Raw genomic sequence first — 45,705 nt, forward strand, 5'->3', positions numbered from 1 at the left:
GCCCGGCCCAACCTGCAGCCGCATCACCAGCCGTTCAACTATTATTCCCGCTTCGCCCCCGGCACGAAAGACCGCGAGGAGCACCTGCGCGACGCGGGCGAAGGCAGCACCGCACGCACCAACCGCTTCCTCGCCGATGCGGAGGCGGGGCGCCTTCCTCCCGTCAGCTTCTACAAGCCGCAGGGCAACCTCAACATGCACGCGGGCTATTCCGACATCGATGCGGGCGACCGTCATATCGCCGCAGTCATCGACGCCCTGCGCGCCAGCCCGCAGTGGGAGCGTATGATGATCGTCGTCACTTTCGACGAGAACGGCGGCTGGTGGGACCACGTCGCCCCGCCCAAGGGCGACCGCTGGGGACCGGGCACCCGTATCCCGGCCATCGTCATCTCGCCGCGTGCCCGCAAGGACTTTGTGGATCACACGATCTACGACACCGGATCGATCGCCCGCTTCCTCACCCGTCGCTTCGGGCTCGCCAAGCTGCCGGGTCTGGCGATGCGCGAAGAGGCGATGCGCGCGGCAGGCGGCGTCGCTCCGGGAGACCTGACCGGAGCGCTCGATCTCTGATCGGAGCGCCGGTCAGGCCCCGGTTCAGGCCCTGCTTCAGGCCACTCCGGAAGCGACGAACCACGAACGGAACACGCCTTCGCTCTCCGGCCCGTACCGGAACGGACCGCTGCGCGCCGCCGGGCTGGTCGCCTGATAGCCGGTCTCTACCGAGGAGAACCCGGCCGCCTCGAACAGCGAGCGATAGTCCGCGCTGAGCGCACCGCGCCAGTTCGGCTCGTTGTTGTACTGCGCTTCCAGTTCGCCTGACAGTTCGACCCAGGCATCGGAATTGTCGTGCAGCAGCGGCACCTCGAGGTGGACCGCGACGCCGCCCGGACGCAGCAGGCGGCGACTTTCGGCGATGATCGCCATCGTCGCGGCCTGCGAGGTCTCGTGGAACATCACACAGCTGAACACGAGGTCGAAGCTGCCGTCGGCAAAGTCGGTCTTCTCCGCGCTTTGCTGCGAGAAGTGCACGCCTGCGCCCAGGTGCTCGGCGCGGGCATGGGCGTAGCGCAGCATCGATGCGCCGACATCGATGCCGTGGACTTCCGCATCCGGGAAGCAGGTCGCGGCAGGCACGGTGCTGGTGCCGATGCCGCAGCCCATGTCGAGGATGCGCGCCGGATTCAGGTCCGGGAAGCGGGTGAGGACGTGCGCCATCGCGGTCTGCCCGCGCAGGTCGTTGAGCATGCCGCCGTTGCGGCCGAGCATGTAGACCGCACCACCGCGATCCATCATCGCGCCCTGCAGGATCGAGCCGTCGTCATGGGCATTGCCGCCCGGCATCAGGTGGATGTCGCCCCGCCGGATATAGTCGGGCACGGCGAAATCCGGATCGGTGCGCACCGAACCCAGCGGTGCCTCGATCGCGGCGAGGTCTTCGAGGTCGCCCGCCTGCCGCTCGACGCTGGCGGCAACGCTGGACCACAGCTGGCGCTGCGATTCCCGCTTGAGCGAGAGCCAGGTCGAGAAGCTCTCGTGCTGCCCCATGCGTTCGCGCAAGGCGGCGGCGGTGTTGTTGGCACCGGCGCTGGCCTTCTGCTCGGCGGCGGCGATGCGGGCCTGCACCGGCTCGATCCGGGTCATGACGTAGAGCTTGAGATCGCGCACGAACAGCTGCTCGGCCAGTTCGTCATGGCTCGGCACCGCGATCAGCGGGTGGTCGAGCTGGGCACGGCGTTCGGACATCTGTTCGCTCACGGCAGGGTCTCCTCGGCAGGGGCGTTCATTGCGGTCAGTTCCGCCTCGGCGGCTTCGCGCAAGGGGCGGAAGACCTTGTCGAGCGTGGCCTTGCGCAGACCTTCACGCTGCGCGGCGGCCTCCGCATCGGGCTCGAAGGCATCGACAGCGCCCGCGGGCAACGTGCCCGAGACGGCCAGAAGCCGCTCGGCGGCGTCGAGGCGGGCGCGCAGCACGGTCACTTCCGAAGTCAGGCCGACGATCATCGCCAGCAGTTGCTCGTCCATCGGTCGGCTGCCGTCGATGGCGTCGAGCCGGTTGGGCGTGCGGGGCAGGGATTTACGCGTCATGACTCGGGGAAGCTCTTGTTGCGTCAGTTGGACTGTACTCCGACTGGCTGCAACGTCGAGGCGGGCGGCTCAACCGCATCCTCGGCTGTCTCCGGCAGGCGATAACGCAGCATGATGATGCTGGCGATCACGGCGGCGAGCGCGGGCACCAGCGAGACGGTGACCATGATGCCGGTTTTGACGCTCGCGGGCTGCTCCTCCGCCCCGGCGCTGGTGGAGGAGACGAAGCCGGTCCAGCTCATGATCGTGCTGAACAGGAAGATGCCGAAGGCCGACGTGCCCTTCTCCACCATGACGAAAACGCCCGCGAGCATGCCTGCGCGGTTCTCGCCCTGGATGCGGCGGGAATAGTCCATGGTGTCGGTCAGCACGGTGTAGAGGCCGAGGAACACCCCGCCGCTCGCCGTGCCGGACAAGGCGCAGGCGATGTAGATGAGTGGAAAGGGCGAACCCGCCGGGATCAGTGCCCAGACGGTGTAGGCCACCGCGCACAGGCTGCCTGCGCTCACCAGCGCGTTGCGGCGCCCGAAACGGCTGGCCATGCGGACCCACAGCATCTGCGAGATCACCATCATCGCCGTCTGCACCGCGAAGATCGTGCCAAGCGCGGTGTCGGTGACGTGCAGGACGTGGCGGGTGTAGTAGGGGATCGCGGTGATGTGGACGGCAAGGCCGGAGAACAGCACCAGCTTGAAGCCCATCAGGCACAGGAACGGCTTGTTGGACCACAGCGCCGCCCATGTCGCCGCGAACGATCCGGTGGGCTTCTTCTCCGCCTCTACCGGGTGGCGCTCCTTGAGCAGCAGGAACGCGGCGATCCCGCCGAGCGCGATGGCAATGCCCAGCACCAGCGCGACATGGCCGTGCCCCGCGCGGTCGCTCCCCAGCCGCGCCAGCAGGAACGGCGCCGCCGAGGTCGCCGCGAAGCTACCGAGCGACGAGCCATAGACGCTGAAGGTCATTAGCCGCGAACGGGCGTGGAAATCGTCCGTGATCGCGCGCCCGATCGCAAGGTAGGGGATGCGGAACATGGTGTAGGCGGTCGAGTAGAGCAGCAGCGTGAAGCCCACGTAGAGCCACATGTTGTCACCCTGCAGCCCGCCCGGCACATTGAAGAGCAGGATCATCGACAGGCCTGCCAGCAACCCACCGCCTAGCAGGTAGGGCCGGAACTGGCCGAAGCGCGTGCGGGTACGGTCGCCGATGTAGCCCATCAGCGGATCGGTCATCGCATCGTAGATCTTCGCCGCGACGGTCAGCATCCCGGCCAGCGCGATGGCGAGGCCGAGCGAGTCCGTCATGAACCGCAGGTGCAGCAGCCCTACGGCGCTCACCAGCGCGGCGGAAGTGAACGAGCCGATCGCCCATCCGATGTACGCGCTTTTCTTCATTCCGGCACCTCCGTGGATGGTCTTGACCTGCATGATGCCGTCACTGGTCGGTCCACACGCTGGTCATGTCCGAGCTGCCGACCTTGGGGCAGCCTTCCCTGGGCAGCTGGACCGCGACCATGAACGAGCCTTCCGGGCCGGACTTCGAGATGTGCCCCTCCCCCGTGCAATCCTCTGCATAAGCGAGGTCGCCGTGCTTCAGTTCGTACTCGGTTCCGTCGTGCAGACCGATGATCATGGAGCCGAACAGCGGGATCAGCAGGGTCGGGTTGTTGGCGACATGGAAGCCGAAGCCCGCATTGGGCTGCGAACCGCCAAGGGTCACGCGAAAGGCCGTGCGGCGCAGCAGCGTGGCGATTTCCTGCCCGCGCGGCTCCACCACGTCGAGCTGTTCGGCGCGGGTGAGGCCGTCCGGGCCGGAGTAGAGGTGGAACACCCGCTTGATCCACGGCATCGGATCGCCGGTGCCCTTGAATTCCATCGGGAAGCCCTGTCCCGGCAGCGGCTTGACCGCTGCGGGAGCCTCGGCCGCATCGGCGTAATGGGACAAGCCCATCATCGCCATCAACATGCCGCCACCGGCGAGGAAATCGCGCTTGCTGTGCGTCGTCATCGCGGGCGATCTCCTCAGGCGGCTTCGCGGCGAGCGGGGGCGAAAGCGCGCGGCTCGCTGTCGGGACGCTGCCAGATCAGCGGCAGGTTCTCGCTGGGGGCGGGGTGGACGCCCTCGGGCTGGGCGAGGACGTCGACGCCCGGCACCGGGGTCAGACCCTCGCGCGGGCACCAGTAGCTGTCGTCGCCGATCATGCGCATGGCAAGGCCGGTGCGCGCGAGGGTGTCGGAATCGTTGCCCTTGGAATAGTGCGGGATGTCGACGTGGAACAGCACCGCGTCGCCCGGCTCCAGATCCCAGGTGACGAAGCGGAACGGGAAGTCCGGATTGTCCCGCTCGGCCTGGAAGTCGGGGAAGCGGAAGGTGCCGTCACCCGCCGGGCCGAAGCGCGATCCGGTTTCGATGCAGAACTTGTGATAGCCCGCGACGAACTCGATCTGGCCGTTCTCCCTGTTCACCGGCGAAAGCGCGACCCACAGGTTCGGGATCATCGTGCCGGTGAAGGGCCAGAGGTGGTCGGCGTGCCACTGCATGATCGAGGGCGAGAGCGGCGGCTTGCGGAACAGGTGATCGTGGAACATCTGCACGTTGTCCGCGCCGATCACCCGGCCGACGATCTCGCCTGCGGGCGAGTTGAAGACGAAGTCGCGGAACGGGCCGGGCTTGCGCCACAAGTGCGCGACCGAGATCATCGCCCCGTGCGAGGGGCCGGTCTGGCCGTAAGCCTCGGGATCGCTCTCAACCGCGCGCGCCGCGTCCTGCATCTTCGCGATCCATTCGGCGTCGAACATCTGGCGCAGGCAGACCACGCCGTCACGGGCGTAATCGTCGATGTCCTGCTGCGTGACGGGATTGAGAGGTTCCTTGTTCATCGTCTTTCTCTTCTCAATTTGCGGAGGGCCGGGGTGTTGACGGCCGGGGATGGGCCGCAAGCCATGCGCGGGCGCGCAGGATCGCGTTCTGACGCACGTCCTCGTAGAAAAGGCCGAGGTCGTGATAATGCATGCTGTCTCCCGGCAGCGGCTTGAGGCCAAGCGCGGGATCGGGATCGACCACTAGCAGCCCGCGCTCGCACTTCGCGGAGACGGCGTGGGGAACGATGGCCTTGATGGCGCTCTCGTCAGGCGCGCCGGGAACGGCACCCTTCGCGGCATCGCGCAGGGCGGCGGGCTGCGAGCGATCGAAGGTCAGCGGATTGATGCACAGGATCGTCGGATCGGCGCCCTGCGGCAGCACCGTGCGGTTGTAGGCTTCCGCGAAGGACGCCGTTTTCGCAAGGTCGGCGCTCGGCAGGATCGAGCTCCAGTGCACCACGCAGCCGATGCTGTCGGGCTTGTCGCACATCTTCAGCTTCGAGCTCGGTCGATCATACTTCGACGCCGGGAAGGTGATGCCAACGTCATAGGCCGCCACCATGCGCGCGGCGAGCGGCTTGCCGTCGATCTCCTCGTCCAGCAGCCGCTCGAGATGCGCGGCGCCCTGGCTGTGGCCCACGAGGATGAAGGGGTGGCCCTTGTTGTAGTGGTCGAGGTAGTAGCGGAACGCGCGCTTCACGTCGCCATAAGCGAGCGCGAAGGCATCCTCGCGGATCTTGCCGCCTTCCTTCTGCGCGCCGCTGGTCGCCTGGCGATAGCGCGGGGCGAAGACACGGCAGCAGCCGTTGAACACCCCGCCCTGCCGCGCGATCACGCTGCCGTCGGTCCAAGCGTTGGTCGCCTTGTCCGGCACCGGCTGGTTGTAGCGATCCATCGAGCGATCGGTGGTCGGGTGGATGTAGAACACGTCGACCGGCAGGTTCTGCCGCGCCGTCGATCCGGGCGCGACCGCCGCGGCGGCGCCCTCGTTCCTGCCGTCAGCCGCCCAGCTGGATGCGCGGGCGTAGTCGGGGGCGGATGGTACTTGCGCCATGAGAGGCGCGGCTGAGGCAAGGCCGGTAATGGCCGTCAGGATTCGGAATAGAGGCTTCACGTCCGCTCGTTCTCTTGTCTGAAGAGGAGATGGAGCCGGGATTCGGAAGGCCTCGCCGATCCGTCACGACCCCTTCAACCTGATCGGACGAAAGCGGGTTGAAAAGCTTACAAATCTCGGCAGGCGATAGAGTTTCCTTATACTGTCGCGGTCAGGGCGCGATCGCTCCGGTACGACTGGCGCAGTTGCGACGCGAACCGCCGCACCGATGCGCTCTTGTAGCTGCCATGCACGCTGAGCAGGCCCAGGGCGGGCGCCTCTACCCGCGTGTCGGGTACGCGGCAAAGCGTCCCGGCCTCCAGCTCGGCCGCGACGAGGTCGTCCGGCAGCATGCCCAGCAACCCGCCGTCGAGCACGAGCGAGCGGATCAGGCTGATCGAACTGGAGCGAACCGCCGCCTTGGCAGGCGTCATGCCCAGATGCTGGAGCATGGCGAGCAGGCCCTTGGCCTCGTCCTGATCGGGCGCAAGATTGGGCACCGCGACTTGCGCCCAGTCATGCGGGGCGAGCGGCTGACCGGAAGCGATCTCGTCGAAAATGCGGTGATCGGGTCGCGCGAAGACCGAGTAGAACTGGCGGACCAAAAGATCGAAGTCGAACTCCTCGTCCTCCGGATCGACGTTTGCGTTGGCGCAAAAGGCGAGGTCGATCTCGCCCTGCCGCAGCCGCTCATGCAGTTCGGAACTGTAGCCCTCGACGATGCGCAGGGCGACGTCGGGGTCGGTCTCGCGGAACTTCGCGACGATGCGGGAGAACTGCGCATTCACCATCACCGGGTGCACACCCAGCTCGATGATCTGGGCGCGGCTGCTGCGCTCGACTTCGGCCAGCAGGCGGTTCTGCTCGCTGACGATCAGGCGGGCGCGCACGATCAGGCGTTCGCACGCCTCGGTCGGCTTGATGCCGCGCGGGCCGCGAATGAACAGCGAAAGGTTGAGGCTTTCCTCGAGCTGGCGGATGCTCCAGGTCAAGGCGGGCTGCGACATTCCGAACAATTTCGCGGCCTTGCGAAAGCTGCCGGACTCGTAGACCGCGATCATACGCTCGAGTTTGGCGATGTTCATTGCTGCCTCCTTCGTGGCGTGGAGGCGGACGATCGATCAAGCCTATAAAGAAGAGTAATAGATAATTTGGATTATCCGCCCTGCGAGGGGATGGCACGGCATGGGTTCACCCACCTTGCGGCCGCGCCCAGTGTGACCGGTGCCGAAACAGGGCGCCGCTGCCGCGCACCGCCCTTACGGAGCCGTCCCATGTCGCTAGAAATCCTTGGAGTCCTGCTCCACCGCAACGCATCGGAGATCAGCCGCGGCGGCGGTCCCGCGTTCGACGTCGACATGATCGAGAAGATGGCCCGCGCCTTCGACGAGAACGACTTCGACCGCGTCCTGATCCTGCAGAACTCCTTCGCGCCCGATCCTTTCGCGATCGCCAACTATGCGGCGGCAGTGACGGAAAAGCTGGCCTTCATGGTCGCCCACCGCCCCGGATTCATCGCGCCGACCATGGCCGCGCGGATGTTCGCGACGCTCGACAACCTCAGCGGCGGCCGCGCCGGGGTCCACGTCATCACCGGCGCCAACGACACCGAACTGGAGTGCGACGGAGACTTCCACACCAAGGAAGAACGCTACCACCGCAGCGCCGAATACGTCGAAATCATGCGCAAGGTGTGGTCCAGCGGCACCCCGGTGGACCATAACGGCACCTACTACCGGTTCAACAAAGCCTTGTCGGAACTCAAGCCAGTGGGCGGCGGCGCGATCCCGGTGTACTGGGGCGGGTCCTCCCCGCTCGCGCTGGAGAAGGGCGCCGAGGTCGCCGACGTCTATGCCATCGGTGGCCTCAAGCCGCTCGACCAGATGGCGAGCACCGTCGCGCAGATCCGCGATGCCTGGGCGCGTACCGGCCGCCCTGTCCGCATCCAGACTTCGGTGCGCGTGATCGTCGGCGAGACTGAGGACGCCGCGTGGAGGGCCGCCGCCGACGTCGTCGAGGCGCTGCGCGAAACCGCGCTCGAACAGCAGCGCAAGATCGCCGGCAGCGACGAGGCGCTGAGCACCGGCATGCGGCTCGATCCCAAGCTGGCCACCACTAAGGGCGGTTCGGGCCGCGAGGAGCTTGAGGCGATCGCGGGCGGCAAGGACCTGCTCGACAAGCGGCTGTGGACCGGGATCACCAAGGCGTCAGTCAGCTTCTCGACGCCGATGCTGCCGCCCGCGCTGGTGGGCACCGCCGAGCAGGTCGCCGATGCGATGATGGACTATTACGCGATGGGCATCACCGGCTTCCTGATGCGCGGCTTCGATCTCTACGGCGACATCGCCCTGCATGGCCGGGACCTGATCCCCACGCTGCGCCGCCTAGCCGCCGAGCACGACGCCCGCGTCGGCCTCTCCGAAACCCAGCCCGTCTGAGGACCGTCATGAAGCGCTTCATCCCCATCCTTGCAGCAGCGTTCCTCTCGGGCGCCTGTTCCGCCGCCGACCGCCCCGCCCCCACACCGTCGCCGGTCTCGCCGCTATCGCCGGGGGCCGAGGCGTTCCGCGTGCTTCACATGTACGGCGGCGACGACGGCGAATCTCACCTCGAGATCAAGGACCTGCCGCGCACCGGCGGCGTCCCCGGCAAGAGCGTCCAGACCCGCCTCTACGCCACCGACGTGGAGATCGGCGACGCGCTGCCCGGAGACTTCATCGATTATCACGGCGTATCGACGCCGCGCTTCCTGATCGTCCTGTCGGGCCAGCTGGAAGTCGGCTTCGGCGACGGATCGAAGCACGTACTGTCCAAAGGCGACATCGTGCTCGCCGACGACGTGACCGGGCGCGGCCACACCTCGCGCACAATCGGCACCGAGCCGGTGCGCATCCTCACGGTGCGGTTGCCCAAAGAAAACAGCTTCCAGCCCAAGCTCAATCCGTGCCCTGAAGGCGTACCTGCCGAGCAGTGCGTCAGCGCCCGCCTCACCGGCCGGCAAACGGGCGCGCCGCCCTCCGACAAGAAGTAACCCACACCAAAGCTAAGGAATCGACGTGGCAGCATATATCGTAGCAACCGTGGTCATCACCGACGCCGAGAAGTTCGGCGCCTACGTCAAGGCCATCGCCGGTCTCAGCGAAAAGCACGGCGGCGAATACCTCGTGCGCGGCAAGGTGAGCGAAGTGCTCGAAGGCGACGTCAATCCCGACGAGCGCGTGGTCGTCTCGCGCTTCGAGACCGAGGAAGCCGCCCTCGCCTATGCCAAGAGCCCGGAATACAAGGCCGGTGCGGCGTTGCGCGAAGGCGCAGGCACAGTGCAGACGCGTCTGATCATCGCTCCCTGAGAGTTTGAGTAGAAAATGCCCGATTGGGCATTTTCTGTGCGGCACCGGCCCACTCCCCCACCCGACCACCCGCAGGATACTACCGTTGGGTGGTCGGGTGGGGGAGTGGGCCGGTGCCGAGAAATTCGCCTGCAGCGAATTTTCAAACGGAAACCGCGAAGGCCGTCCGCATCGCGGGCGGCCTTCGCATTTGGTTCATCGGCAGGCGGATAGAATATCGGCGAACCATCCGACCCACACAGTGATCAGCTATATGGATCATGCGCGGGTAGTGATTTTATGAGGTACACGAGAGATGAAAGCGCTTCGCGGCCTGGCCGCAACTCTTCCGCTTACAGGTCTGGCCATGACCATGAGCCTGTTCGTGGCCGTAGCCCCCGCCTCGGCCCAGACGGCGAATGCACAGGCGGGCAAGCGCCTGTTCATGCGCTGCCAGGCCTGCCACTCGACGGCAGCGGGCCAGCCCAACAAGGTCGGCCCCAACCTTAACGGTTTCATCGGCAAGAAGGCTGCGAGCCGCCCCGGCTTCCGCTATTCGCCTGCTCTGACCAAGAGCAGCGTCAAGTGGGACGACAAGTCGCTCAACGCCTGGCTTGAACGGCCGAGCAAGCTGGTTCCCGGCACCACCATGGCTTTCCCCGGCATCGCCAAGCCGGAAGATCGCGCCGCCCTGATCGCCTGGCTCAAGACCGCGACGAAGTGAGCGAGGCGGTGAGGCCGGCGGCCGACGCCCGCGACGGCGAATTCGCCCGGGGATGGAAGATCGTGCTGGCCGCCACCCTTGGTGTCGGCCTCGGCCTTTCCCCCATGCCGGTCTACACCCTGGGGATGCTGGCCCCCCAGCTTTCAGCCGCCTTCGGGTGGTCGATCGCGGAGGTCATGGGCGTCATGTCCGTCACGACCCTCACCGTCGTGCTTTCCGCGCCGCTGACCGGGGCGCTCACCAACCGGTTCGGCGCGCGAGGCGTCGCGCTGTGCTCTGTGGTATTGTTCGGCCTCGGCGTGCTGTCGCTGGCGTTGTCCTCCGGGTCGATCCTCGGCTTCTACCTCACCTGGGGCTTCATCGCGCTGGGCGGCGCGGGAACGCTGCCGATCACCTGGACCCGCCTCGTCAACGAGCACTTCCAGCGCAACAAGGGCCTTGCCCTCGGCCTTGCCATGATGGGCTCGGGGCTGTTCGGCATCTTCGCCAAGCCCTATGTGCGCTGGCTGATCGAACAGTGGGGCTGGCGCGGCGCCTTCGTCGGGCTCGGCCTGCTGCCGCTGGTGCTGGCCCTGCCCGCCGCCTTCATCTGGTTCCGCGCGCCCAAATCCCGCGTGGATGAACCCGCCGCCGCCCCCGTCCCGATGGGCGGCATGACGACCGCGCAGGCGGTGCGCGACTGGCGCTTCTGGCTGCTGGCCGTGGCGCTGGTGCCGATCTCCTTCGCGCTCGGCGGTGCGGTCCCCAACATGGAAGGCATCCTGCGCGCCGGGAAGCTGGATAGCGGCACGATCGCCTCGCTCACGCCGCTCATCGGCCTGTCCGCGATCATCGGACGGCTTGTCGGCGGCTGGCTGCTCGACCGCTTCTGGGCGCCGATGATCGGCACCATCCTGCTCGCGCTGCCCGGCCTGTCCTACTGGAGCCTCATGGGCGGGACCATCGACCCGCAGGCGGCAGGCATCTCGATCTTCCTGATCGGCTTCGCGCTGGGCATCGAGTACGATTTCATCGCCTTCATCGTCGCCCGCTATTTCGGGATGAAGCACTACGGCACGATCTATGGCTGGCTCTACATCCCCTTCGCGATCGGCGCCGGGTTCGCCGCGCCGGTGTTCGGGCACGATTTCGACGTCAACGGCAGCTATGTCCTGTCACTGAGCTGTTCGGCGATAGCCTTGCTGACCTGCGCCGGTGCGCTACTCCTGCTCGGCCCCTACCGCACGTTCGAGGCGTCAGAACGCCCCTGAAGGAACGAGCCCTGATGGTGCAGCCTGCAGGAAGCCTGCCTGCTGCACCGTCTGGCGAAACGACCGGCTGACCGGCACTTCCAGCCCGTCCCGCAGCACCAGCCGGGGTGCGCCTGCACTGCCTGCCACCCGGACCACCGCGCCCGAGGCTACCCAGAAGCTGCGGTGGACCTGCAGGCCCCTCCCGCCCAGTTCGCTGACCGCCTGCGACAGGCGATAGAGGATCAGCGCATTGCCCGCGCTGGTGTGGACGCGCAGGTAATGCTGCTCGGCCGAGAGCGCGAGCACTTCGCCGCGCAGGGTCACCGGCACTTTCGTCATGAACGGCAGCACGCTCTCGACGCTGCTGGGTGCGTGGCCTGTCTCGATGCTCGGCCGGTAGCCGTAGCAGGGCATCTTCCAGAAGTGGAAGAGCATCAGGTTGATCAGCGGCCACTCGATATAGCCGTAGATGTGCGTCTTGAAGAACAGCACCGCATCCAGCCGGATCTGCGGCATCGGACGCGTCATCGGCAAGTCCGGGAACATGCCGAGATAGGCGTGAACCCATAGCTTGAGCGCCATGTCGGACGGCAGCGAAGCCACCACCACCCCGACCATCAGCGTCGCCCAGAGCGGCATCCCCGCGCCGCGCAGCGGCCTCGCCAGCGCGCGGGTAACGATGTCGTTCGCCCACCAGCCGCACATCGACAGGCCGATCCAGAACGCGATCGCATGTTCCTTGGGCCAGGCGACCGTGCGCCCCGCTTGAGGCCATCCGGCGACGAAGCCGAGGAACACCGGCACCCCGATGAAGTGGACGCAGAGCTGGCGCGGATTGAGGCCGAGCAGCAGCGGCTCGTCCGAAAGCCAGAAACCCCTCGTGAACATGCGGTGACCTGCCATGCCGAATCCCCGTATCGCTGCCTCACTGCAGAAACGGCCGATCCCGTGGATTTGCGGGCCTCGACTCCGTTCGTGCAACACGAATGACGTTCGTGAAGGCCCGTCCGCGCATCAATGGCGTTCAGGAATTTTGATCGCCTGCCGGGAACGCTTGATTGCACGGCGCCCGCCCGGCCGATCACCCTGCCTGCCAGAACACCGTCCCATGACACTGGCCAGGGAGGCCCCCTTTGACACGCGAACTTTCCCGTCGGACCCTGCTCGCCACCGGCATGGTGGCTGCGGCCGCCGCCTACTTGCCCCGCATGGCCTTCGCCGCCGAGAAGACCGACGTGGTGGTCATCGGCGCCGGTCTCGCCGGGCTCAATGCGGCGCTGCTACTCGCCGAAAATGGCTGCCGTGTGACGGTGCTCGAAGCCGGGAGGCGCATCGGCGGCCGCGTCTTCACCTCGACCGAGATCGAAGGCCATCCCGAGCACGGCGCATCACAGATCGGCCGTTCCTACGCCCGCGTCCTCGACCGCTGCGAGGCGCTGGGGGTGAAGCTGGCACAAGGCTCCAACATCTACGACAACTATGCGATCTCCCTCGACGGGCAGTTGATCCGACCGGGACAGTGGGAGAACCACCCGCTGAACAGGACGATCGGCGCGGAGCGCGGCGTCGTGCCTTTCGCGCTCGGCAGCTACTACCTCGCCAAGACCTACCCGTGGAACACGATGGACGGCTGGGCCTCACCCGAGGCTCTGGCGAACTACGACGTTTCCGAGGCCGACTACCTGCGCCGCGTGGGCGCATCGCCCGCCGCGCTCGACCTCGTCGCGCGCGGCTATGGCGACGGCGATCTCGATGCGATTTCCGCGCTGACGCTCATGCAGGAAATGGGCCGCGCCAAGTTCGAGGGGAACGGCGTGCCGACCTCGGCCAAGCAGGACCGGTTCCAGCAGGCCTCGTTCCTGTCCTACCGCATCCTCGGCGGGTCCTCGCGCCTGGCCGACGCCATGGCCGATGCCCTCAAGGGCGCGGTGCTGACCGGCAAGCAGGTCACCGCCATCGACATGACGGACACCGGCGCGACGGTCACGTGCGGCGACGGCTCCAGCTACAAGGCGGACTACGTGGTCTCTGCCCTGCCCTTCACCGCACTGCGCAAGGTCGCGGTCACGCCTGCGCTCACCGGCGGGCAGGCGGACGCAGTCAAGCTCATGCCCTACAGCGGCCAGAACCAGGTCTGGCTGCGCGTCAAGGCGCCTTACTGGGAGCAGGACGGCATCGAGGGCTCGATGTGGACCGACGGCCCGGTCAGCCTGCTGCGCCAGTCGATCGCGCCCGACGGCTCGCGCGACAGCGCCGTCGCCATCACCAGCGGCGTCAAGGGCGACGCGCTCGACCGCATCCCGGCCAAGGAGCGCGGCGAATATGTCCTCTCCGAACTGGCGCGGATGCGGCCCTCGACCAAGGGCAAGCTGGAAGTGCTCGGCGTCTTCTCGTGGAAGCTCGACCCGCTGATCCACGGCTGCCGCCACGGCTATCATCCGGGCCAGATGAAGGCCTTCCGCCCGACAATGGCCCAGCAGCACGCCCGGATGCACTTCGCGGGCGAGCATACGCGCCTGATGGAAGTGGGCATGGAATCGGCGATGGAAACCGGAGAGCGCGCCGCGCTCGAAATCCTCGACCGCATCTGAAGCCGACCGACAGACCGAATTTCCGACCGTCCGCAAGGGCGGCGGAAAGACACACGCGCCGGGCGCCAGAACCCGGCCAGAAAACGACGCAGACGGAACAAGGTTCAGCACCAAGGGGGAAGTACCATGATGAATGCCAGGATCCTGCTAGCCGCAGGAGTATCGCTCGCCGCGCTCGTCCCAGGCGCGGCCCATGCGCAAGTCGAGGACATCGTCGTCACCGCGCGCAAGGAAAAGGAAACGCTGCAGGAGGTGCCGATCTCGGTCGCCGCCTTCGACCAGGACATGATCGCACGCTACGATATCTCCGACCTCGAGGACATCGCCAAGCGCACGCCGAACTTTACCTTCTCCAACAACCTCGGCATGTTCGGCGGTGTCCCGGTGATCCGCGGCATCGGCGCGCCGCGCACCGGCAGCAACGCCTCGGTCGGCCTGTTCATCGACGGCGTCGACACCGGCAACGCGGGCGGCATCAGCCTGCAGTCCTTCGACGTCGAGCGCATCGAAGTCGTTCGCGGCCCGCAGAGCACCCAGTTCGGGCGCGGCGTGCTGGCGGGCGCGATCAACTACGTCTCGCGCCGCCCCAACCTCGACAAGATCGAGGCCGAGTTCGGCGGCGAGATCGCGGAATACGGCCTATACCGCGTGGAAAGCCGCGTCAGCGGCCCGGTCGCGGATGGCCTGGCGTTCTCGCTCGCCGCGCAGCGCCGCAGCTTCGACGGCTTCTATGACGATGCCAATACCGGCGACGACATGGGCAATTCGGACAGCACCGCCGTGATCGGCGGCATCCGCGCCCAGTTCGGTGCCGAGAAGCAGGCCGAACTCTACGTCCGCCTCGCCTACAGCGACGAACACATCGGCCAGCCCGCCTGGCATCAGGTGGCGACCAACACCCAGACCGGCACGCTCGCCAGCCAGCGCTGGTATGTCGGCACGCTGAAGGGCGATCCCGACAAGCTGGGCAGCAACGCCGCCGATTACGGCAACATCGACCTCAAGTATTACCGCGCCGCCGCGCACTTCAACTACGACTTCGGCGGCGCCGCATTCTCGTCGATCTCCGCCTACAACCGCAGCCATCAGCTTCAGGACGTGGACTCCGACTTCACCGCCAATCCCGACCTGATTTCGGGCTCGACTCTGCTCGGCAACTTCCGCAGCGCGCTGGACGTCCATGTCGAGGATTTCAGCCAGGAACTGCGCCTGCAGTCATCGGGCACCGGTCCGTTCAAGTGGCTGATCGGCGGCTACTTCCGCAAAGAAAACTACTCCAGCGACGACTACTCCCCGACCGCCGCGCAAGGCTCGTCCAGTGTGCTGGCCCCGACGCCCAACGTGCTCACGCGCGATACGAAGACCTACGGCGTGTTCGGCTCGCTCAGCTACGAGATCACGCCCGGGCTGACGGTGTCGCAGGAGCTGCGCTATTCGCAGGACAAGATCTTCGAAACCTCTCAGCCGCGCGCGGCGACGACCGCAGGTTCCTTCGGCGCGACGTTCAGGAACTGGCTGCCGCGCACCATCGTCGAATGGCAGGCGACGCCCGACCACATGCTCTACGCCAGCGTCGCCAAGGGCAACAAGCCGGGTGGCTTCAACAACGCGGCGGGCACCGGCTTCAGCGCCGTGCCGGACGAATACATCGCCTATGATGAAGAGCAGATGTGGAGCTACGAAGCGGGCTTCAAGACCGCCTGGTTCGATCGCAAGCTGACCTTCAACGCCTCGGTCTTCCACCTCGAATGGTCGGACATCCAGGTCAACTCGCAAGTCACCGTCAACGGCTATCCGGTGGGCATCACGCTCAACGGCGGCAAGGCGCGCGGCACCGGCGCCGAGATGGACTTCCACTTCCAGCCGAACCCCGGCTGGGAAGTCTACGGCGGCCTCGGCTACGCGCCGATCCGCATCCTCGACTACGTGGATACCCGCGTGCGCAATGCCGGGATCACGACCGACGGCAAGGACCAGCTCGCGGGCAGTCCCGACTGGACCGGCAATGCGGGCGTGATCCACAACATCGAACTGGAGGACGTGGGCACCCTGTTCCTGCAGGGCGACGTCAGCTACCGCAGCACCACGTACGCCACCGAGGCGAACCTGGCGGAGACCGGCTCGAAGACCACGGTGGACGTACAGGTCGGCCTGCGCCGCCCCGGCATCCGCGCCTCGCTCTATGTGAACAACCTGCTGGACGACAAGGCGGTGCAATCCGCCCGCGCATACGTGAACCCGACCAATTACGCGCGCAGCTTCATCGTGCAGCTGCCCAACCGCCGACAGGTCGGCCTGCGGCTATCGCTGAAGTACTGAGAAGGATCACCCGGATCGGCCGAGCGCCGGTCCGGGAAAGCCGGGTCGATCGGCCCTCTAGGAGAGATACCCGCGTCTCGCGAGGAAAGGTCGGCCCGGCCCCTGCTCGTCATTGCGAGCGTAGCGAAGCAATCCAGAGCGATTTGATACTGCCCTGGATTGCTTCGCTACGCTCGCAATGACGAAGTGCTATCGCAAGTCCACGATGACCTTGCCCATCGAGCGGCCCGAAAGCAGGCGCTCCACGGCATCGAACACGCCGGGGAGGCCGAGGAAGCGCTCCTCGTCGAAGCACACCTTCAGCTTGCCCTCGTTGTAAAGCGCGAACACGTCTTCGCGCGCGGGCGGCCAGAACTCGGCCAGCAGTCCGTTCATGAAGCCGCGCACCGAAGCCCCCTTGTAGTAGAGCTTGTGCGCGATGCGCGGGGCGGTGACGATCTCCGGCCTCCCTTCGAGGTCAGAGGCCGCGCCGCCGACGACCACGCGCCCATGCGGCGCCACGTTGTCGAGGAAGGCGTCGAAGATTTCGCCCGAAACCGTGTCGATCGCCACGTCCAGCCGATTGGGATATTCGCGCGCCAGCACTTCCGGCACCGACTCCGAACGATAGTCGATCACCCGCGCCGCGCCGAGGCTGCGCGCGAAGTCCGACTTCACCGGCCCGCCGCAGACCGCGACCACCTCGCAGCCCTTGAGCGCCGCAAGCTGGACGATCAGGTGGCCGAGACCGCCCGCAGCGGCGGAAATCGCGACGACTTCGCCCGGCTTCGCCTGCCCCACATGGAACAGCGCCATCCACGCCGACACGCCGGTGGAGGCGAGCGCCAGCCATTCGGGGCTGTCATCCGCCACTTTCACGAAGTGGCCCTGCGGCGCGATGTTGTACTGGCGATAACCGCCGGGAAAGCGCGTGGTCACTACAGCGTCGCCGGGGGCGAAGTCGGTCACGCCCTCGCCCACTGCCTCGACCACGCCCAGCGCCTCCACGCCGGTCAGAGTCGGCAGGCCGATCTTCACGTAGTCCACCGCGTTGCGGGCAATTTGCGTATCGAAGATACCGTTCACGCCCGCGTACCGATTGCGCACACGCAATTCGCCCGGCGCCGGATCGCGCAAGTCGAGGTCGACGATGCGCGCCGCCTCGCGGAAACTCTCGCCGAACTGCGCGAGCTGGACCGCCTGATAGGTCGCCATCAGGCCCGGCCTTCCGGGAAGCCCAGCACGCCGGGGTTGAACAGGCCCTTGGGGTCAAGGTGCGCCTTGAGATTGTCGAGCAGCGCGGTGAACGCCGGATCGCGGCTCTCGCGGTAGGGGTAGGTGCGGCCGATCTGGAAGTGCCCGGTGCCGTAGCGCGCGCAGATTTCGACCACCCCCTTGCGCAGGAACTTCACCGCCTCGGTCGCCGCAGGATTCTCCGGCCGCTGTGTCAGGCGCGCGACGTGCGAGGCTTCCATCGACTGTTCGTGAATCGGGCGCCAGCCGGTCGGCCAGAAGAACACCGGCTCGATGATCAGCGCGTTGCTGGCCATCGCCGTGAACAGGAAGCCGGTGTGGATCTCGTGCTCGGTGAAGAGCGCGGCGTTCTCGGCGTAGAACTTCTGGATTTCGGTGAAGATCTGCGGCGCGGTGGACAGTGGGCAGACGCCGTGCACCGGAATCCACGCCTCTCCCGTCGGGCCGACCATCGAGTTCAGCGGCGGGAACGGGTTGGCGCGGATGATCTTCGCGATCGAGTTCTCGATCTCCGTGCCCTCGAACTGGCGGGCGATGCGGCGCGCCTCGGCCATGTCGAACGCCACCGCGTCCTTCGAGCGCCCCTCGGCGATGACGTGGAGCGGATAGTCGCCCTTGGGAATGAAATTGCGCCCGCCGAGCGCCACCTTGGCGGCCGAGAGCAGGCCCTTGCCCAGCGACTTCTCCTTGCCGATCACCGCGCCCAGCGTCTTCACGTCCGACAGCAGCGACATGCGCTTCATGCGCACTTCGGTAAGGCCGGGGTCGAAGGCGCACATCTCGCAAGCGATGCCCGCCCGCGTCATCTCGCCCATAGCTTCCAGCAGCTTCTCGCCGCTGGGGAAGGAGAACGAGGCGTAATCCTCATGCGCGGGCGCGGTGATAAGGCGGAAGGTGACTTCGGCCTTGATGCCCAGCGTGCCGCAATCGCCGCAGAAGATACCCGCCAGATCGGGGCCGAAGTGGCGGTAGAACGGGTGCTCGCCGCCTTGGCCGCGCGCACCGGTGCGGATCACCTCGCCGGTGCCGGTGACGACGGTGAGCGCGACGACGCTCTCGCTGCTGGTGCCGTACTGGCTGGCGCCGAACATCGCGTTGAGCTGCGAAAGCCCGCCGCCGATGGTCGAGATCAGGCCCGACATCGGCCCCCAGAACGGCGTGCGCAGCCCTTCCTTCGCCAGCGCCTCGTTCAGCTGAATCCAGCTGACGCCCGCCTGCACCGTCACCGTCATGTCGCCGCGATTGACCTCGATCACGCGGTTCATCCGCAGCGTGTCGATCGATACGGTGCGGTCGTTGGCGGGGATATAGGACGAAGTGTAGCTCATCCCTGCACCGCGCGGCGCGGCCGAGCAGCCCGCATCGCCGATGACCTTGACGACCTCGGCCAGTTCCTCGGTGGTGGCCGGAGCGACGATCAGCGCGACGACGTCGTCCGCGCGCGACCAGACGTCCTCGCTGTGCAGCTTGCGCTTCGCCTCGTCGATAGTGACGTTGTCGGCCCCGACGATGGCGGCGAGGCGTTCGGCCAGTGCCGAGGTTGCGGTCGGTTCGGAAAGCGTTGCGCTCAGCGGGTCCATCATCGTGCTCCGGTGACTAATCGTGATTTACTGCTGTCAGGTTGGATTGATCACGCAAAGTGCCGCAGGACGACCCTCCGCTCTGCGATCATCGGCCCGCTGCGATCGCTGCTGCGCCCTCCCCGGACAGCCTGCCGAGGGTCACCGCGGTGCACAGGCCCATCGCCGGGAGGTAGCCCCAGGACGACGGCCCCGAGACGCTTCGCGCCGCGCCGCCGCCCGCGAAAAGGTTGGGCAAAGCCGAGCCGTCCTCGCGCAGAACCCGCGCATTACGGTCGATCTGCAAGCCCCCCTGCGTATGATAGATCGCGCCGACGACCTTGAACGCACCCAGCGCGCCCGAGGGCGGAAGCTCGTCCCCCCACACGCGGCCCTGTGCGTCCGGACGCCCTTCGACCTGCGCCTGACGGGCCTCTTCGAGCGAGGCGGCCAGCGCCTGCGGATCGACGCCGATGCGCTGCGCCAGAGCCTCTACACTCTCCCCGCGCCGGGCGGCGTTGAGTTCGGTCAGCGCCTTGGTGTCAGGCTGGTAGGCGTTGCGGCGCTCGATCTCTTCGTCGAAAATCACCCAGACGTGGCCGCCGGGCTGCGCCATGACGGGGTGGACCATCCCGGCGATGTCCTCCTTCTCGTCCACGAAGCGCAAGCCGTTGATATTGACCAGGATCGCGCCGTCGATGACAAATCCGGGAGGCACGCTGATACCTTGCGGCTCGGTCAGCATGGCGTAACCTTGGAAGGCACCCAAGTCGCCCATAGCGGCACCTAGCGATTCCCCAAAGCGGATACCGTCCCCCCGGCTGCCCTCGTGACCGTTGTTCCGCGCATCAGCCATCTCGGGTATGTACTGGCGCAGCATTGCGTGGTTTCCGGCGAAGCCGCCGCTGGCGATGACGAGCGCCTTGCACCCCACCCGCTCGCGCTCACCGCCGGGCCGTTCGATCTCGACGCCGAGGACGCGGCCCTCGTCGTCGGCGATCACGTCGACCACTTTGGCCGGGTTGAGCACCATCACCCCGGCGTCGGCGACCTTCTGGTGCAGCAGTTCCAGCAGGTCCTGCCCGGCATGGCCCGGCCAGCCGTGGACGCGCATCCGGGTGTTGCCGTAGGCCGGACGGAAGCCGGTATCGAGTTCGAGCGGAACGCCGTGGCTCCCGACCAGCCAGTCCAGCGTCGGGCCGGAGCCATAGGCCAATGCATGCGCGATCTCGGGGTCGGTCTGGCCTTTCGTCTTGGCGAGAATGTCGGCGAAGAAAGTGTCGCCGTCATCCTGCTCGCCCGCTGCGGCCTGCTGCTTCGTGCCGGCCGCGCAGAACACGCCCATCGACATGCCGGTGGTGCCCATCGGCCGCGCATCGGCTTCGACGAGGAGCACTTCAGCGCCCGCATCGCTGGCCGCCAGCGCAGCGGTGACCCCGCAGGCGCCGCCGCCCATCACGAGGACGTCGACGGTGAATTCGAACTCCCTGTCGCTCACGATAGCCGTCACGATGCTGCGCCAACCTCTACCGCCACGTCTTCCGAGGCGATGTCGTCCGGGCGGCCGACCGCCTCGTTCTCCTGCTGCACGATGCGCAGGATGCGGGCGATGTATTCCTGGTTCCACAGCGCACGCTCGGTGGCGGCGGCGCGGTCGGGCACGAAGGCGTCGATCTCGCCTTGCGAGAGCACGCCCTTCTCCAGCAGCAGCCGTTCGAGCGTGTCGGTGCGCTGGCGGCTTACCGCCAGTTCCTGAGCGATGGACATAGTGATGGCGAGGACACGCTCGACTTTGGCGTCGAGGAAATAGGGGCGCTTGCCGGCAGGCTTGGCGCCCGCGCCGCGCAGGGCATCGGCGATGGACATCAGACGGTTGCTCCGATCACGTGCCAGGCCGCCTTGCGGCCGTAATCTTCCTTGTCGTCGTCGGCGGCGTCGGGGAACAGGTCGCGGTCGACCACTGCCGTCACCCCGCCGTGGATCAACTGGTCACGCGCGAACCCGGCCGCGATCATCTCGGCGTCGAGGTCCATTTCGTGCATCCGGCTCCAGAACGGCTCGTTGTTGTAGTAGGCGTCCCAGTCGCGCATGGCCTGCTCGAACAGGGGCATCTCGGGCGCGTACTGCGGCTGCTCGACGTGCAGGACGATGCCGCCCGGCTTCAGCAGGCGGCGCGTCTCGGCCATGATCCGGCGCAGCGATCCGGTGGACAGTTCGTGCAGGAACATCGTCGTCTGGATCCAGTCGAAGCTGGCGTCGGGGAAGATCGAAAGGTCCTCGCCACTCGCCTGCACGAAGCGCACGTTGTCGACGCCGAGCGACTTGGCGCGGCCCAGACCATAACGCAGCACCGGCGCGCCGAGGTCCACGATGGTCATCTCCGCCTCGGGGAAAGCCTGCGCCAGCGGCAGGCTGGAATGGCCCACGGTGCCGCCGATCTCCAGAATCTGCCTGGGCTGGAAGTCCGGCAGGTTGCGCTTCACCCAGCGCGCGACGGCATGGCCGCCGCCGTCCGAATACTTGCCGAGCAACCCGCTGGTGGTGACGAACCCGGCGTGATCGTAGTTCGCGCCATTGGTCACGTCGCCGGGGAAGTATTCGGTGTGATAACTGCCCGGCATGCAGTGATGATCCACCGCCGAGACATAACGCGGCTGCTGCAAGGCCGGATCGAGCTTGAGCCGATCGTCGCCCTCGGTCAGTTCGCGGGCCTTCTCGGCCAGTTGCTCGGACTGGCGCAGCGCGGTCCAGCGACCGGCCTGCTGGCGCTGCTCCATCGTCATGCGGCGCATCGCCGACCAGGTCTGGAACGCGGGGTCCGCCAGCAGTGCCTTGCGCGCTTCGTGGCGGTTGGCGATCGGGCGGCCTTCGGCGGCTTCGAACGCAGGCACGACCCGCTTCTCGTAAGCCTGCTTGACGCCGGGCACGACATTGGCCGCCAGGTGGCGATTCATCTGCGCGAGGAAGTTGATCCGCTCGATCTCGTCATGACTGGTCTGCGGAAACAGCGCGTGACGGCCGATGACACGGTAGTCGGGCGGGCCATCGTAATCGGCAGCCGGGTCATTTCTGGACATGGTCAACCCTCGCGTTATATGTCATGCTTCTATATCAAATAACAGGTAGCTTGGCTCACCTCAAGGAGGAGATTACCCGTGACTCGCATCATCGTGCTGCTGAACCTCAAGGCCGGAAAGAGCGTCGCCGATTATGAACGCTGGGCGGAGACTACCGATCTGCCGACCGTGAACGGCCTGAAGTCCGTCTCCAATTTCGAGGTGCTGCGCACGGCGGGCCTGCTGGGCGGCGGCACCGCGCCCTACCAGTACGTCGAGATCATCGACGTGGCCGACATGGACCTGTTCGGCGAGGAAACCTCGACCGAGGCCATGGGCAAGGTCGCCGCCGAGTTCCAGGACTGGGCCGACCCGATCTTCATCATGACCGAGAAGCTGGGCTCATGAGCGGTCGCTTCGACGGCAAGGTCGCGGTCGTAACCGGCTCCGGCCGTGCGGGCGGGCTGGGCGAAGGCATCGCCCGCCGCCTCGCAGCCGAGGGCGCGACCGTGGTGATCTCCGACATCGGCGCCCCGGCCGACGCGGCTACGCCCGGTTCGATGACCGGCTCCAGCGCCGAGATGGACGCCATCGCCGCATCGCTGCCGAAGGCTTCGACCTTCCCCTGCGACGTGCGCAATCCCGAACAGGTCCGCGCGCTGGCCCGCCATGCGGTGGACACCCACGGCTCGCTCGACATCTGGGTGAACAACGCAGGGATCGGCTATATCATGAAGCCGATGATGGAGGTCTCTGCCGACGAATGGCGCGCGGTGATCGACGTCAACCTGACCGGTGCATGGTACGGCCTGCAGGCAGCGGCGGAGATCATGATCGCGCAAGGAAAAGGCGGCCGCGTCGTCAACATCGCCAGCCAGGCGGCGAAGTCCGGGTTCATGCATGCGCAGGCTTACACCGCCTCGAAGCACGGCCTCGTCGGGCTGGTGCGCTCGGCCTCGATCGAGCTAGGCGCGCACGGCATCACCGTCAACAACGTGTGCCCGAACCACGTCACCACCGGGCTCGGCAAGTGGCAGAACGAGCATTTCGCTGAGGTGCAGGGCATCTCGGTGGAGAAATACCTCGCCAACATGGCCGCGCGCATCCCGATGGGCCGTCCCGGCATGCCTGAGGACACCGCCGCCGCCGTGGCGTTCCTGTGCTCAGACGAGGCGATCTACATCACCGGCGAGAGCATGAACGTCTCGGGCGGTGAGGAGCCGCATTGATGATATGAGGCCCTCTTCGCCCGGCGGAGAGGGCTTCCCCCTTGCTCATCTTCCGTTCGTCATTGCGAGCGTAGCGAAGCAATCCAGGGCAGTTCAGCGCCGCCTTGGATTGCTTCGCTACGCTCGCAAAGACGACAGTAGTGGTCAGTCGAGAACTTCGGATAGTGTGGCAATCACATCCCCAGCCGCATCCAGCCGCCCGACCAGCGCGTGCAGCTGTGGCACCAGCGCCGCATCCAGCCCGCCGAACGCGAAGCACTTGCCCGCCTTCTCCAGCTGCTGCTCCAGCGTCAAAGGCCACTCCGGCGCGCCGAGCTGCCGGGCGACATCGACGCGGAAAGACCGCCCGTCCACCAGCCGCACATGCGCAAAAGCCGGTACGAAAGCCGCAAGATCGGGGTTGTCGTCCGCAACGACGGTGATTTTCTCCGCAATCGCCGTCAAAACCGGATCGCCCAGCCGCGCGGGCGTAAAGGCATCGAGGCCCACGCCACCCTCGGTCAGAACCACCGCGCCGAGCCACGCGAAGCACAGCCGCGCATAGGCCACCGTCATGTCCGCCTGCGGACGGCGGCCGACCAATCGATGAATCAAAGGCGGCGCATGGTATTCCAGCGCTTCCAGATTGTCCGCCGTCACACCATGCCCGACCATCAGCGTTTTGAGGGCGACGATCGCCCCTTGCGCTGCGCGGCCGGTGGGGAACGGTTTCCAGCTGACTTCCTCGACGCGCCAGACTTTGCCCAGCTTGTCGAGTTCGGGCTCCAGCACCGGGTCGTGCTCGAACAGCGCCATGTAGCCGAACGGCCCCCCGATCGCGCCTGCGGGCGAGGGTATTCCGGCGCGCGCAAGGTCGAACGCCTCGACCGCCGAGCGCGCCGCGCCCGCCACCTGCAGCGCCAGCGTGGGCTTGCCCTCGATGTGCGACTGCATCGTCCCGCTCGCCAGTGCGAGGGCGTGGCCGAAGGCACGATAGGCGACTTCCGGCTCTACCCGGCGCAGGCGCGAAAGCGCGGCGACGCAGCCGAAGACGCCTGCCGTCGCCGGGCGGAAGAACTTAAGCGGCCCCTTCACCGCCACGCCCAGCGTCGCCACCACGTCGATCCCGGCGACCACGGCGGCGAGAAAATCCTCGCCCGAGGCCGGAGCACGCCCGGCCTCGGCCAGCAGCGCCGCGCAGACGGTCGCCATCGGGTGGGCGACCGCCGGCTCATGCACGCAGTCGTATTCCTGCGAGTGGATCTGGTAGGCGTTGACGTAAGCCGCGTAAGGCGCGGGCAGGCGCAGATCCGGTGCGCCCAGCACCATGCCCTCGCCCGCAGCCCCGCCGGTCCAGATCTGCGCGGCCTTGCGGATTTCTTCGGCGTAGATGGCGGAATACCCCGCCACGCCGACCGCAAGGCTGTCGAACAGGAAAGCACGGGCCGCCGCCTGCGCCGAGGGAGGCAGCGCCGCCCACTCGACGGACAGCGCGTGATCGGCGAGGCGGGCGGCGGGGTCAGCCATGGTCGCTGGAGTCATCAGGCGACATGGATCATCACCTTGCCGAAGTGATCGCCCGAGTGGAGGTAGGCGTAGGCATCGGCGGCCTCGTCGAAGCCGAACACCTTGTTGACCACCGGCTCCATGCCGTTGATCGCGATCGCGTTGACCAGTCGCTGCAGCATCGCGCGGCCGCCCGCAGCGATGCCGTGAATGGCGAGGTTCTTGCCGATGATCGTGCCGAAGTTGGGCAGCGGATCGCTGACGGTGCCGCCCAGCGCGCCGATGATGGCGATGCGGCCGTTCGGCGCCGCCGCCGCGATCGACTGCCGCAGGGTGGCGAGGCCGCCGGTCTCGACGACAATGTCGGCGCCGTTGCCGAGCGCGGCGAAGATCGTCTCCTCCCACTCCGCATCGCTGCGGTAGTTCACCGTCACGTCGGCGCCGAGCGCGCGGGCCTGTTCCAGCTTCTCGTCGCTGGACGAAGTGATGGCGACGCGCGCGCCGCACATGCGGGCGATCTGCAGCGCCATGATCGAAACGCCGCCGGTGCCGAGCGCGAGCACGCTGTCGCCCGCCTTGACCTTGCCGACCTCGACGATCGCGTTCCACGCGGTCAGCGCCGCGCCGGACAGCGCCGCGACCTGGCGGTCGGTCAGCGAATCCGGCACCTTCACCAGCGCGTGCGCCGGGACCAGCACGTACTCGGCCAGCCAGCCGTCATGGGTCACACCAAGGTCGTGGCCGAAGTAAGCGGGCGAGAACGGACCGTCGGTCCAGCTGACGAAATGCGGCGCGGTGACGCGCTGGCCGACGTCGATACCCGACACACCCTCGCCAAGAACCGCCACTTCGCCGACACCGTCCGACACCGGCACGCGGTCTTCGGGACGCGGGGCGCCGTACTTGCTGGAGACGATGAGCAGGTCGCGATGGTTGAGCGACACCGCGCGCACCTTGACGAGAACCTGACCGGGGCCAGGCTGCGGCACGTCCCTGGTTACTGCGGTCAGCGAGGCGATGCCCTGCTGCGAACCGATCGTATAGGCCTTCACGATACCCCCAAGCGTTGAATGATGCTTTTTGTATCGTAACTATAACAATATCGGTGCGCAAGCGCGCTATGACCGAATTGGGTCGCTCAATTGACCGCGTAGCGGGTTCCGTGAAGATCGAGCCGGATCGTGAACTTGTCCGAGCGGTAATGCGCGAAAGTCAGCAGGAAGGGCCGCTCGTTCGCATCGTAGCTGGTGCGGCTGATCCGCAGCAGCGCGGCGAGCGGGGCGATCTCCAGCGCCTGTGCCAGCTTGGGATCGGCCTGAAGCGCGCCGATGGTCTGGTCCGCATGGACCGCCTTGTAGCCGGCATCAGCCAGCAGCTGCAGGATCGGCCCCTTGCCAAGATTGCCCGGCGTGATCAGCCCGGCCAGATCGCCCGGCACATAACTGACGACATAGCCGATCGGCGTCCCGTCCAGATAGCGGATACGCACGGCGCGGATCACGTCCTCCCCCGCATCGACCTGCAGCGCGGCGGCGACGGTGGGGTTGGGTTTCTCGCGGTTGACCTCGATCACATTGACGGTGGTGCCGCTACCCAGCGCCATCAGCGAGTCCATCGCCTGGTCGATGTCCGCCTCGATCGGCTTGGCGGGGGACTTGAAGATGACCGTGGTGCCCAGCCGCCGCTTGCGCTCGACATAGCGCTGCTCGGCCAGTTCGTTCAGCACCCTGCGCGCGGTGATGCGCGACACGCCGAAGAGTTCGGCCAGTTCGTGCTCGGTGGGCATAGCGCTGCCGAAAGGGCGCTGACCGCTCAGGATCTCGTCACGCAGTTGCAGGTAGATCTGATAATAGAGCGGCACTGCAGCGTCGCGATCGACCACCCCGATACTCCCGAACATTCAAGACTGCACCCGCGCGGGACTGCGCGAGCCTGATCGTCAAACCTCGCGTAGTTAAGTCAATTGCCCGCGCAACGGCAAATTCGGCAGGCGAAAAAGTCGGGCACGAAAAAGGGGCGCCAAAGCGCCCCTTGCTGATCACCTAGTTTGGAAATCCGCAAAGGGCGGATTTCGCGGCACCGGCCCACACCCCCACCCGACCTCCCACTAGTGTATCCTTGATGGGAGGTAGGGTGGGGGTGTGGGCCGGTGCCGCGAGGAAAATGCCCCGCAGGGCATTTTCCCAAAGGACTCTCCTCAGAACTTGAACCAGACGCTGCCGGTGAACCGACGCGGATCGCCGGGGAACAGCGAGAGGAAGTTCGCCGTGATCGTCTCCTGCTTGGTCAGGTTGGTCACGCCGAACGACGCGCCGAAGCTGCCGTCGGTCTTCTCGTACGAGACCTTGAGGTCCACGAAGTCCTCGCGCGGGGCCGCCGCCGTGTTCAGCACGGCGATATAGTACGAGGAATTGTGCCGGTACGAGCCGATCAGCTTGATGTCGCCGTCCAGCGCGTCGACCGGGATCGTGTACGTCGCGCCGCCGGTGAACTGGAAGGTCGGCGTGCGCACCGGTCGGGTGTCGGTGGAGATCTGCAGTGCCTGCGACACGCCCGGCAGGATCACGACCGACGAATACTCGCCATGCGACAGCGAGCCGTTGGCGAAGAACTCGAAGTTGCGCACCGGCGCGAAGACCGTCTCGAACTCCAGACCGTAATCGACCAGCGTACCGGCATTGCGCGCGAGGCTGACGATCACCGTCTCACCCGGCGGGACGATGCCGGAGGTGATCTGCAGATTCCTGGTCCGCGCGTAATAGCCGTTGAGGTTTATGCGCACCTTGCGATCGAACAGTTCCGACTTCACGCCGCCTTCGTAGGACCACGTCACTTCCGGCTCGAACGCCAGCACGCGGGTCGCGACGGCGGCGTTGCCGTTCCAGCCGCCCGACTTGAAGCCGTTCGTCGCCGAAGCATAGAGCATGACCGAGGGCGAGAGCTTGTAGTTGATCGCGAAGCGCGGGGTCACGCGGTTCTGCGTCAACTTGAGCGGAATGCCCGCCGCGCGCACGTCGGCGCTGTTGAAGCCGAAGCCGGGGAAACGTTCGGAATCGAAGTACTCGATGCTCTTCTTCTCGTAGGTGTAGCGCGCACCCACGGTCACGGTCAGGTCGGGCACGACCTCGTAGTCGCCCTGGAGGTAACCGGCGACAGTCTCCACCTGCTGGCGGAAATGGCGATCCTGCAGGAGATTGAACGCGGTAGCCGTCGCCGAACCCTGGAAGTCGGCCGAAGCGAGATGGTTCACTTCGCGCAGGTAGAACACGCCGGCAACGTACTTCAGCTTGTCGTCGAATGCTTCGCCGGTCCACTTCAGTTCGGTCGAAACCTGATGGTTCCTGATCTTGTCGGCCAGGATGTAGGCGGCGTAGACGTTGGTGGTCGTGCCGTTGTAATTGTTGATGTAGCCCTGCTCCTGCTCGCGATAGCCCGCGATCAGTTCGAGGTTGCCGGCATCGGTGTTCCAGTTGACGTCAGCGGTCGTCGCGTAGCTGTCGGTCAGCGAGCAGTTGCCGGTCACCGTGGTCAGCAGGATGTTGACCGGGTCGCCCTTGCAGTTGCCTTCGGGCAAGGCATTGCGGGTGTTGTAGAAATCCGGCGTGGTCGTCGTCTTGTAGCGATCCGACGCGCCCGGCGCGGCGTAGACGCCAAGGTAGGTGCCGGTGTTGCGGGTATATTCGCCCGACAGGTCGATGGTCAGGTCGTCGGTCGGCAGGAAGCGCACGTCGCCGCGGAAGCCGTAGTTGCGCTCGCCGTTGAGGCGGTCGCCGGTGGTAACGTTCTTGAGGTAGCCCTTGTCGTAGACGTAGTAGGCGGACCACTTCGTCAGCACGCGCTCGCTCACCGGCAGGTCCACGGTGGTCTTGGCGGTGACGCGGTCATAGGAGCCGTAGGTCGCCTCGAACTTGGCGCCCATCCGGTCCGACGGCTTCTTCATGATCACCGAGACGGCGCCGCCGGTGGTGTTGCGGCCGAACAGTGTTCCCTGCGGTCCGCGCAGCACTTCCACGCGATCGACGTCGAAGAACTGGTAGTTGTTGGCGTTCTGGCGCGCGACGTAGACGTTGTCGACATACGTGCCGACCGGCGGATCGAAAGTCGCGACCGACTGGCTGTTGCCGAGGCCGCGCAGGTAGTAGGCGTTGGCGGTGCCCAGCCCTGCGTTGTGCGTGGCGATCATGCCCGGCACCATCTGCGCGGTCTTGATCGCGTCGTTCAGGTTGAGGTTGCGGATCATCTCTTCGCTGAAGGCGGTGACGGCGACCGGGACGTCCTGCAGACGCTCGGGACGGCGCTGCGCGGTGACAATGATGTCGCTGCCGAGATTGCCGCTGGCTTGTGCGTCAGTGCCCTGCGCTTCCTGTGCATGGGCTGTGGTGGCGGTGATGGCCAGCAGTGCGGCGGCGCCCAGAGCGCGCGCACGAATACACCTCGTCGAATCAAGCATGACGACTCCTCATTTTCTGTCCTGAAACCTTGGAACGCGGGCGCATCCTGCCGCCGCCGCTGCGATCTTTATTTGTTATGTATTGATGACATAATAGATTGCGCTTTGTGTCAACCCGCCAAATCGATCTCGTGTCGATTTACCTCGGCGCTGGGGCACGGAAGTCACAGGCGCCGATAATATCGTTATTTTTCTGACAGTTTTGGATAAGCGCCCATGGCGAGGAGCAGTACGGCGCCGACAACCAGACAGGCCGAGCCCGACCTCAGGGCAATCGTGTAATCGCCAATCCTGTCGAAGACATATCCAAAGACGACCGGCCCCAGACCGCCCGCGAAAGCGATGACGGCATAGAAGCATCCATAGATCGCCCCGTAGTGACGCTGCCCGAAGAAGCGGCTGATCAGGTAGGCGAGCAGGTCGAATTCGAACCCCGCACCGAACCCGAGCGAGATCACGGCCAGCGTCGCGATAAGCGGCGACAGCGTCGAACTCGTCAGCAGCCAGCAGCCCAGCGCCGGGAACGCGAGGATCACGAGGGCGATCAGCGGCGCCCAGAAACGGTCGAGCAGCCAGCCGCCGATCAGTCTCCCGGCGATGACCGAAAGCCCGAAGGCGGCGGTGATCTCGCCGATCTGCGGGAGCGTGAAAGCGCGGGTCTTGAGGATGTTCTCAAGGTTGGGCGTCGGCGCGGTGAGGGCGAAGGCGATGAACAGGAAGGCCCCCGCCATGATCCACAGCCGCCGGTCGCGCGCCGCCTCAGCCAGCGTCAGGCCGGGCTGGACGACCTCCTCCGCGGCTTCGAGCGGCTTGTCCGGAGCCGCCGCGCCCCGCGCCATCTCGCGGAACAGCAACGCCACCACGGGCACGCCGACGACGATGGGCAGGCAGCCGACCACCACCACGGCCGTGCGCCAGCCATGCGTCTCGATCAGGTGGGCGCAGAGCGGCTTGATGATGAATCCGGTGATGCCGGTGCCGCAACTCGCAAGGCCCAGCGCCATGCCGCGCCACTTGTCGAACCATTGCGTCACCACCCGCGTCCACGTCGCGGACAGGGTGCCGACGCCCAGCACCGCCATGATTACCCATTGCGCATAGTACAAAGTCAGCGACCCGTTGCTGAGTGCGAGGCTCATGAAAGAGAGCCCGAACAGCGGCAGCGAGACGAGCGCCACAGGCCGCGCGCCGAACCGGTCGATGGCGATCCCGGCGAGCGGGCTGGCGATCATGACGACGCCCGACTGCACCGTGATGCTGGCCATCAGCGCCGCGAAACTCCAGCCGAATTCGGCGGAAAGCTGCGGAGCAAGCATGCCGATCGTGTAGAACGGGATCGGGCTCAGCCCCAGCGCCACCCCGACCATCGCGGCGACCACCACCGCCCACCCTCGCGGGTCGTCGGGGCGGGGGGCAGGCCGCGAAAAGTCACTCTGGCGCATCTTCACTCGGTTCGATCTCCGGGCTGGACAACCCGATTTTTATCGATCACGAATAGATATATGTCTATATCAAAATGAGGGTCGCAGCGTCATGTCCTCCCGGCAACCTATCGCCGCCGCCCCATCCTTGAGGATCGCCCGGCGCTACGTCGACGTCCAGGGACGGCGCGTTCATCTGCGCGAGGCAGGGCAAGGCAAGCCTGTCGTCCTGCTGCACGATTCGCCGCGATCCTCACGCCTGCATCTGGGTATGATGCGGCTGCTGGCGCCACATTTCCGGGTCTTCGCGCTCGACACGCCGGGCTATGGCAATTCCGAACCGCTCGGCGTCGAGATCCCCACGATCGACGATTTCGCGGCGGCGCTGGGTGATGCGCTGGAGGTCCTTGGCCTTGCCGATGCGCCGATCTACGCGACCCATACCAGCGCCAAGATCGCGCTGGAATATGCGGCCTCTTCGGGGCGTCCGCCCGCATTGATCCTCGACGGACTGTCGTTTCCGGAAGCGCTGGCCCCGACTGCCTTCGTCGATGCCTACATGCGCCCCTTCACCATCGACGCGCAGGGCGCCTACATCGCCGCGGAGTGGACCCGCACGCGCGACATGCTGCGCTGGTTCCCGTGGTTCGCGACGACTGCCGCCAGCCGCATGGCAATGGAAACGCCTTCGCCCGAATGGATCGAACAGTACACCATCGACCTGTTCAGCGCCGGGCCGAACTACTCCGGCGCCTATGCCGCCGCGATGCGCTACGATTGCAGCCCGGCCCTCCGGGCGATCACGGTGCCGACCTTGGTGGCCGCCCGCCGGGACGACGTGCTCTACGGCTACCTCGACCGCATTCCGGTGGCGGAGAACCCGGCCCTCAGCATCGAACGCCTCGAAAGCGACCGGACGGCATGGGGCGAATGGCTGCTGGCCCGCCTTACCGATGCGTCGGCATCGGATGCGCCTGTCACCGCGCCTTCCTCCACCGGCTATGTCGAGCACGAAGGGGGCCAGATTCATGTCCGGCGCCGTGGACCGAAGGGTGGCCGTCCTGTGCTCATCCTTGAAGCATCCTCCACGCTGTCCGCGATGCAGTGGCAGGGCGCGCTTTGCGCCACCCACGATACCGTAGTCCCCGACCTGCCCGGTTTCGGCGAATCCGAGGCGCTGGATGATCCCTCGGCCGCCGGCTACCTCGCGACGCTGACGACGCTTGCCGCCCAACTCGGCGGCAAGGTGGACGTGCTGGCGGTCGGCCCCGCCTCCTACCTCGCGCTCGCCTTTGCCGAGGCGCGGCCGGACATGGTCGGGCAGCTGATCCTCGACGGTGCGCCCGAAAGGCCCGCCGATCCCGCAGCCCTTTGCCCGCCGCTGGCCTTCGACATGGCCGGAGGACACCTCCACCGCGCCTGGCACATGCTGCGCGACGGGCAAGTGCAGTGGCCCTGGCATTCGGGCACGATCGCAGCGCAGCGCGCGACCGAGCCCACCCTCGACGGCGAGGCGCTGCATCGCGCGTTGCTGGGCGTCATCAAGCAGCCCGCCCACTACGGCGACGCCATGAACGCCGCGCTGTCGATTGCCGACACCCCGCCCGTCACCCGATGCCCGATGCTGGTGTTCACGCGCGAGCACGACCCGTTCTACGCCGCCGCACCGTACCTCGGCCATGCGACGACCGACCGCCCCGATACCATCACCGAAGCCGCCGTAGTGGTCGCCCAGTTCCTCACCCCGGCGACCGCCGAAACGGAGAACGCGGCGTGACGCCAGGAGCGCCGCAGGACGTCTGGCCGGCACGGGGGTACGCCTGGTACGTGATCGCGCTGCTGACGCTGGCCTATGCGCTGGCGATCCTCGACCGCGTCTCCATCGCCCTTCTGATCGAGCCGCTGGAGCGCAGCCTCCACCTCAGCGACACGCAGTTCGGTCTGCTGCAGGGCATGGCCTTCAGCATGGTCTACAGCCTGCTCGGTCTGCCGCTGGGCATGCTCTGCGACCGTTCACGCCGCGTGCCGGTGCTGGTCGGGGGCCTCGCGGTGTGGAGCCTCGCGACGATCTGCTGCTCCTTCGCCTCCAACTTCGAGCAACTGTTCCTTGCCCGCATGATGGTCGGCGTAGGGGAGGCGGCGCTGGTGCCGGTCGCGACCTCGCTCATCGCCGACTACTTCGCGCCGACCGAGCGCCCGCGCGCTTACGGCGTGTTCGTGGTGGGCAGTTCGATCGGCACGGCGGCGGCGATGGCGCTCAGCGGGTTGTTCATCCGCTGGGCCGACGCAATCATCGCGGGGCTGCCTTCGCTGTTCGGGTCACACATGCCCTGGCAGATCGTCTTCATCCTTTGTGGACTGCCCGGTCTCGTCCTCGCCCTCATCATCCTGGCGAGCGTGCGCGAACCTTCGCGCAAGGGCCTCGATACGCAAGTCACCAGCATAAGCCTGCAGCCGATCCTGAGCCTGTTTGCGCAGCGCCCGGTAGCCTACGGCTGCTTCCTCATCGGTACGGTCATGAACCTTGTCTGCGTCTATGCCATCGTCGGATGGTTCCCCGCGCTGTTCATCCGCGCGCACGGCTGGGACGCGGCGCATACCGGCTATGCGCTGGGCGCGGTGGGCTTTCCGGTAAGCGCATTCGCCGCCGTGAACAGCGGCTGGGTGATCGCGTGGCTGCTGAAGCGCGGCCACCGCGACGCGCCGGTACTGGCGGCGATGGGCTGCGCGGCCTCGATGGTGCTGTTCGGCACCGCCGCCTGCCTCGTGCCGTCAGGCTGGATGGCGCTGGTGTTCTACGCGCTCAATGCGCTGTTCCTGAACTGGAACATCTCGGGCGTCTATTCGGGCATCTCCGCGATGACGCCCAACCGGCTGCGCGGGCAGGTCATGGCGATCCACACGATCTGCTCGGGCCTGATCGCGCTGACGGCGGGCAACTTCATCGTCGGGTTCCTGTCCGACACCGTCTTTACCGGCCCGGGCGGCATAGCCTGGGCGCTGGGCATCGTCTTCTTCGGATGCGGCACCGCCGCCGCGATCACGCTGGCCGTGGGACGCCCCGCCTTCCGCAAGGCCGTGATCGCGAATGAAAGGGAATAGAATGGCCTCCGCAAGCACGATCGACGACGCGCTGGAGCGTGACCTTTCCGCGATCCTCGGCCCCGAGGGACTGCTGACCGACGAGGCATCGATCGAGTTGCACTCCTCCGACCTGCTCAGACGCGCCGGGCGGTGCCGTCTGGTGATCCGGCCGGACAATCAGCATCAGCTCGTCGAAGCCGTGCGCCGCATCGCGCCGACCGGAATGCCGCTGATGCCGCGCGGCGGCGGCCTCACTTATGTCGGTGGCTACGTCGGGAGCGGGGCCGACTGGGTCGCGGTGGACCTGCGGCGCATGAACCGCATCCTTTCCATCGACGAGGAAGACATGGTCGTCACCGTCGAGCCGGGCGTGACATGGCTGCAACTTTACGAGGCGCTGCAGGAGAAGGGCCTGCGCCTGCCGTTCTTCGGTACGTTCTCCGGCCGGGGCGCGACAGTGGGCGGTGGGATCTCCAACGGCGCGCTGTTCCTCGGCACCGCGCGCTATGGCACTTCGGCGGACATCGTGCTCGGGCTGGAGGTCGTCACAGCGGACGGCGCGGTCGTCCACACCGGGCAGAAGGCAGTGGCGAACGCGCCCAAGCCCTTCCTGCGCAGTTTCGGCCCGGACACCACCGGGCTGTTCATCCACGACGCGGGCGCGCTGGGCATCAAGTGCAAGGCCAGCCTGCGCATGATCCGCAAGCCCGCGCACACCGACTTCCTCTCGTTCGGCTTCCCCGACCGTGACGCCGCCATCGCCGCGATCTGCGAGATCGGGCGCGCTGAACTGGCCGAGGACGCCTATGTCATGGACCCGGACAAGACGCGGCAAGCACTCGCCGCCCCGTCCGACCTGATCCGCGACGTAAAGACGCTGGGCAAGGTCGTGGCGCAGGAACAGGGCCTGCTGCGCGGCCTCAAAGCGGGCGCCAAGCTGGCGCTGGCAGGGCGCGACTTCATCGAGGACGGCTGCTTCTCGCTGCACCTCGTCCTTGCCGGTCGCAGCCGCGCGAACGTGGACGAGGATATGGGCGCCGCTCGCCAGATCGCGGCGAAGCTGGGCGGCAGGGAACTGCCCAACTCCATCCCCAAGGCCGGGCGGGCGGAGATGTTCTCGCCCCTCGACGCGGTGCTGGGGGCGACGGGAGACCGCTGGGTCGCGCTCAACGGCAAGGTGCCGCACAGCCAGGCCAAGGCTCTGGTGGACGATCTGGAGCAGTTGCTGGCAGATAATGCCGATGCGCTGCGCGAGAGCGGCGTGGTCGTCTCGCGCCTGATCACGATCATGGGCAACCATGCCTTCAGCTACGAGCCGGTATTCAACTGGCACGACGAATGGCTGCCGATGCACGAAGCGACGCTGAGCGCCAAGGCCCTGCGCGACCTGCCCCGCCCTCCTGCCAACGAGGCGGCGCGGGCGCTGGTCATGCGGCTGCGGCAGGAGATCGTCGCGGTGTTCGCGCGCCATGGTGCAGCTTCGAACCAGATCGGGCGAACGTACCCTTATGCCTCGGTCCTGCGGCCGGAAGCGCGCGCTTTGCTGGAAGGGGTGAAACGCACGCTCGACCCCGACATGCGCATGAATCCCGGTGCGCTGGAACTGGGCTGAGACGCTGATGGCCCGGCCGCACATCGAGTTCATCCAGACCCAGAACGTCGACTGGCGCGAGCGGTCGGACGGCGTTCTGGAGAAGCGGCTCAGCCACGATCCGCTGAGCACCGACGCCACGCTGATCGTGCGACTGCCGCCCGGTTTCGTGCCCGGGCCGCGCACGGCAGGGGAGCCCGGCTTCGAATACTTCGTGCTGGACGGCGCCGTGACGGTGGATGAACGGCCCTGCGCGCGACATGCCTACGGCTTCATCCCGCAAGGCAGCGGTCTCGGGGCCATGTCATCGGGGCATGGCGCGACGCTGCTGGTCTTCCGGCACGCGCTCGACGATCCGAATGCTCTCGCGGAATGTGCCGAGGCGATCGCCATCGATACGGCGCGGATGCCTTGGGATACCTCTACCTACGATCCGAAACTCGGGCACCTGCGGCTTGCCCGCAAGGTGCTGCGGCTGGGCCCGAACGACAGCGGGCGCACCTTCCTGCTCACCGGCCTGCCGCACGGCGTGCCCGATGAAACCCATCTCCCCACCGAGACGCACCACCACTGCGAGGAAGCCTTCATGCTGCAGGGCGAGATGTGGGCGCCCGAAGGCCGCATGCGGCAGGGGGCCTACTTCTTCCGTCCGCCGAATATCGTCCACGGACCGCATGTCTCGGAAACCGGGTTCCTGCAGATCATGCGCTCGCCGGGCTCGAACCAGGTGGCGAACCAGTGGTCGGACGATCTCAAGCCGCTGCCGATCGGCACGGCCTATTCGCCCGTGGTGCCGGAAGGGATGCCCTCCGAATGGCTGCGCCCGCTGGATGACGCTCCGGCGTATTGAGGCCGATGGGGCTTTGACAAGCTCAGCCTGAGACCTGACACTCCCCCGCGCCTCGTCATTGCGAGCATAGCGAAGCAATCCAAGGCAGTGCAAGACTGCCCTGGATTGCTTCGCTATGCTCGCAATGACGAAAAGGTGCGGACGCGGCGATCGTACTCCGACCGCCGCGCCAAGCCCAAAATCAGCTGCGCTCGAACTCGACCAGTTCGTACCACGTCTGCATGTAGCCGCCGACGCCGCCCTGCACGAAGATCGCGTCGTCGTCCGCCGTCACCCACACGTCGTAGTCGGGGTGGCCGCCGTTGGTCGTGGCCATGCCGCCGTCCGGATCGGTGAACTTGTAGTGGAAGCAGTCGAAGGTGCCTGCCTTCACCGTCACCGTCTCCTCGCCCACGTAAGCGAGGTGGATGTTGACCTCCGAGACCATCGGCGGCGTCGCGCCGCGGTGGTCGGGCGAGGGCAGGAACGTGCGGAACGAACGGGTGTGCGGCCCGCGCGAACGATCCATCTTCTTGGTGATATAGGCATCGCCCGCGATCGGGTGGGTGCCGAAGCCGTCGAATTCGCCTTCGATCTTCACCTTCTGCGACAGGCGGCCGATCGAGGGGCCGTAGCTCTCGCACTCGACATAGCCGTCGCGGATCATGAACAGGCCCGAGCCCATGAACTCGTCGCCGATGGTCAGGCGCACGAAGCAGTCCATCGGCATGTCGTTCTCGTCGAGCGAATACGTGATGTCGCGAAGCACGGTGGGTGCCGGCTCGTCGATCTCGCAGATCGCGCGCATGGAGCGCTTGCCATCGCTATGGACGGTGAACACGAAGTCCTCGCGCCCGCGCTCCTGCCCTTCGCGCCCGGGTTTGCGCGAGGTGTAGAGGATCTTGCCGGTGATTCTCCGGTGCTGCTGCATAGTCTCTCTCCTTGAAGGGGGCCTTAGACGGGCGTTGCGATGCCGAGGAAGCTGGCGGTCAGGACCAGCACCCAGATGGTGATGACGCTGATCCGCGCGCGGCCGTTGACTTGCGCGATTACGCGGTCGCTTTCGGGCGTCGGGCCGTGGTCACGCATCTGCACGATGGCGCCGAACAGCGGCACCAGCTGGCGACGCACCAGCAGCCCGAGCGCGACGCAGGTGCCGAGCACGAGGCACTTGAGCGCGATGAACAGCGGCAGTTCGATCTCCTTGGAAAGCGCCAGCATCGCCGTGGCCCAGAGCGCGAAGACGACGACGTAACGGATCGCAAGATCGATCTTCTTGTAGGTCGCACCGGCCGGGCCGTGCTTGAGATGGACGATCCACGCCAGCGCCAGCCAGGCGAGGCCCACGACCCAGGCCGCGATCACCCATGCGTCGGCGATCTCCACCCAGCCGCGCTGCCAGACCAGCGTGAAGCCGGTGGGGAAGGCCATGATCAGCGCGGTGCGCGGCGCCATGTCGATGTTGTTGAGGATTTTGAGCGCCATCATCCGCTCGGCCACGGAGCGCTTGGGATCGACCATGAAAGTCGAACCGTAGAAGGCGCCAAGGTCACCCCCGAGCCAGTAGACCGGAATGAGGACGTGCAGCAGGACAAGAAGCGATGCGCCGATCATGGTGTTGTTCTCTCTCTTATTGGGCGGATGCGAAGAAGGCCTGCATCGCGCTGAGGCGACCGGAGGCGAAGGCGGGATCGTCGAAGCGCGCCAGTTCGACGTAGCTGCCGGTCGGCACCACGGCGGACAAGTCGCGGGTCTGGTCGATCAGCGGGTCGTTCTCACCCGCCAGCAACAGCGCCGGGCGCGTCAGCAGGGGCAGGCGGTCGAAGCCGTTCCAGCGGAACGCGGCGCGGTAGTTGAAGTGGTAGGTATCGTGCGCCTTCATCACCTCGGTCGCCCAGGCGTGTAGGTCGGCGGGCGCACCCATGCCGTTGTCGCGGCGACCGGCGCGGGTGCGGTTGTACCACGGAAAGAACATGTACTGGTCGCGGCAGAACTGGAACAGGTTGACCAGATAGGCGCCGTTGATGTCCGGCTCGAACGGGAAGGCGTAGTTGGCGAGGATGTCTTCCAGTTCCTCGGGCGTGAAAGTGCTGACGCCGTCGAGCACCACGCCGCGTACGCGGTCGGGCGCAAGTATCGCCAGCTCGGTCGCGATGCAGGCGCCGGTATGCGAACCGTAGAGGTCCACCCGCTCCAGCCCCATCGCGTCGAGGAAGCCGAGCATCGCCTCGGCCAGCCGGACCACGGTGGTTTCCTCGCGGGCCAGGGCGGGGCTGTCGCCATTGCCGGGCGTATCGGGTGCGATGACATGGCGCGTGACGCCGAGGTCCTCGATCAGCCGCACCAGCTGGCGTGAGCTGCCCGGCGAGGCGTGGAGCATGACCAGCGGCAGGTCTTCGCTTGCGCCAACCTCGTTACCGGCATGGCGGTAGTGGATCTGGCCGTGCGCAACATCGGCGAACCCGCGCTTCACGATCGTCATGGCATTCCCCTCAAGATTTGGGCGTCAGAGGACGCGGCCGCCTTCGATCACCTCCAACAGCGCGCCATCGGGCATACGCAGCAGGCCGACGTTCGCGCCGTTGTAGAGCGGCCCTTCGCGGACCTCGGGACGCACCGCCCAGTGGCCTTCGAGACGGGCGAAGTCTGGCACGTTTATGGTGCAGATCGACACGCCCGGCGGCAGCGCGCCTTCCACTTGCGGGCGCGCCGTCGCGGCCTGCGGATACTGGTCGAGTTCGAGGAACGTCTCGCCCTCGTACTTCGCGGTGACCAGCGCCACCTTCTCGCCTTCCGGCAGGTCGAAGGCGAGCGAGATCATCGAATAGTGGATCGAGACGGGATCGATCATGTCGAAGCCCAGCACGTCGCGTACCCAGTCGATCGAGGCCTGCAGGTCCGAGCAGGCAAGCACGAGGATGAACGGCCGATCGACCAGCGAGCGCGGCGTCGGCAACCCGTGTTCCGCTCCATTGACGCGGATTTCGGTGAGGTAGACCGTCTCGAGGTCCGGTCCGCGCACCTGCATCGGCTTGACCGTGGGGAAGCCGTCGAGCGGCTTGGGCGGGCCGATCACCTCGAAGTCGGGCGAGGCCAGCATGCGCTCGTTGACGGCCTCGACGTCGGTGACGCAGATCTCGATCGCGGCCCAGCCGTAAGTGCGGATCGGCGCATAGTCCGGCACCGCGTCGCCTTCGACGAAGCGCAGGAACACGTCCGAACCCGAAGCCGGGCGCATCAGCACGTAGGCTTTGCCCGCGCTGGCAGGCGCCTGCCACAGCGCGGCGAGGTCTTTGCTGACGACGCCCTGCTCGACCACCGCGTAGTCGAGCCAGCGTGCATAGCGCTCCGCCACTTCGGCGACGTTGCTGACGGTATGGGTGGCGCAGCGCAGGAGTGTCATGAGCCCTCGATCCTGATAGGCCCCGGAGGGCTCTTTTGCCGATATTGATATAGTATTATATCAATTAGCAAGCGGAAATCGTGGCTGGCCGTCAGTCGGCCAGATATATCCACGGGCGCACGGCGGCGTCGCGGGCGAAGAAGCCCTCGATCTCGGCGCGGTGGCGCAGGGTGAGTTCGATGGCGTCCGCGCCCTCGATCAGCATCGTGCGCGCCTCGTCCTCCATGGAGAACGGGAACACCGCAAGGCCCATGCGAACTTCGCATGACGGCATGTCGATCGTGACCGGGGTGCCGTCCGCGAAACCCGCAGCGATCGCCTCCACCGCATCGCGCGGGAGGACGATGGGGGCGATGCCGTTGCGGATGCAGTTGCCCTGGAAGATCGGGCTGAACGACGGCGCGATGACGACGCGGAAGCCGTACTCGGCCAGCGCCCATACCGCATGCTCGCGGCTGGAGCCGCAGCCGAAGTTGGAGCCGCCGAGCAGGATTTGCGCGCCCTTGCTCTCCGGCTGGTTGAGCACGAACGTCGGGTCGATCTCCCGCCCGCCGATGGCGGTGTAACGCCAGCCCGCAAAGAGTCCGTCGGCAAGGCCGTCCTTCGACACCGAGCGCATCTCGCGCGAGGGGATGATCGCGTCGGTGTCGATGTTGTCGCGCAGCAGCGGCACCGCCCTGGATTCAAGCGTGACGAGCGGGGTCATGCCGCGATCTCCGAAACCAGAGCGATGCGCCCGGCGATGGCCGAAGCCGCCACCGTCTCGGGCGAGGCCAGATGGGTGCGCGTGTTCGGCCCCTGTCGGCTCTCGAAATTGCGGTTCGTGGAACTGATCACGCGCGCTTCCGGGGCAAAGCTCTCGCCGCCTGCGAAGAAGCACATCGAGCAGCCCGCCTCGCGCCATTCGAACCCGGCATCGAGGAAGACTTCGTGCAGTCCCTCGGCCTCGGCGGCAGCCTTGACCTGGGTGGAGCCCGGCACGCAGATCGCCTTGACGCCCTCGGCGACCTTGCGTCCCTTGAGGATCGCGGCGGCGCGGCGCAAGTCGGAGATGCGGCTGTTGGTACACGATCCGATGAACGCCGCGTCGATCGGCAGGCCCGCGACGGGTTGGCCCGGCGTCACCGCCATGTACTCGACCGCGCGCTGCTGGTCTGCCTTGCTCAAGGCATCGGCCGGAACCGGCGCGCCCAGCGGCGCGGCATGCTGCGGGCTGTTGCCCCATGTCACCATCGGGCGGATCTGCGCTGCATCGAAGCGATGCTCGGTCGCGAAGACCGCACCGTCGTCGCTGTAAAGCGCGCGCCATGCGGCGATCGCCTGCTCGCGAACCTCGCCCTTGGGCGCATAAGGGCGGCCTTCGAGCCAGTCGAACGTCTTGTCATCCGGCGCGATCACCGCGCCCGCGCAGGCCATCTCGGTCGCCATGTTGCACAGCGTCATGCGCGCTTCCATGTCCAGCGCACGCACCGCGCTCCCTGCGAACTCGATGATATGGCCTTTGGCCCCGTTCGAGCCGAGCGCGGCAATCAGGTGCAGCGCGAGATCCTTGGCGGTGACGCCCTCCCCCAGCACACCGTCGATGGTCACGCGCATGTCCGGCGGGCGGTTCATGCGCAGCGTCATCGTCGCCAGCACATGCTCCGCCTCCGACGAACCGATGCCCCATGCGAGGCCACCGAAGGCCCCTTGCGTGCAGGTATGGCTGTCCGGGCAGACAAGGATCGCGCCGGGCAGGATGATCCCTTGCTCGGGCGAGACGACATGGACGATGCCCTGCCGCGGGTCGTCGATGTCGAACAGGGTGATGCCGTGGCGCTTCGCGCTCTCGCGCGTCGAGACGATGAAGGCGGTGCCGGTCGGCATCAGCGTCTTGTCGGTGCGGCCGGGGAACGTATCGACGATGTGGTCCATCGTTGCGAACACGCGCGAGGGGTGCATGACCGTGCGGCCCGCTTCCTCCAGCGATTTCAGCGCCACACCGCCGGTCCGCTCGTGCAGCAGCAGGCGGTCGATGGCGATCACTTCCGCGCCGCTTTCCAGCGTAATGACGCGGTGCGCGCTCCAGATCTTCTCGGCGAGCGTGAGCGACCCTTCAGTCATTTCGCGCTGTCTGTCAGTGGGCTATCCGCCGGTTCGCGAAGCCCCTCGATCGCACCCGAGGCGAGCAGCGCTTCGATCTCGTCCGCGCCAAAGCCCCAGCCGCCGAGCACGTCCTCACTGTCTTCACCGGGCGAGCGCAGGTCATGGCGCACTCCGGGGAGCACACCGTCGATCTCGACCGGCAGCGCAGGCAGACGCACCGAGCGGCCATCGGTCAGCGTCAGGTCCACCAGCGCGCCGTTGGCGTTGAGGTGCGCGTCTTCCAGCAGATCCTGCGGGCGGGCGATCGGCGCGAAGGCGACGCCGCTTTCCTCCAGCTTCGCCAGCAGGGCCTCGCGCGTGAAGCCCTTCGCCAGTTCGCGCACGCGCGGCAGCAGGGCTTCGCGGGCGAGCACACGGGCATTGTTCTCCGCCAGCGCCGGGTCTGCGGCAAGGTCGTCCAGCCCGAACGTCTTCGTGAAAGCCTGCCACTGGCCGTCGCTGACGACGCCGATGAAGACCTGCTCCTCGGGCCGCGCCGTCTCGAACACGTCGTAGATCGCCCAGGCCGAGATACGCTCCGGCATCGGGCGCGCGGCGTTGCCGGTGACGGCAAGCTGCGCGATGTGCTGGCCGACGAGGAACGCGGTGGTCTCGTAAAGCGAGGAGCGCACGACCGCGCCCTTGCCGGTACGGTGGCGCTGCTCCAGCGCGGCGAGGATGCCGATCACACCGAACATGCCGCCGGTCACGTCGATCACCGAGGCGCCCGCGCGCAAGGGACGGCCGCTGGGGCCGGTCATGTAGGCGAGGCCGCCCATCATCTGCGCCACTTCGTCAAGCGCGGCGCGGTTCTCGTAAGGGCCGGTCAGGAAGCCCTTGGCGGAGTAGTAGATGAGGCCGGGATTGCTTTGCGCAAAGTCGTCCGGACCGAGGCCCAGCTTGGCAAGCGCGCCGGGGCGGAAGTTCTCGATCAGCACGTCGGCCTGATCGACCAGCCGCTTTGCTGCCGCGACGCCCTCGGGCGACTTGAGGTCGATGGCGATGCTCTGCTTGTTCCGGTTGTACATCGGGAAGTAGCCCGCGCCCGAGCCGAGCAGCTTGCGGGTACGGTCGCCGCCGATGGGCTCGACCTTGACCACAACGGCACCCAGGTCGGCCATAACGACACCTGTGGAGGGTCCCATCACCATGTGGGAGAACTCAACCACCTTGATACCCGAGAGAGGAAGGCCGCCTTCCTGAATCATGTCGCGTTCCGTCTTGACTGTCATTTTGGTATATCTACAGTACAAATCAGCAATCGCAAGGTCCGCTGGGGGCGAGAGCGCGGCAGTGTTCGCGTCGCGAACAATCGGCCCGGCCCTCCTATGGCAGCGACCCGATCGGGCGCACCTCTCCCCCCGTGGGGCCATGTAGCCAGGTAATGGAGCACGAGAATGAGTGAGATCGTCGGCACGCGCATGATCCGCGAGGACAAGACCGCGCGCGAACTCTTCGAGCAGGTGATGGCCAACCCCGCCCGCACCAAGTTCGGCTTCGGCGAGAAGCTGGCGATCGTCAACGTCGACTTCCAGAACGCCTATACCCGGATCGACGAGTTCAAGACCGCCTACGAAACCGACCCGCGCCAGATCGAGTACACCAACACGATCTCCGTCCTCGCCCGCTCCAAGGGCATGCCGGTGATCTGGACCCACGTGGCCTATGCCGAGGATGCCAGCGACGCCGGCGTCTGGGGCACCCGCACCAACACGCCGGACTCGCTCCAGAACATCAAGTACGAGAGCCGCCGCCACGCCTTCGACGACCGCTGCGAAATCGATCCGGCGGACATGATCTACACCAAGCGCATGCCTTCGGCCTTTTTCGAGACGCCGCTGCAGAGCCTGCTGATCTGGCACAAGGTCGATACCGTGGTGATCACCGGCGGCTCCACCTCGGGCTGCATCCGCGCGACGGCGGTGGATTCCCTCAGCCGCGGCTACCGCACCATCGTCCCGATCGAGACTTGCGCGGACAAGCACGAGAGCTACCACTTCGCCAACCTGACCGACCTGCAGCTCAAGTACGCCGATGTCGAGCCAGTGCAGACCGTGATCGACTGGCTGGAGGCCCGCTGATGCGCGAGGGCGAATCCGAACGTACGGGCGATCCGGGCCTCTACGACTACGTCCCCTATCGCGGGCGCAAGCCCTTCGCCTGGCCGGGCGGCAAGAAGGTGGCGGTCTGGGTCTCTCCCAACCTCGAGTTCTACGAACTTGATCCGCCGGCCAACCCGCACCGCAAGTCGTGGGCCAAGCCGCACCCGGACGTCGTCGGCTATTCCCACCGCGACCACGCCAACCGCGTCAGCCACTGGCGCATGGCCGACGTGATGACCAAGCACGGCTTCCCGGGCTCGGTCTCGCTGTCGGTAGCGCTGTGCCAGCACCACCCGCGCGTGGTCGAGGACGCCAACCAGCGCGGCTGGGAGTTCTTCAGCCACGGTATCTACAACACTCGCTATTCCTACGGCATGGACGAGGCGCAGGAGCGCGCGATCATCGAGGACTCGATCCGCACCGTGCGCGACGCCACGGGGCAGACGATCAAGGGCTGGCTCGCCCCCGCCCTCACCCACACGCCGCGCACGCTGGACCTGATCGCCGAGTATGGCCTGACCTATACCTGCGATCTCTACCACGACGACCAGCCGATGCCGGTGAACACCGCGAGCGGTCAGCTGATCTCGATGCCCTACAGCCTCGAGGTCAACGATCACTACGGCTTCTTCGTCTACAACATGAGCCCGCGCGAATACGCCGACACGCTGATCCGCCAGTACGAGCGCCTTGCCGCCGAGCCTTCGGGCACGGTCATGTGCATTCCGCTGCACTCGTACCTGATCGGCCAGCCGCACCGCATCGGCCCCTTCGAGGAAGTGCTGCGCCACATCGCCGCAGACGACCGCGCGTGGATCACCCGCTCGGGCGACATTGCAGATCACTGGATTTCCAATGTGGGAGACGCCGCATGAGCCTCGACCCCGCCTACCTCGAATATCCACGCCGCCGCGAAGGTTACGACCACGACCTTTACACCTGGTCGCCGATGCGCGAGCGTCCGCCCGTGGCATGGCCCGCAGGCAAGACGCTGGCGGTGTGGCCCGTCGTCAGCCTCGAGTGGTTCCCGATTACGCCGAATGACAAGCCGTTCCGCGCGCCCGGGCACATGCAGACGGCCTACCCGGATTATCGCCACTACACCTCGCGCGAGTACGGTTCGCGCGTCGGCGTCTACCGCCTGCTCGATGCCTTTGCCAAGGCGGGCGTGAAGGCGTCCTTCGCCACCAACGCCGCGATTGCCGAGCGCTACCCCTCGCTGGTGGCGGACGTGGTTGCGGCCGGGCACGAGATCATCGCGCACTCGACCGACATGAACGGCACCATCGCCTCGGGCCTGCCTGAGGACGAGGAGCGCGCGCTGATCGCCAAGTCGCTCGATGCGCTGGAGAAGGCGACCGGCACCCGCCCGCGCGGCTGGCACTCGATTGCGCGTTCGCAGAGCTTCGCAACTCCGCGCCTGCTCGCCGAGGCGGGCGTCGCCTACTGCTGCGACTGGGTGAACGACGAACTGCCCTACGTCATGACGACCGAGGCGGGCGAACTGGTCAACATTCCGCTCAACCACGAGTTGTCGGATCGCCAGATCATCACGGTGCAGCAGCACTCGGCCGACAGCTACGTGGAGCAGATGCTCGATGCTGCCGACTGGCTGACGGCGGAAGCGGCGCGCGAAGGTGGCGGGCGCATGTTGCCACTGCAGGTGACGCCTTACATCATGGCCCTGCCCTATCGCATCGGTTCGCTGGAGACGTTGCTGGAAACGCTGGCGGCGCGTGCCGACGTGTGGTTCGCGACGGGTGGTGAGATTCTGGATAGCTGGAAGGCGTAAGCAAAATCCTCCCCGAGCTTGTCTCGGGGAGGGGGACCGCCGCCGCAGGCGGTGGTGGAGGGGGATAAGCAGGCCCCCCCNCNCGNCNCGCNCGCNCGCNCGCGCGCGCGTCGTCGT

At 66.6% G+C, this 45,705-nt stretch carries 42 protein-coding genes (1 of these 42 cut by a window edge); 17 read left to right on the plus strand and 25 right to left on the minus strand.

The window, feature by feature from the left end; genetic code table 11:
- Window positions 1–573, plus strand: partial view of an acid phosphatase gene (gene acpA, locus HWN72_RS18655; RefSeq protein ID WP_211150946.1) — the 3' end only. 1,074 nt of this gene lie to the left of the window's left edge; the window shows 573 of its 1,647 coding nt (coding positions 1,075–1,647); the start codon falls outside the window, past its left edge; its stop codon occupies window positions 571–573.
- 36 nt (window positions 574–609) lie between these two features.
- Here the strand turns inward: acpA and HWN72_RS31835 are convergent, their stop codons facing one another.
- From HWN72_RS31835 to HWN72_RS18690, 7 genes are all read right to left on the minus strand, one after another.
- The gene (locus HWN72_RS31835; protein WP_051586938.1) at window positions 610–1,758 is read right to left on the minus strand and encodes a class I SAM-dependent methyltransferase; all 1,149 of its coding nucleotides are present in this window, start codon (window positions 1,756–1,758) and stop codon (window positions 610–612) included.
- Window positions 1,755–2,087: a hypothetical protein gene (locus HWN72_RS18665; RefSeq protein WP_036527005.1), complete on the minus strand. Its 333-nt coding sequence runs from the start codon at window positions 2,085–2,087 to the stop codon at window positions 1,755–1,757. The genes HWN72_RS31835 and HWN72_RS18665 overlap by 4 nt, the downstream gene beginning before the upstream one ends.
- Window positions 2,088–2,110: 23 nt before the next feature.
- On the minus strand, window positions 2,111–3,478 hold the full coding sequence (locus tag HWN72_RS18670; protein ID WP_162177398.1) for an MFS transporter: 1,368 nt from the start codon (window positions 3,476–3,478) through the stop codon (window positions 2,111–2,113).
- A gap of 40 nt (window positions 3,479–3,518) precedes the next feature.
- Entirely contained in the window at window positions 3,519–4,091 is a 573-nt protein-coding gene (locus HWN72_RS18675; protein WP_036527008.1) for a hypothetical protein, read from the minus strand.
- A 14-nt stretch (window positions 4,092–4,105) separates the two neighbouring features.
- Window positions 4,106–4,963: a phytanoyl-CoA dioxygenase family protein gene (locus HWN72_RS18680; RefSeq protein WP_036527010.1), complete on the minus strand. Its 858-nt coding sequence runs from the start codon at window positions 4,961–4,963 to the stop codon at window positions 4,106–4,108.
- 13 nt (window positions 4,964–4,976) lie between these two features.
- On the minus strand, window positions 4,977–5,999 hold the full coding sequence (locus HWN72_RS18685; protein ID WP_051586939.1) for a DUF3089 domain-containing protein: 1,023 nt from the start codon (window positions 5,997–5,999) through the stop codon (window positions 4,977–4,979).
- A gap of 197 nt (window positions 6,000–6,196) precedes the next feature.
- Window positions 6,197–7,123, minus strand: a complete 927-nt coding sequence (locus HWN72_RS18690; RefSeq protein ID WP_051586940.1) for a LysR family transcriptional regulator — start codon at window positions 7,121–7,123, stop codon at window positions 6,197–6,199.
- A gap of 189 nt (window positions 7,124–7,312) precedes the next feature.
- Here HWN72_RS18690 and HWN72_RS18695 point away from each other — a divergent pair, with 189 nt between their 5' ends.
- From HWN72_RS18695 to HWN72_RS18715, 5 genes are all read left to right on the plus strand, one after another.
- Window positions 7,313–8,476 (plus strand): LLM class flavin-dependent oxidoreductase, encoded by a 1,164-nt coding sequence (locus HWN72_RS18695; RefSeq protein WP_036527011.1) that lies wholly within the window; start codon window positions 7,313–7,315, stop codon window positions 8,474–8,476.
- A gap of 8 nt (window positions 8,477–8,484) precedes the next feature.
- Window positions 8,485–9,069: a cupin domain-containing protein gene (locus HWN72_RS18700; RefSeq protein ID WP_036527013.1), complete on the plus strand. Its 585-nt coding sequence runs from the start codon at window positions 8,485–8,487 to the stop codon at window positions 9,067–9,069.
- A 25-nt stretch (window positions 9,070–9,094) separates the two neighbouring features.
- Window positions 9,095–9,385, plus strand: coding sequence for a DUF1330 domain-containing protein (locus HWN72_RS18705; protein ID WP_036527016.1), 291 nt, complete (start codon window positions 9,095–9,097; stop codon window positions 9,383–9,385).
- Window positions 9,386–9,731: 346 nt separating this feature from the next.
- Window positions 9,732–10,088 (plus strand): cytochrome c family protein, encoded by a 357-nt coding sequence (locus HWN72_RS18710; protein ID WP_036527160.1) that lies wholly within the window; start codon window positions 9,732–9,734, stop codon window positions 10,086–10,088.
- Window positions 10,085–11,338, plus strand: a complete 1,254-nt coding sequence (locus tag HWN72_RS18715; protein ID WP_051586942.1) for an MFS transporter — start codon at window positions 10,085–10,087, stop codon at window positions 11,336–11,338. Before HWN72_RS18710 ends, HWN72_RS18715 begins: the two co-directional genes overlap by 4 nt.
- On the opposite strand, the gene HWN72_RS18720 is transcribed toward HWN72_RS18715, so the two are convergent.
- Window positions 11,324–12,223, minus strand: coding sequence for a LytTR family DNA-binding domain-containing protein (locus HWN72_RS18720; RefSeq protein ID WP_081799074.1), 900 nt, complete (start codon window positions 12,221–12,223; stop codon window positions 11,324–11,326). The two genes, HWN72_RS18715 and HWN72_RS18720, sit on opposite strands and share 15 nt — an antisense overlap.
- A gap of 230 nt (window positions 12,224–12,453) precedes the next feature.
- Between HWN72_RS18720 and HWN72_RS18725 the strand changes: the two genes are divergently transcribed.
- On the plus strand, window positions 12,454–13,911 hold the full coding sequence (locus tag HWN72_RS18725) for an NAD(P)/FAD-dependent oxidoreductase (protein WP_155986311.1): 1,458 nt from the start codon (window positions 12,454–12,456) through the stop codon (window positions 13,909–13,911).
- 129 nt (window positions 13,912–14,040) lie between these two features.
- Entirely contained in the window at window positions 14,041–16,230 is a 2,190-nt protein-coding gene (locus HWN72_RS18730; protein WP_211150947.1) for a TonB-dependent receptor, read from the plus strand.
- Between the two features lie 189 nt (window positions 16,231–16,419).
- Here the strand turns inward: HWN72_RS18730 and HWN72_RS18735 are convergent, their stop codons facing one another.
- The 5 genes from HWN72_RS18735 to HWN72_RS18755 all read right to left on the minus strand — a co-directional run bounded on the left by HWN72_RS18735 (window position 16,420) and on the right by HWN72_RS18755 (window position 22,099).
- Window positions 16,420–17,424: a zinc-binding dehydrogenase gene (locus HWN72_RS18735; protein ID WP_036527031.1), complete on the minus strand. Its 1,005-nt coding sequence runs from the start codon at window positions 17,422–17,424 to the stop codon at window positions 16,420–16,422.
- Complete coding sequence (locus tag HWN72_RS18740) at window positions 17,424–19,043, minus strand: FAD-binding oxidoreductase (RefSeq protein ID WP_051586948.1); 1,620 nt, start codon at window positions 19,041–19,043, stop codon at window positions 17,424–17,426. Before HWN72_RS18740 ends, HWN72_RS18735 begins: the two co-directional genes overlap by 1 nt.
- 88 nt (window positions 19,044–19,131) lie before the next feature.
- Window positions 19,132–20,532, minus strand: coding sequence for an FAD-dependent oxidoreductase (locus HWN72_RS18745; RefSeq protein WP_231958326.1), 1,401 nt, complete (start codon window positions 20,530–20,532; stop codon window positions 19,132–19,134).
- Entirely contained in the window at window positions 20,529–20,888 is a 360-nt protein-coding gene (locus HWN72_RS18750) for a hypothetical protein (protein WP_036527036.1), read from the minus strand. Before HWN72_RS18750 ends, HWN72_RS18745 begins: the two co-directional genes overlap by 4 nt.
- Window positions 20,888–22,099: a class I SAM-dependent methyltransferase gene (locus HWN72_RS18755; protein ID WP_069709455.1), complete on the minus strand. Its 1,212-nt coding sequence runs from the start codon at window positions 22,097–22,099 to the stop codon at window positions 20,888–20,890. Before HWN72_RS18755 ends, HWN72_RS18750 begins: the two co-directional genes overlap by 1 nt.
- A 78-nt stretch (window positions 22,100–22,177) precedes the next feature.
- Here HWN72_RS18755 and HWN72_RS18760 point away from each other — a divergent pair, with 78 nt between their 5' ends.
- Both HWN72_RS18760 and HWN72_RS18765 read left to right on the plus strand, forming a co-directional pair.
- A complete protein-coding gene (locus tag HWN72_RS18760) occupies window positions 22,178–22,486 on the plus strand; it encodes an REDY-like protein HapK (protein ID WP_211150948.1) in 309 nt (102 codons plus the stop codon).
- On the plus strand, window positions 22,483–23,307 hold the full coding sequence (locus HWN72_RS18765; RefSeq protein ID WP_036527041.1) for an SDR family NAD(P)-dependent oxidoreductase: 825 nt from the start codon (window positions 22,483–22,485) through the stop codon (window positions 23,305–23,307). The genes HWN72_RS18760 and HWN72_RS18765 overlap by 4 nt, the downstream gene beginning before the upstream one ends.
- 144 nt (window positions 23,308–23,451) lie before the next feature.
- Here the strand turns inward: HWN72_RS18765 and HWN72_RS18770 are convergent, their stop codons facing one another.
- The 5 genes from HWN72_RS18770 to HWN72_RS18790 form a co-directional block, all read right to left on the minus strand.
- Window positions 23,452–24,813: an MmgE/PrpD family protein gene (locus HWN72_RS18770; RefSeq protein ID WP_036527044.1), complete on the minus strand. Its 1,362-nt coding sequence runs from the start codon at window positions 24,811–24,813 to the stop codon at window positions 23,452–23,454.
- Window positions 24,814–24,827: 14 nt separating this feature from the next.
- Window positions 24,828–25,844 (minus strand): NAD(P)-dependent alcohol dehydrogenase, encoded by a 1,017-nt coding sequence (locus tag HWN72_RS18775; RefSeq protein ID WP_211150949.1) that lies wholly within the window; start codon window positions 25,842–25,844, stop codon window positions 24,828–24,830.
- Between the two features lie 86 nt (window positions 25,845–25,930).
- The gene (locus HWN72_RS18780) at window positions 25,931–26,692 is read right to left on the minus strand and encodes a GntR family transcriptional regulator (protein ID WP_036527047.1); all 762 of its coding nucleotides are present in this window, start codon (window positions 26,690–26,692) and stop codon (window positions 25,931–25,933) included.
- Between the two features lie 297 nt (window positions 26,693–26,989).
- A complete protein-coding gene (locus HWN72_RS18785; RefSeq protein ID WP_211150950.1) occupies window positions 26,990–29,242 on the minus strand; it encodes a TonB-dependent receptor in 2,253 nt (750 codons plus the stop codon).
- A 185-nt stretch (window positions 29,243–29,427) separates the two neighbouring features.
- The gene (locus tag HWN72_RS18790) at window positions 29,428–30,684 is read right to left on the minus strand and encodes an MFS transporter (protein WP_211150951.1); all 1,257 of its coding nucleotides are present in this window, start codon (window positions 30,682–30,684) and stop codon (window positions 29,428–29,430) included.
- Between the two features lie 127 nt (window positions 30,685–30,811).
- Here HWN72_RS18790 and HWN72_RS31170 point away from each other — a divergent pair, with 127 nt between their 5' ends.
- The 4 genes from HWN72_RS31170 to HWN72_RS18805 are packed head-to-tail and all read left to right on the plus strand — an operon-like array spanning window position 30,812 to window position 36,188.
- A complete protein-coding gene (locus tag HWN72_RS31170; RefSeq protein ID WP_248006114.1) occupies window positions 30,812–32,440 on the plus strand; it encodes an alpha/beta fold hydrolase in 1,629 nt (542 codons plus the stop codon).
- The gene (locus tag HWN72_RS18795) at window positions 32,437–33,765 is read left to right on the plus strand and encodes an MFS transporter (RefSeq protein WP_289357214.1); all 1,329 of its coding nucleotides are present in this window, start codon (window positions 32,437–32,439) and stop codon (window positions 33,763–33,765) included. Before HWN72_RS31170 ends, HWN72_RS18795 begins: the two co-directional genes overlap by 4 nt.
- 1 nt (window position 33,766) lies before the next feature.
- Complete coding sequence (locus HWN72_RS18800) at window positions 33,767–35,359, plus strand: FAD-binding oxidoreductase (RefSeq protein ID WP_248006115.1); 1,593 nt, start codon at window positions 33,767–33,769, stop codon at window positions 35,357–35,359.
- A gap of 7 nt (window positions 35,360–35,366) precedes the next feature.
- On the plus strand, window positions 35,367–36,188 hold the full coding sequence (locus HWN72_RS18805; protein WP_211150954.1) for a cupin domain-containing protein: 822 nt from the start codon (window positions 35,367–35,369) through the stop codon (window positions 36,186–36,188).
- Window positions 36,189–36,369: 181 nt separating this feature from the next.
- Here HWN72_RS18805 and HWN72_RS18810 read toward each other — a convergent pair whose 3' ends face one another.
- From HWN72_RS18810 to HWN72_RS18840, 7 genes are all read right to left on the minus strand, one after another.
- Window positions 36,370–37,098 carry a DUF3108 domain-containing protein gene (locus tag HWN72_RS18810; protein WP_211150955.1) on the minus strand — a complete coding sequence of 243 codons (729 nt, stop codon included), beginning with the start codon at window positions 37,096–37,098 and terminating at the stop codon, window positions 36,370–36,372.
- 23 nt (window positions 37,099–37,121) lie between these two features.
- Complete coding sequence (locus HWN72_RS18815; protein ID WP_211150956.1) at window positions 37,122–37,781, minus strand: hypothetical protein; 660 nt, start codon at window positions 37,779–37,781, stop codon at window positions 37,122–37,124.
- A gap of 16 nt (window positions 37,782–37,797) precedes the next feature.
- Complete coding sequence (locus HWN72_RS18820; RefSeq protein ID WP_211150957.1) at window positions 37,798–38,649, minus strand: alpha/beta fold hydrolase; 852 nt, start codon at window positions 38,647–38,649, stop codon at window positions 37,798–37,800.
- Window positions 38,650–38,673: 24 nt separating this feature from the next.
- The gene (locus HWN72_RS18825; protein WP_211150958.1) at window positions 38,674–39,570 is read right to left on the minus strand and encodes a VOC family protein; all 897 of its coding nucleotides are present in this window, start codon (window positions 39,568–39,570) and stop codon (window positions 38,674–38,676) included.
- 91 nt (window positions 39,571–39,661) lie between these two features.
- Window positions 39,662–40,276 (minus strand): 3-isopropylmalate dehydratase small subunit, encoded by a 615-nt coding sequence (gene leuD / locus HWN72_RS18830; RefSeq protein ID WP_211150959.1) that lies wholly within the window; start codon window positions 40,274–40,276, stop codon window positions 39,662–39,664.
- Complete coding sequence (locus HWN72_RS18835; RefSeq protein ID WP_211150960.1) at window positions 40,273–41,673, minus strand: 3-isopropylmalate dehydratase large subunit; 1,401 nt, start codon at window positions 41,671–41,673, stop codon at window positions 40,273–40,275. The genes leuD and HWN72_RS18835 overlap by 4 nt, the downstream gene beginning before the upstream one ends.
- On the minus strand, window positions 41,670–42,926 hold the full coding sequence (locus HWN72_RS18840; RefSeq protein ID WP_248006116.1) for a CaiB/BaiF CoA-transferase family protein: 1,257 nt from the start codon (window positions 42,924–42,926) through the stop codon (window positions 41,670–41,672). The genes HWN72_RS18835 and HWN72_RS18840 overlap by 4 nt, the downstream gene beginning before the upstream one ends.
- A gap of 165 nt (window positions 42,927–43,091) precedes the next feature.
- Between HWN72_RS18840 and HWN72_RS18845 the strand changes: the two genes are divergently transcribed.
- The 3 genes from HWN72_RS18845 to HWN72_RS18855 are packed head-to-tail and all read left to right on the plus strand — an operon-like array spanning window position 43,092 to window position 45,588.
- On the plus strand, window positions 43,092–43,775 hold the full coding sequence (locus tag HWN72_RS18845) for an isochorismatase family protein (RefSeq protein WP_211150961.1): 684 nt from the start codon (window positions 43,092–43,094) through the stop codon (window positions 43,773–43,775).
- The gene (locus HWN72_RS18850; protein ID WP_211150962.1) at window positions 43,775–44,671 is read left to right on the plus strand and encodes a polysaccharide deacetylase family protein; all 897 of its coding nucleotides are present in this window, start codon (window positions 43,775–43,777) and stop codon (window positions 44,669–44,671) included. The genes HWN72_RS18845 and HWN72_RS18850 overlap by 1 nt, the downstream gene beginning before the upstream one ends.
- On the plus strand, window positions 44,668–45,588 hold the full coding sequence (locus tag HWN72_RS18855; protein WP_211150963.1) for a polysaccharide deacetylase family protein: 921 nt from the start codon (window positions 44,668–44,670) through the stop codon (window positions 45,586–45,588). The genes HWN72_RS18850 and HWN72_RS18855 overlap by 4 nt, the downstream gene beginning before the upstream one ends.
- Window positions 45,589–45,705 lie beyond the last annotated feature (117 nt).

This window comes from Novosphingobium sp. HR1a (assembly GCF_015594425.1).
Classification (GTDB): domain Bacteria; phylum Pseudomonadota; class Alphaproteobacteria; order Sphingomonadales; family Sphingomonadaceae; genus Novosphingobium; species Novosphingobium resinovorum_A.

Excerpts from the sequence above, each read along its gene's own strand:
- HWN72_RS18665 (WP_036527005.1), bottom strand. The coding sequence starts at position 2,087 with ATGACGCGTAAATCCCTGCCCCGCACGCCCAACCGGCTCGACGCCATC.
- HWN72_RS18670 (WP_162177398.1), bottom strand. The coding sequence starts at position 3,478 with ATGAAGAAAAGCGCGTACATCGGATGGGCGATCGGCTCGTTCACTTCC.
- HWN72_RS18675 (WP_036527008.1), bottom strand. The coding sequence starts at position 4,091 with ATGACGACGCACAGCAAGCGCGATTTCCTCGCCGGTGGCGGCATGTTG.
- HWN72_RS18680 (WP_036527010.1), bottom strand. The coding sequence starts at position 4,963 with ATGAACAAGGAACCTCTCAATCCCGTCACGCAGCAGGACATCGACGAT.
- HWN72_RS18685 (WP_051586939.1), bottom strand. The coding sequence starts at position 5,999 with ATGGCGCAAGTACCATCCGCCCCCGACTACGCCCGCGCATCCAGCTGG.
- HWN72_RS18690 (WP_051586940.1), bottom strand. The coding sequence starts at position 7,123 with ATGAACATCGCCAAACTCGAGCGTATGATCGCGGTCTACGAGTCCGGC.
- HWN72_RS18695 (WP_036527011.1), top strand. The coding sequence starts at position 7,313 with ATGTCGCTAGAAATCCTTGGAGTCCTGCTCCACCGCAACGCATCGGAG.
- HWN72_RS18700 (WP_036527013.1), top strand. The coding sequence starts at position 8,485 with ATGAAGCGCTTCATCCCCATCCTTGCAGCAGCGTTCCTCTCGGGCGCC.
- HWN72_RS18710 (WP_036527160.1), top strand. The coding sequence starts at position 9,732 with ATGACCATGAGCCTGTTCGTGGCCGTAGCCCCCGCCTCGGCCCAGACG.
- HWN72_RS18720 (WP_081799074.1), bottom strand. The coding sequence starts at position 12,223 with ATGGCAGGTCACCGCATGTTCACGAGGGGTTTCTGGCTTTCGGACGAG.
- HWN72_RS18730 (WP_211150947.1), top strand. The coding sequence starts at position 14,041 with ATGAATGCCAGGATCCTGCTAGCCGCAGGAGTATCGCTCGCCGCGCTC.
- HWN72_RS18735 (WP_036527031.1), bottom strand. The coding sequence starts at position 17,424 with ATGGCGACCTATCAGGCGGTCCAGCTCGCGCAGTTCGGCGAGAGTTTC.
- HWN72_RS18740 (WP_051586948.1), bottom strand. The coding sequence starts at position 19,043 with ATGGACCCGCTGAGCGCAACGCTTTCCGAACCGACCGCAACCTCGGCA.
- HWN72_RS18750 (WP_036527036.1), bottom strand. The coding sequence starts at position 20,888 with ATGTCCATCGCCGATGCCCTGCGCGGCGCGGGCGCCAAGCCTGCCGGC.
- HWN72_RS18755 (WP_069709455.1), bottom strand. The coding sequence starts at position 22,099 with ATGTCCAGAAATGACCCGGCTGCCGATTACGATGGCCCGCCCGACTAC.
- HWN72_RS18765 (WP_036527041.1), top strand. The coding sequence starts at position 22,483 with ATGAGCGGTCGCTTCGACGGCAAGGTCGCGGTCGTAACCGGCTCCGGC.
- HWN72_RS18770 (WP_036527044.1), bottom strand. The coding sequence starts at position 24,813 with ATGGCTGACCCCGCCGCCCGCCTCGCCGATCACGCGCTGTCCGTCGAG.
- HWN72_RS18780 (WP_036527047.1), bottom strand. The coding sequence starts at position 26,692 with ATGTTCGGGAGTATCGGGGTGGTCGATCGCGACGCTGCAGTGCCGCTC.
- HWN72_RS18785 (WP_211150950.1), bottom strand. The coding sequence starts at position 29,242 with ATGCTTGATTCGACGAGGTGTATTCGTGCGCGCGCTCTGGGCGCCGCC.
- HWN72_RS18790 (WP_211150951.1), bottom strand. The coding sequence starts at position 30,684 with ATGCGCCAGAGTGACTTTTCGCGGCCTGCCCCCCGCCCCGACGACCCG.
- HWN72_RS18800 (WP_248006115.1), top strand. The coding sequence starts at position 33,767 with ATGGCCTCCGCAAGCACGATCGACGACGCGCTGGAGCGTGACCTTTCC.
- HWN72_RS18805 (WP_211150954.1), top strand. The coding sequence starts at position 35,367 with ATGGCCCGGCCGCACATCGAGTTCATCCAGACCCAGAACGTCGACTGG.
- HWN72_RS18810 (WP_211150955.1), bottom strand. The coding sequence starts at position 37,098 with ATGCAGCAGCACCGGAGAATCACCGGCAAGATCCTCTACACCTCGCGC.
- HWN72_RS18815 (WP_211150956.1), bottom strand. The coding sequence starts at position 37,781 with ATGATCGGCGCATCGCTTCTTGTCCTGCTGCACGTCCTCATTCCGGTC.
- HWN72_RS18820 (WP_211150957.1), bottom strand. The coding sequence starts at position 38,649 with ATGACGATCGTGAAGCGCGGGTTCGCCGATGTTGCGCACGGCCAGATC.
- HWN72_RS18825 (WP_211150958.1), bottom strand. The coding sequence starts at position 39,570 with ATGACACTCCTGCGCTGCGCCACCCATACCGTCAGCAACGTCGCCGAA.
- leuD (WP_211150959.1), bottom strand. The coding sequence starts at position 40,276 with ATGACCCCGCTCGTCACGCTTGAATCCAGGGCGGTGCCGCTGCTGCGC.
- HWN72_RS18835 (WP_211150960.1), bottom strand. The coding sequence starts at position 41,673 with ATGACTGAAGGGTCGCTCACGCTCGCCGAGAAGATCTGGAGCGCGCAC.
- HWN72_RS18840 (WP_248006116.1), bottom strand. The coding sequence starts at position 42,926 with ATGACAGTCAAGACGGAACGCGACATGATTCAGGAAGGCGGCCTTCCT.
- HWN72_RS18845 (WP_211150961.1), top strand. The coding sequence starts at position 43,092 with ATGAGTGAGATCGTCGGCACGCGCATGATCCGCGAGGACAAGACCGCG.
- HWN72_RS18850 (WP_211150962.1), top strand. The coding sequence starts at position 43,775 with ATGCGCGAGGGCGAATCCGAACGTACGGGCGATCCGGGCCTCTACGAC.
- HWN72_RS18855 (WP_211150963.1), top strand. The coding sequence starts at position 44,668 with ATGAGCCTCGACCCCGCCTACCTCGAATATCCACGCCGCCGCGAAGGT.